The organism is Microbacterium sp. CGR2 (assembly GCF_003626735.1).
Classification (GTDB): domain Bacteria; phylum Actinomycetota; class Actinomycetes; order Actinomycetales; family Microbacteriaceae; genus Microbacterium.
The window spans coordinates 2,825,447-2,881,166 of sequence record NZ_RBHX01000001.1; the positions used below are offsets into that span (position 1 = coordinate 2,825,447).

Annotated in this window: 59 protein-coding genes and 1 tRNA gene (1 of these 60 only partly in view); 36 read left to right on the forward strand and 24 right to left on the reverse strand. The window is 65.0% G+C overall.

Translation table 11 applies throughout. The features are described from left to right. On the forward strand, window positions 1-684 hold the 3' portion of the coding sequence (locus D7252_RS14235; RefSeq protein WP_120775984.1) for a CoA ester lyase. Its footprint begins 132 nt before the window's first position; the window shows 684 of its 816 coding nt (coding positions 133-816); the start codon falls outside the window, past its left edge; the stop codon is at window positions 682-684. A gap of 15 nt (window positions 685-699) precedes the next feature. Here the strand turns inward: D7252_RS14235 and D7252_RS14240 are convergent, their stop codons facing one another. After that, complete coding sequence (locus D7252_RS14240) at window positions 700-1,287, reverse strand: histidine phosphatase family protein (RefSeq protein ID WP_120775985.1); 588 nt, start codon at window positions 1,285-1,287, stop codon at window positions 700-702. Beyond that, window positions 1,284-2,123 carry a Sir2 family NAD-dependent protein deacetylase gene (locus D7252_RS14245; protein WP_120775986.1) on the reverse strand — a complete coding sequence of 280 codons (840 nt, stop codon included), beginning with the start codon at window positions 2,121-2,123 and terminating at the stop codon, window positions 1,284-1,286. The genes D7252_RS14240 and D7252_RS14245 overlap by 4 nt, the downstream gene beginning before the upstream one ends. Before the next feature lie 81 nt (window positions 2,124-2,204). On the opposite strand from D7252_RS14245, the gene D7252_RS14250 reads away from it, so the two are divergent. Next, window positions 2,205-3,005 (forward strand): RNA methyltransferase, encoded by an 801-nt coding sequence (locus D7252_RS14250; protein WP_120775987.1) that lies wholly within the window; start codon window positions 2,205-2,207, stop codon window positions 3,003-3,005. 7 nt (window positions 3,006-3,012) lie between these two features. Here D7252_RS14250 and D7252_RS14255 read toward each other — a convergent pair whose 3' ends face one another. Next, window positions 3,013-3,840, reverse strand: a complete 828-nt coding sequence (locus tag D7252_RS14255; protein WP_120775988.1) for an SGNH/GDSL hydrolase family protein — start codon at window positions 3,838-3,840, stop codon at window positions 3,013-3,015. Between the two features lie 146 nt (window positions 3,841-3,986). Between D7252_RS14255 and D7252_RS14260 the strand changes: the two genes are divergently transcribed. Together D7252_RS14260 and D7252_RS14265 are read left to right on the forward strand one after the other, a co-directional pair. Beyond that, window positions 3,987-5,729, forward strand: coding sequence for a DEAD/DEAH box helicase (locus D7252_RS14260; RefSeq protein WP_120776987.1), 1,743 nt, complete (start codon window positions 3,987-3,989; stop codon window positions 5,727-5,729). Between the two features lie 143 nt (window positions 5,730-5,872). Beyond that, entirely contained in the window at window positions 5,873-6,970 is a 1,098-nt protein-coding gene (locus D7252_RS14265; RefSeq protein ID WP_120775989.1) for a VIT1/CCC1 family protein, read from the forward strand. Between the two features lie 73 nt (window positions 6,971-7,043). Here D7252_RS14265 and D7252_RS14270 read toward each other — a convergent pair. Next, window positions 7,044-7,126 (reverse strand) — tRNA-Leu (locus D7252_RS14270). A gap of 111 nt (window positions 7,127-7,237) precedes the next feature. Between D7252_RS14270 and D7252_RS14275 the strand changes: the two genes are divergently transcribed. Both D7252_RS14275 and D7252_RS14280 read left to right on the forward strand, forming a co-directional pair. Further along, the gene (locus D7252_RS14275; RefSeq protein WP_120775990.1) at window positions 7,238-8,533 is read left to right on the forward strand and encodes a M20/M25/M40 family metallo-hydrolase; all 1,296 of its coding nucleotides are present in this window, start codon (window positions 7,238-7,240) and stop codon (window positions 8,531-8,533) included. 46 nt (window positions 8,534-8,579) lie between these two features. Continuing rightward, entirely contained in the window at window positions 8,580-9,404 is an 825-nt protein-coding gene (locus D7252_RS14280; RefSeq protein ID WP_120775991.1) for an undecaprenyl-diphosphate phosphatase, read from the forward strand. Window positions 9,405-9,454: 50 nt separating this feature from the next. Here D7252_RS14280 and D7252_RS14285 read toward each other — a convergent pair whose 3' ends face one another. After that, on the reverse strand, window positions 9,455-10,303 hold the full coding sequence (locus D7252_RS14285; protein WP_120776988.1) for a PAC2 family protein: 849 nt from the start codon (window positions 10,301-10,303) through the stop codon (window positions 9,455-9,457). A gap of 79 nt (window positions 10,304-10,382) precedes the next feature. Here D7252_RS14285 and D7252_RS14290 point away from each other — a divergent pair, with 79 nt between their 5' ends. Genes D7252_RS14290 through lnt form a run of 9 tightly spaced genes read left to right on the forward strand, consistent with a single transcriptional unit; the run spans window position 10,383 to window position 20,124 of the window. Next, a complete protein-coding gene (locus tag D7252_RS14290; protein ID WP_120775992.1) occupies window positions 10,383-11,075 on the forward strand; it encodes an HAD family phosphatase in 693 nt (230 codons plus the stop codon). Next, a complete protein-coding gene (locus tag D7252_RS14295) occupies window positions 11,072-12,091 on the forward strand; it encodes a tRNA (adenine-N1)-methyltransferase (protein ID WP_120775993.1) in 1,020 nt (339 codons plus the stop codon). The genes D7252_RS14290 and D7252_RS14295 overlap by 4 nt, the downstream gene beginning before the upstream one ends. Before the next feature lie 10 nt (window positions 12,092-12,101). Beyond that, window positions 12,102-13,034, forward strand: coding sequence for a hypothetical protein (locus D7252_RS14300; RefSeq protein ID WP_120775994.1), 933 nt, complete (start codon window positions 12,102-12,104; stop codon window positions 13,032-13,034). Continuing rightward, window positions 13,034-14,026 carry a YafY family protein gene (locus D7252_RS14305; protein WP_120775995.1) on the forward strand — a complete coding sequence of 331 codons (993 nt, stop codon included), beginning with the start codon at window positions 13,034-13,036 and terminating at the stop codon, window positions 14,024-14,026. The genes D7252_RS14300 and D7252_RS14305 overlap by 1 nt, the downstream gene beginning before the upstream one ends. Beyond that, a complete protein-coding gene (locus tag D7252_RS14310; protein WP_120775996.1) occupies window positions 14,023-15,006 on the forward strand; it encodes a YafY family protein in 984 nt (327 codons plus the stop codon). Before D7252_RS14305 ends, D7252_RS14310 begins: the two co-directional genes overlap by 4 nt. A 44-nt stretch (window positions 15,007-15,050) precedes the next feature. After that, a complete protein-coding gene (gene tatA, locus D7252_RS14315) occupies window positions 15,051-15,287 on the forward strand; it encodes a twin-arginine translocase TatA/TatE family subunit (RefSeq protein ID WP_120775997.1) in 237 nt (78 codons plus the stop codon). Between the two features lie 57 nt (window positions 15,288-15,344). Next, window positions 15,345-16,103 carry a twin-arginine translocase subunit TatC gene (tatC, locus tag D7252_RS14320; RefSeq protein WP_120776989.1) on the forward strand — a complete coding sequence of 253 codons (759 nt, stop codon included), beginning with the start codon at window positions 15,345-15,347 and terminating at the stop codon, window positions 16,101-16,103. After that, window positions 16,100-18,574, forward strand: coding sequence for an RNA helicase (locus D7252_RS14325; RefSeq protein WP_120775998.1), 2,475 nt, complete (start codon window positions 16,100-16,102; stop codon window positions 18,572-18,574). The genes tatC and D7252_RS14325 overlap by 4 nt, the downstream gene beginning before the upstream one ends. Before the next feature lie 11 nt (window positions 18,575-18,585). After that, window positions 18,586-20,124: an apolipoprotein N-acyltransferase gene (lnt, locus tag D7252_RS14330; RefSeq protein ID WP_120775999.1), complete on the forward strand. Its 1,539-nt coding sequence runs from the start codon at window positions 18,586-18,588 to the stop codon at window positions 20,122-20,124. Here lnt and D7252_RS14335 read toward each other — a convergent pair. From D7252_RS14335 to D7252_RS14350, 4 genes are all read right to left on the reverse strand, one after another. Beyond that, the gene (locus D7252_RS14335) at window positions 20,121-20,504 is read right to left on the reverse strand and encodes an RNA polymerase-binding protein RbpA (RefSeq protein ID WP_120776000.1); all 384 of its coding nucleotides are present in this window, start codon (window positions 20,502-20,504) and stop codon (window positions 20,121-20,123) included. The genes lnt and D7252_RS14335 overlap by 4 nt on opposite strands. A gap of 105 nt (window positions 20,505-20,609) precedes the next feature. Continuing rightward, on the reverse strand, window positions 20,610-21,416 hold the full coding sequence (locus D7252_RS14340) for a glycerophosphodiester phosphodiesterase family protein (protein ID WP_120776001.1): 807 nt from the start codon (window positions 21,414-21,416) through the stop codon (window positions 20,610-20,612). Continuing rightward, window positions 21,413-22,342 (reverse strand): SPFH domain-containing protein, encoded by a 930-nt coding sequence (locus tag D7252_RS14345; RefSeq protein WP_120776002.1) that lies wholly within the window; start codon window positions 22,340-22,342, stop codon window positions 21,413-21,415. Before D7252_RS14345 ends, D7252_RS14340 begins: the two co-directional genes overlap by 4 nt. Before the next feature lie 9 nt (window positions 22,343-22,351). Further along, entirely contained in the window at window positions 22,352-22,825 is a 474-nt protein-coding gene (locus tag D7252_RS14350; RefSeq protein WP_120776003.1) for an NfeD family protein, read from the reverse strand. A 116-nt stretch (window positions 22,826-22,941) separates the two neighbouring features. On the opposite strand from D7252_RS14350, the gene D7252_RS14355 reads away from it, so the two are divergent. After that, window positions 22,942-23,706, forward strand: a complete 765-nt coding sequence (locus tag D7252_RS14355; protein ID WP_120776004.1) for an SDR family oxidoreductase — start codon at window positions 22,942-22,944, stop codon at window positions 23,704-23,706. 69 nt (window positions 23,707-23,775) lie between these two features. Here the strand turns inward: D7252_RS14355 and D7252_RS14360 are convergent, their stop codons facing one another. Then, on the reverse strand, window positions 23,776-24,369 hold the full coding sequence (locus tag D7252_RS14360; protein WP_120776005.1) for an HdeD family acid-resistance protein: 594 nt from the start codon (window positions 24,367-24,369) through the stop codon (window positions 23,776-23,778). A gap of 180 nt (window positions 24,370-24,549) precedes the next feature. Here D7252_RS14360 and D7252_RS14365 point away from each other — a divergent pair, with 180 nt between their 5' ends. From D7252_RS14365 to D7252_RS14375, 3 genes are read left to right on the forward strand one after another with little or no spacing between them, the layout of a single operon-like run. Beyond that, on the forward strand, window positions 24,550-24,957 hold the full coding sequence (locus D7252_RS14365) for a helix-turn-helix transcriptional regulator (RefSeq protein ID WP_251051431.1): 408 nt from the start codon (window positions 24,550-24,552) through the stop codon (window positions 24,955-24,957). After that, window positions 24,954-25,364, forward strand: coding sequence for a VOC family protein (locus D7252_RS14370; RefSeq protein ID WP_120776007.1), 411 nt, complete (start codon window positions 24,954-24,956; stop codon window positions 25,362-25,364). Before D7252_RS14365 ends, D7252_RS14370 begins: the two co-directional genes overlap by 4 nt. 46 nt (window positions 25,365-25,410) lie before the next feature. Then, window positions 25,411-27,768: an excinuclease ABC subunit UvrA gene (locus tag D7252_RS14375; RefSeq protein ID WP_120776008.1), complete on the forward strand. Its 2,358-nt coding sequence runs from the start codon at window positions 25,411-25,413 to the stop codon at window positions 27,766-27,768. Window positions 27,769-27,815: 47 nt separating this feature from the next. Here D7252_RS14375 and D7252_RS14380 read toward each other — a convergent pair whose 3' ends face one another. Then, entirely contained in the window at window positions 27,816-28,439 is a 624-nt protein-coding gene (locus D7252_RS14380; protein WP_120776009.1) for a hypothetical protein, read from the reverse strand. 273 nt (window positions 28,440-28,712) lie between these two features. Here D7252_RS14380 and D7252_RS20435 point away from each other — a divergent pair, with 273 nt between their 5' ends. From D7252_RS20435 to D7252_RS14395, 4 genes are all read left to right on the forward strand, one after another. Then, the gene (locus D7252_RS20435) at window positions 28,713-29,051 is read left to right on the forward strand and encodes a hypothetical protein (RefSeq protein ID WP_259461106.1); all 339 of its coding nucleotides are present in this window, start codon (window positions 28,713-28,715) and stop codon (window positions 29,049-29,051) included. Window positions 29,052-29,087: 36 nt separating this feature from the next. Next, complete coding sequence (locus D7252_RS14385; protein ID WP_251050733.1) at window positions 29,088-29,849, forward strand: site-specific integrase; 762 nt, start codon at window positions 29,088-29,090, stop codon at window positions 29,847-29,849. Between the two features lies 1 nt (window position 29,850). After that, entirely contained in the window at window positions 29,851-30,189 is a 339-nt protein-coding gene (locus tag D7252_RS14390; protein WP_120776010.1) for a helix-turn-helix transcriptional regulator, read from the forward strand. Window positions 30,190-30,559: 370 nt separating this feature from the next. Further along, complete coding sequence (locus tag D7252_RS14395) at window positions 30,560-31,687, forward strand: recombinase XerD (protein WP_147406749.1); 1,128 nt, start codon at window positions 30,560-30,562, stop codon at window positions 31,685-31,687. A gap of 119 nt (window positions 31,688-31,806) precedes the next feature. Here D7252_RS14395 and D7252_RS14400 read toward each other — a convergent pair whose 3' ends face one another. Beyond that, window positions 31,807-32,142, reverse strand: a complete 336-nt coding sequence (locus D7252_RS14400) for a helix-turn-helix transcriptional regulator (protein WP_120776012.1) — start codon at window positions 32,140-32,142, stop codon at window positions 31,807-31,809. A 539-nt stretch (window positions 32,143-32,681) separates the two neighbouring features. On the opposite strand from D7252_RS14400, the gene D7252_RS14410 reads away from it, so the two are divergent. From D7252_RS14410 to D7252_RS14420, 3 genes are all read left to right on the forward strand, one after another. Further along, complete coding sequence (locus D7252_RS14410; protein ID WP_120776014.1) at window positions 32,682-33,686, forward strand: metallophosphoesterase; 1,005 nt, start codon at window positions 32,682-32,684, stop codon at window positions 33,684-33,686. Next, on the forward strand, window positions 33,683-34,087 hold the full coding sequence (locus D7252_RS14415; RefSeq protein WP_120776015.1) for a hypothetical protein: 405 nt from the start codon (window positions 33,683-33,685) through the stop codon (window positions 34,085-34,087). Before D7252_RS14410 ends, D7252_RS14415 begins: the two co-directional genes overlap by 4 nt. Before the next feature lie 139 nt (window positions 34,088-34,226). Then, window positions 34,227-34,502 (forward strand): type II toxin-antitoxin system Phd/YefM family antitoxin, encoded by a 276-nt coding sequence (locus D7252_RS14420; RefSeq protein ID WP_120776016.1) that lies wholly within the window; start codon window positions 34,227-34,229, stop codon window positions 34,500-34,502. Between the two features lie 189 nt (window positions 34,503-34,691). Here D7252_RS14420 and D7252_RS14425 read toward each other — a convergent pair whose 3' ends face one another. From D7252_RS14425 to D7252_RS14450, 6 genes are all read right to left on the reverse strand, one after another. Next, window positions 34,692-35,096, reverse strand: coding sequence for an arsenate reductase ArsC (locus tag D7252_RS14425; protein WP_120776017.1), 405 nt, complete (start codon window positions 35,094-35,096; stop codon window positions 34,692-34,694). A 26-nt stretch (window positions 35,097-35,122) separates the two neighbouring features. Then, a complete protein-coding gene (locus tag D7252_RS14430; RefSeq protein WP_120776018.1) occupies window positions 35,123-36,115 on the reverse strand; it encodes a metalloregulator ArsR/SmtB family transcription factor in 993 nt (330 codons plus the stop codon). Between the two features lie 2 nt (window positions 36,116-36,117). Then, window positions 36,118-37,209, reverse strand: coding sequence for an ACR3 family arsenite efflux transporter (arsB, locus tag D7252_RS14435; RefSeq protein ID WP_120776019.1), 1,092 nt, complete (start codon window positions 37,207-37,209; stop codon window positions 36,118-36,120). Further along, window positions 37,206-38,183: a thioredoxin-disulfide reductase gene (gene trxB, locus D7252_RS14440; RefSeq protein WP_120776020.1), complete on the reverse strand. Its 978-nt coding sequence runs from the start codon at window positions 38,181-38,183 to the stop codon at window positions 37,206-37,208. Before trxB ends, arsB begins: the two co-directional genes overlap by 4 nt. A gap of 104 nt (window positions 38,184-38,287) precedes the next feature. Further along, the gene (locus D7252_RS14445; protein ID WP_120776990.1) at window positions 38,288-38,683 is read right to left on the reverse strand and encodes a low molecular weight phosphatase family protein; all 396 of its coding nucleotides are present in this window, start codon (window positions 38,681-38,683) and stop codon (window positions 38,288-38,290) included. Between the two features lie 38 nt (window positions 38,684-38,721). Then, window positions 38,722-40,107 carry an FAD-dependent oxidoreductase gene (locus D7252_RS14450; protein ID WP_120776021.1) on the reverse strand — a complete coding sequence of 462 codons (1,386 nt, stop codon included), beginning with the start codon at window positions 40,105-40,107 and terminating at the stop codon, window positions 38,722-38,724. 250 nt (window positions 40,108-40,357) lie between these two features. Here D7252_RS14450 and D7252_RS14455 point away from each other — a divergent pair, with 250 nt between their 5' ends. From D7252_RS14455 to D7252_RS14475, 5 genes are read left to right on the forward strand one after another with little or no spacing between them, the layout of a single operon-like run. Next, window positions 40,358-41,320, forward strand: coding sequence for a PstS family phosphate ABC transporter substrate-binding protein (locus D7252_RS14455; RefSeq protein ID WP_259461107.1), 963 nt, complete (start codon window positions 40,358-40,360; stop codon window positions 41,318-41,320). Window positions 41,321-41,346: 26 nt separating this feature from the next. Beyond that, window positions 41,347-42,303, forward strand: coding sequence for a phosphate ABC transporter permease subunit PstC (pstC, locus tag D7252_RS14460; RefSeq protein ID WP_120776023.1), 957 nt, complete (start codon window positions 41,347-41,349; stop codon window positions 42,301-42,303). Continuing rightward, window positions 42,303-43,220 (forward strand): phosphate ABC transporter permease PstA, encoded by a 918-nt coding sequence (gene pstA, locus D7252_RS14465; protein ID WP_120776024.1) that lies wholly within the window; start codon window positions 42,303-42,305, stop codon window positions 43,218-43,220. The genes pstC and pstA overlap by 1 nt, the downstream gene beginning before the upstream one ends. A gap of 4 nt (window positions 43,221-43,224) precedes the next feature. Further along, a complete protein-coding gene (pstB, locus tag D7252_RS14470) occupies window positions 43,225-44,100 on the forward strand; it encodes a phosphate ABC transporter ATP-binding protein PstB (protein WP_251050734.1) in 876 nt (291 codons plus the stop codon). Continuing rightward, a complete protein-coding gene (locus D7252_RS14475) occupies window positions 44,097-44,783 on the forward strand; it encodes a winged helix-turn-helix domain-containing protein (RefSeq protein WP_120776025.1) in 687 nt (228 codons plus the stop codon). The genes pstB and D7252_RS14475 overlap by 4 nt, the downstream gene beginning before the upstream one ends. Here D7252_RS14475 and D7252_RS14480 read toward each other — a convergent pair. From D7252_RS14480 to D7252_RS20240, 3 genes are all read right to left on the reverse strand, one after another. Further along, window positions 44,765-45,721, reverse strand: coding sequence for a low molecular weight phosphatase family protein (locus D7252_RS14480; RefSeq protein WP_120776026.1), 957 nt, complete (start codon window positions 45,719-45,721; stop codon window positions 44,765-44,767). The genes D7252_RS14475 and D7252_RS14480 overlap by 19 nt on opposite strands. Continuing rightward, window positions 45,718-46,035: a helix-turn-helix transcriptional regulator gene (locus D7252_RS14485; protein ID WP_183055305.1), complete on the reverse strand. Its 318-nt coding sequence runs from the start codon at window positions 46,033-46,035 to the stop codon at window positions 45,718-45,720. The genes D7252_RS14480 and D7252_RS14485 overlap by 4 nt, the downstream gene beginning before the upstream one ends. Before the next feature lie 220 nt (window positions 46,036-46,255). Further along, window positions 46,256-46,612, reverse strand: a complete 357-nt coding sequence (locus tag D7252_RS20240) for a DUF1214 domain-containing protein (RefSeq protein WP_215111044.1) — start codon at window positions 46,610-46,612, stop codon at window positions 46,256-46,258. Between the two features lie 235 nt (window positions 46,613-46,847). Between D7252_RS20240 and D7252_RS14495 the strand changes: the two genes are divergently transcribed. Both D7252_RS14495 and D7252_RS14505 read left to right on the forward strand, forming a co-directional pair. Next, on the forward strand, window positions 46,848-47,882 hold the full coding sequence (locus tag D7252_RS14495) for a hypothetical protein (RefSeq protein ID WP_147406750.1): 1,035 nt from the start codon (window positions 46,848-46,850) through the stop codon (window positions 47,880-47,882). A gap of 233 nt (window positions 47,883-48,115) precedes the next feature. Then, on the forward strand, window positions 48,116-48,766 hold the full coding sequence (locus tag D7252_RS14505; RefSeq protein WP_120776030.1) for a hypothetical protein: 651 nt from the start codon (window positions 48,116-48,118) through the stop codon (window positions 48,764-48,766). Window positions 48,767-49,412: 646 nt separating this feature from the next. Here D7252_RS14505 and D7252_RS14510 read toward each other — a convergent pair. Next, window positions 49,413-50,201: an SAVED domain-containing protein gene (locus tag D7252_RS14510; RefSeq protein ID WP_183055306.1), complete on the reverse strand. Its 789-nt coding sequence runs from the start codon at window positions 50,199-50,201 to the stop codon at window positions 49,413-49,415. A gap of 464 nt (window positions 50,202-50,665) precedes the next feature. Here D7252_RS14510 and D7252_RS14515 point away from each other — a divergent pair, with 464 nt between their 5' ends. From D7252_RS14515 to D7252_RS14525, 3 genes are all read left to right on the forward strand, one after another. Beyond that, window positions 50,666-51,649 (forward strand): SMODS domain-containing nucleotidyltransferase, encoded by a 984-nt coding sequence (locus tag D7252_RS14515; protein ID WP_120776032.1) that lies wholly within the window; start codon window positions 50,666-50,668, stop codon window positions 51,647-51,649. Continuing rightward, window positions 51,532-53,220, forward strand: a complete 1,689-nt coding sequence (locus D7252_RS14520; RefSeq protein WP_259461108.1) for a thiamine biosynthesis protein ThiF — start codon at window positions 51,532-51,534, stop codon at window positions 53,218-53,220. Before D7252_RS14515 ends, D7252_RS14520 begins: the two co-directional genes overlap by 118 nt. A 351-nt stretch (window positions 53,221-53,571) precedes the next feature. Continuing rightward, window positions 53,572-54,216 carry a hypothetical protein gene (locus D7252_RS14525; protein WP_147406751.1) on the forward strand — a complete coding sequence of 215 codons (645 nt, stop codon included), beginning with the start codon at window positions 53,572-53,574 and terminating at the stop codon, window positions 54,214-54,216. Here the strand turns inward: D7252_RS14525 and D7252_RS20125 are convergent. Next, a complete protein-coding gene (locus D7252_RS20125; protein WP_183055307.1) occupies window positions 54,213-54,680 on the reverse strand; it encodes a peptidoglycan recognition family protein in 468 nt (155 codons plus the stop codon). The two genes, D7252_RS14525 and D7252_RS20125, sit on opposite strands and share 4 nt — an antisense overlap. A 420-nt stretch (window positions 54,681-55,100) precedes the next feature. Continuing rightward, window positions 55,101-55,643 (reverse strand): dihydrofolate reductase family protein, encoded by a 543-nt coding sequence (locus D7252_RS14535; protein WP_120776035.1) that lies wholly within the window; start codon window positions 55,641-55,643, stop codon window positions 55,101-55,103. Between the last annotated feature and the right edge of the window lie 77 nt (window positions 55,644-55,720).

Genomic DNA, 55,720 nt, shown 5'->3' on the forward strand with positions numbered 1-55,720 from the left:
GACGCGGCGCGACAGAATCTGATCGACGCCGACGCCGACATCGACCCGGACCGAGTGATCGTTCGCGTGAACGCGCCGGACAGCGACCACTTCGCCGATGACCTGGCAGCGCTCGAGCAGACGGGCTTTCGCACCGTGATGGTCGCGAAGACGGAGAGTGCCGAGAGTCTGGGCGCGTTCGACGACCGGTACTCGCTGATCGCACTCTGCGAGACGGCGCGCGGGATTCACGCGTCGGACAGCATCGCGGCGCATCCACTCGTGACCGCGATGATGTGGGGCGCCGAAGATCTCGTGGCCTCGCTCGGCGGTACGTCGTCGCGCGATGCCACCGGCGGATATCGCGAGGTCGCACGCTACGCCCGCTCCCGGGTGCTGATCGAATCGAACGCTCATGGCAAGGCAGCGATCGACGCGGTCTTCCTGGATCTCGACGACACGCAGGGGCTTGAAACCGAAGCAACGGATGCGGCCGCATCGGGTTTCCGCGCCACCGCCTGCATCCATCCGAACCAGGTGGCCGTGATACGTGCCGCCTACCGGCCGGACGAAGCGGAGGCGGAGTGGGCGCGCGCGGTGCTGCAGGCGGCCGCGCAGGAACGCGGTGTCTTCCGCTTCCGTGGGCGAATGATCGACGAGCCCGTTCTTCGGCACGCGCGGTCGATCATCGCTCACCGCAGCTGAACCCGATGAGCTGAATCAGATGAGCTGAGTCTCGTCCAGCAGGCGCAGCGATCCGGGCGACGCTTCGAACCGATGCGCGGACCCGTTGGCGAGCACCTGGCCGGGCCGGGGGAGCGTACCGCCGGAGACATGGTCGATGATGGCTCGGATCACGCCGCCGTGGGTCAGTACGATGACGGACTCTGCTCGCGGGGCTGACCGTCGGCGCGCGTCGCGGGCGATGGTGTGGAGTGCGGCGATGGCGCGTTCGCCCACCTCGTGCAGAGACTCCGCTCCGGGAACGTCGGCGTGCCAGTCGCCGTACTTCTGGATGTATTCGCCGACCAGCATGCCCTCGCCGTCGCCGAACTCGCGTTCGCGCATGTCGGGCACGACCCCGGCGACGTCTATCCCGAGTTCGCCCGCGATGATCTCGGCGGTCTCCGACGCACGGACCAGAGGGCTGGTGTAGATCGCGTGATGCGTGACGCTTCCCAGATGCTCCGCCGCTCGACGCGCGTCGGCTCGTCCGGTCTCGTTCAGGGGGATGTCGGTCGATCCCTGGATCCTTTTGGCGAGGTTCCAGTCGGTCTGTCCGTGGCGGACGAGGGTGAGGAGTGTCACGTGAGGTGTTCCTGAAGGGCGGGGAGCACGTCGCTCGTGCCGGCAGCGATGGTGACATGCGCCCACGCATCGGCACGAGTGGGCTCGTGATTGACGATGATCAGCGGGATGCTGCGGCGACGCGCACGCTCGACCAGTCGAACTCCGGAGTTCACCACGAGTGACGAACCGGCGACGATGAGGGCGGTGCTGGAGCGAAGCAGGGACTCTGCGGCGCGGAAGCGATCCTGAGGAACGTACTCGCCGAAGAAGACGACGTCGGGTTTCAGCATGCCGTCGCACACGGTGCAGGTCGGGATCAGAAAGCCCTCCGTGCTCTCCGGCAGGACGTCGCCATCCGGCGACAGCACCACGTTCTCGGGAACGGTGATCCACGGATTGAGTTCCTCGATCTGCACCGCGATGTCGCGCCGGTCGAACACCTGTCCACAGCGGAGGCACAGCACGCGACGCATGGTCCCGTGGACCTCGATGACGTGCGAACTGCCCGCACGCAGATGCAGTCCGTCGACGTTCTGCGTGATCACGCCGGAGACGACACCGGCGGCCTCCATCTCGGCCAGAGCGGCGTGGCCGCGATTCGGCTGCGCGTGCGCGAAGGCCCGCCAACCGAGATGGCCGCCCACCCAGTAGCGACGTCGAGCGGCCTCGTCGCCGAGATACGTCTGGATCGTCATCGGATCGCTCCGAGTCCTGACTCCTTCGCCGCGGTAGGCAGGGATGCCGGAGTCCGTCGAGATGCCGGCACCGGTCAGCAGTGCGACTCTCCGGCCCCGGAGCAGATCCGCGGCGTGGGCCACCGTCGCCGACACGTCGGCAGTGCTCGAAACGCTCACAGGACCTCCCTTAGCGAGTCTACGACGTCCCGCGAGGGTGGCACGCGGGGGCGGCACGGGCGGGATGGCAGACTGGGAAGCGTGGAACTGCTGCGTGTGACTACTGCCGACGATCGACGTCTGGACGATTACCGCGGACTCACCGACACGGCTCTCCGAACCGTGCGGGACGTGGCCGGCGGGCTGTACATCGCCGAGTCGACCAAGGTGATCGCGCGTGCGGTCGCGGCCGGTCATCGCCCTCGCTCTCTCCTCGTGCAGGAGCGTCGGATCGACGACATCCGCGAGATCGTCGGCGACCTCGACGTGCCGGTCTACGTCGTCCCCGACGAGGTGGCCGAAGCGTTGACGGGTTTCGCCGTGCACCGTGGCACCATCGCATCGATGCACCGTCCGGAGCTGCCGACTGTCCGCGAGGTGATCGACGGTGCCGACGTCGTGCTGATCCTCGAGAACATCGGTGACCACACGAACGTCGGAGCCGCGTTCCGCGCGGCCGCCGGTCTCGGAGCAGACGCGGTGCTGGTGTCGCCCGGCGGCGCCGACCCGCTCTATCGGCGCAGCGTCCGGGTGAGCATGGGCACCGTGTTCCAGGTGCCATGGACGCGCATCACGGACTGGGAGCAGACGGTTGAGGACCTTCACATCGAAGGGTTCGACATCGCTGCGCTCGCCTTGAGCGACGACGCGATCACGCTCCAGGACTATGTGGCGACCCGTCCTGAGCGGGTCGCGCTGGTGATGGGCTCGGAAGGCGACGGTCTTTCACGCACCGCGATCGACAGCGCCGATCAGGTCGTCACGATACCGATGGCCGGGGGAGTCGATTCACTCAACGTGGCCTCCGCGGCCGCGGTCGCGCTCTGGGCCCTGGGGTCCTGACGGCGGGTCAGCGCGGCTCGGGCCGGACGATCGGAGACGGGTCCGGGCGCTTCGCGACGACGTGGTCGCCGGACGACTGATGGCGAAGTCGTCGGAGCACCCACGGCACCAGGTGCTCGCGTGCCCACCCGAAGTCCTCTGACCTCGCCTCCCGCCAGGTGCGCACCGGGAGAGGCTGCGGCTGCATGGCCTCGAGATCGTTGGGCACGTTGAGGGCGCGGAGCACCATGCGTGCGACCTCGTGGTGACCCAACGTGTTGTAGTGCAGCCGGTCGTCGTCGAAGAACCGCATGTCCTGCACGACCTTGAGAGCCCACTGGTCGGCGACCACGCAGTCGTGGCGCTCGGCGATCGCGCGGACGTTCTCGTTGTAGATCGCCACCTTGCCGCGGAACGCCCGGAACACCGGTGTGAAACCGGTGTCGATGCCGGTGAAGACGACGACGGTGGCGCCCGTGGATGCGAGACGGGTGACGGCATCCTCCAGCTGGACGGCGATGGCATCCGGGTCGGTGCCCGGCCGGATCACATCGTTTCCTCCGGCGCAGATCGAGACGAGATCGGGGCGCAGCGCCACGGCGGGCTCGATCTGATCCGCCACGATCTGGGAGATGAGCTTCCCGCGGACGGCGAGGTTCGCGTAAGCGAAGTCATCGACCTGCCCTCCCAGCACGTCTGCGACACGATCCGCCCATCCGCGATGGTTGCCGGGAGAAGCGGGGTCCGGGTCACCGATTCCCTCGGTGAACGAATCACCCACGGCGACGAAGCGCCGCCACGGGTGCGCGCTGGCGTTGTCGGGGTCAGAGATCTGCGTCGAATCCTGGTCGGTCATCCGGTTCACTCCTCTACCTACGCACGGCCGTGGACACCGCGGCGCACCGTCCGAGCCTACCCGTCCAGGCTCCTTCGAAGGAGGGCGCGCCCGGCGCGGTACGGGACTGAACCGGAGTGTCGGTGGGAGCGATTATCGTGGACTCGATGCTCTCTCCCTCCTTCCCTCAACGTGCCCCGTGGGGAACGGCGAGCAAGCTGCGCGCCTGGCAGCAGGAGGCGCTGGACGCCTATTTCCGCGCCGATCAGCGCGACTTCCTCGTCGCGGCCACGCCCGGCGCAGGAAAGACCACGTTCGCGCTCACGCTCGCCGTCGAACTCCTGCGGACCGGCGAAGTCAACCGTGTGATCGTCGTCGCGCCCACCGAGCACCTCAAGACGCAGTGGGCAGATGCTGCCGCACGTGTGCACATCCGCCTGGACCCGCGCTTCCGCAACAGCGACTGGGCACCCGCCCGGCACTACCACGGCGCTGTCGTCACCTATGCGCAGGTCGCGGCGAAGCCGTCGGTGCATCGGCACCTGACCGAAGACGCGAAGTCTCTCGTGATCCTCGACGAGGTCCATCACGGCGGCGACGCGCTCAGCTGGGGCGATGCGATCCGCGATGCATACGGGCCCGCCGTGCGCCGACTGCTCCTTTCGGGAACGCCGTTTCGCAGCGACACGGCCCCGATCCCGTTCGTGCAGTATCTCCCCGACGAATCGGGTGCGCGCGTATCGAGCACCGACTACGCATACGGTTACGGTCGCGCTCTCGCCGACGGAGTGGTGCGGCCTGTCCTTTTCCACATGTACGCCGGCAAGATGCGCTGGCGCACGAGTGCCGGTGACGAGCTCGAGACCCATCTCGGTCAGGACAACACCAAAGACGTCACCTCCCAGGCGTGGAGGACGGCGCTCGACCCCGAGGGGGACTGGATGCCGGCGGTGCTCTCCGCCGCGGACCGCCGTCTCACCGAAGTCCGCCACCACGTGCCGGACGCCGGCGGTCTGGTGCTCGCCACCGATCAGACCGTCGCCCGTGCGTACGCGAAGATCCTGCACAGCATCACCCGCGAACAGCCGACCATCGTGCTCTCCGACGACGCGTCGGCGTCCGAGCGGATCGAGAAGTTCTCGGAGAGCAACGCCCGCTGGATGGTCGCGGTGCGAATGGTGTCCGAGGGGGTGGACGTGCCGCGTCTGGCCGTCGGCGTGTACGCCACCTCGTCCTCGACGCCGTTGTTCTTCGCTCAGGCCATCGGGCGCTTCGTCCGCGCACGCCGACGAGGCGAGGCCGCGAGTGTCTTCCTTCCCAACGTCCCCGTGCTCATGGGGCTGGCCAACGAGATGGAGAAACAGCGCGATCATGCGCTCGATCGCCAGACCAAGGACGAAGACGGCCTCGACGACTCGCTGCTGGAGAGTGCGAACCGCGAAGAAGAGACATCGGATGCTCTGACACAGGAGTTCAGCTACAAAGCACTCTCGTCGGTGGCCCACTTCGATCGAGTGGTCTTCGAAGGTGCCGAGTTCGGCCAACTCGCTGAGCCGGGTACCCCCGAGGAAGAGGAGTTCATCGGCTTCCCCGGCCTCCTCGAGCCCGAGCACGTGCACGAGCTGCTCATGCAGCGGCAGGCGCGCCAATCGAAGCACCGGGAAACGCGGGAGACGTCGGCCGATCCGCGGGAGACGACGACCCTCCCCGCTCCGCTGCACCGTACTCTGCGGGAACAGCGCCAGCTGCTCAACAGCCTCGTGGGCCTGTACGCGCGGCAGGCGGGTGAACCGCACGGCGCCGTTCACGCCGAGCTCCGCCGCATCTGCGGAGGGCCTGCCGTGGCGCAGGCGACCGTCACACAGCTTCAGGCGCGCATCGAGGTGCTGCGCAAGCGCGTACGCTCCTGAGCGGGTTGCGCGTACCCCCGGCCCGCTCGCGTTCGGAGCCCCGAAATGCTGGCAATCCCCGCCTCGGCACCACCCGCGCCGGTATCCGCAGCTAGCGTGGAACGGTTGCCCGCACATCGGGCTCCGCGACACCTGGAGGATCCATGACAGTGCCTGCCGCAGCTGAGCCGACACACGCCGATCGAACCCGATGGGCACGGTACCTCGTCGAAGAACGCGCCGAAGGATTCGTCTACCAGAAGCTGGCTGCGCGCCGCACGGGCGAGGAACAGGAGATCCTTCTGCGCCTCGCGGACGCGGAGAAGCGGCACGAGCAGCACTGGCTGGATCTTCTCGGTGGTGAGCCCCGTCGGTTGCCGCGCGCCGGCATCCGCTCCCGTCTGCTCGGCTGGATGGCTGGGCGCTTCGGCTCCATCTTCGTCCTCGCTCTCGCCCAGAGCGCCGAGGCGCGTTCGCCTTACGATTCCGAGCAGTATGCGACTCCCGCCATGCGGGCCGACGAGAAGGTCCACTACGAGGTCGTGCGTGGTCTGGCGGCTCGGGGGAGGAGGCGGCTCTCCGGATCCTTCCGCGCGGCCGTCTTCGGCGCCAACGACGGTCTGGTGAGCAACCTCGCCCTGGTCCTCGGCATCGGAGCGACCGGAGTGAGCTCTGGCTTCGTGCTCTTCAGTGGCATCGCGGGGCTTCTCGCAGGAGCGCTGTCGATGGGCGCGGGTGAGTTCGTCTCCGTTCGTTCACAGCGGGAACTGCTCGCCGCGACCGAAGCCAATGAAGACGCTGCGGATGCTGCGGGCGACCTCGACATCGACGAGAACGAGCTCGCGCTGGTCTATCGCGCCAGAGGCATCGGACACGAAGAAGCGCTGGCACGCGCGCACCGCATCGTCACGGCCGCGCAGGCCGGTGTCCGCCGCGCGGCGACCGCACCCGTGCGCATCCAAGGCGGCGACGACCATGAGATCGTCGGAAGCGACTGGACGGCGGCGATCTCGAGCTTCCTGCTCTTCGCCTCGGGGGCGATCGTTCCGGTGTTGCCGTGGCTGTTCGGTCTGGAAGGGGCTGCCGCCATCATCCTCGCCCTCATCCTGGTGGGGATCGCGCTGCTGAGCACCGGAGCGATGGTCGGCGTCCTCTCCGGCGGGCCCCCTCTGCGCCGTGCGCTTCGTCAACTCGCAATCGGTTTCGGTGCCGCGGCGATCACCTACGTGCTCGGTCTGGTGTTCGGTGTGGGCGCGCTCTGAGCGTCCGCGCCGACGCGGCGCTCCGGTACGACGAAGGCCCCCGATCCGTGGATCAGGGGCCTTCCTCGTCTTGTGCGCGGAGGGGGACTTGAACCCCCACGCCCTTACGGGCACTACGACCTCAACGTAGCGCGTCTACCATTCCGCCACCCGCGCAGGTGTTGGATGATCGTTGCCGACCGAAGAATGAGATTAGCACGTTCTGAGACCCGCCTCGAACCGAGCGGTACGCCCGGGCGTGGCACCGCTCTTCGATAGCCTGGGACCATGATCGATCCCTCTCTTCCCGAGGTCGTCCGCATCGCCAGTGAGCTGATCCGCTTCGACACGTCGAACTTCGGGGCCGGCAACGCCAAGGGGGAGCGGGAGGCGGCGGAGTACGTCGGCGCCTACCTCGAGAGCCTCGGGCTCGATGTCGAGTACTACGAGCCGATCCCGCGCCGCACGAACCTGATGGCGCGCGTCCCCGGCCGAGACAGAGACAAGCCCGCATTGGTCGTGCACGGCCACCTCGACGTGGTCCCCGCGATGGCGGAGGACTGGACGGTGGACCCGTTCGCCGGTCTCGTGAAGGACGGGATGCTGTGGGGGCGCGGTGCGGTCGACATGAAGAACATGAACGCGATGATCCTCACCGCGGTGGCCGACATCCTGCGTTCGGGGGACAGGCCGGAGCGCGACCTGGTGCTCGCGTTCTTCGCCGACGAGGAGAACGGCGGGGTGGAGGGATCGGCCCTGGTCGTGCAGAACCGTCCGGAGTGGTTCGAGGGCGCGACGGCCGCGATCAGCGAGGTCGGGGGCTACTCGATCACCGTCGACGACCGGCGCGCGTACCTGCTGCAGGTCGGGGAGAAGGCGATGATCTGGATCCGACTGGTGGCGAGAGGCAGGGCCGGTCACGGCAGCCGCCTGCATGACGACAACGCCGTGACGAAGCTCGCGGAGGCGGTGGCCGCGATCGGTCGCACGAGATGGCCCATCCATCTGACCCCGACGACCGAGGCGCTTCTGGCGGGACTCGGCGCCATGACCGGCCGCGGTACCGACGATCCCGACGCGCTTGCCGGCGCCGCCGGACCCGCAGAGGCGTTCCTCCGTTCTTCGTTCCGCACGACCACCAACCCGACGGCTCTCGCCGCGGGGTACAAGCACAATGTGATCCCCGAGCGTGCCGAGGCGCTCATCGACGTGCGTGTGATCCCCGGCACCGAAGATGACGTGCTCGCGGAATTGCAGCGGATCGTGGGCGACGAGATCGTCATCGAGACCGTTGTCCGCGACATCGGCATGGAGACACCGTTCGAAGGCGAACTGGTCGAGGCGATGGTGGCGAGCATCGGACGCCACGATCCCGGGGTCCCGGTGATTCCCTACCTGTTGGGAGCCGGAACCGACAACAAGGCGCTCGCCTACCTCGGCATCACCGGCTACGGCTTCGCCCCGCTGAAGCTGCCCGCCGACCTCGACTTCACGGGCATGTTCCACGGTGTCGATGAGCGAGTGCCCGTAGAATCGCTTGTCTTCGGCCAGCGGGTGCTGGCCGATCTGCTGCGCACCTACTGAGTGCCCCCGCCCGCTTCCGCGCCGTTTCTCCCACAGAAGGCTGTCCATGCACCTGCTCGAAGCACTCATCCTCGGCGTCGTCCAAGGACTCACCGAGTTCCTGCCGATCTCGTCCAGCGCTCATCTGCGCATCCTCGGCACCTTCCTGCCGTCCGGGGAGGACCCCGGGGCCGCGTTCACGGCGATCACGCAGATCGGCACCGAGGCGGCGGTCGTGGTGTTCTTCTGGCGCGACATCGTCCGTATCGTCACGCAGTGGTTCCGCTCGCTCGTCGGCAAGGCTCCGCGAAACGACCCGGACGCGCGGATGGGGTGGCTGATCATCATCGGCAGCATCCCGATCGTGATCCTCGGTCTTCTCTTCCAGGACCAGATCGAGACGGTGCTCCGCTCGATGTGGATCGTGGCGATCATGCTCATCGTGTTCGGCATCCTGCTCGGAATCGCCGACCACGTCGGCGCGAAGCGCCGCAAGCTCGGGGAGCTGACGTATCCGCACGGGATCGCGTTCGGGTTCGCACAGGCGCTCGCACTGATCCCCGGGGTCTCTCGATCCGGCGGCACGATCACGATGGGTCTGTTCCTCGGCTACGAGCGCGCTGCCGCAGCCCGCTACGCATTCCTCCTCGCCATTCCCGCCGTGTTCGGCAGTGGCTTCTATCAGGTCTTCAAGAGCTGGGGCGAGCCCTCGTTCTTCTCCTTCGGCGACACCCTCGCAGCGACGGGCATCGCCTTCGTCGTGGCGCTCGGCGTCATCGCGTTCTTCATGAACTGGATCTCGAAGCGCAGCTTCCTGCCGTTCGTGATCTACCGCATCCTGCTCGGCTCAGTGCTGCTCGTGCTGCTCGGCACCGGCGTCATCGCCGCCTGATCGCGGATCCGGCGCGTCCGCACGGGCGGAGTCCCGGCGGCCGCGAGAGATCAGCGCTTGTGGTCGCCGGGCGCGTCGCCCCGGCGGCGAAGGTAGCGCTCGAACGCCTGCGCGATCGCGTCGCCGGATGCTTCCGGAGAGTCCCAGGTGTCCCTGGTGCGTTCGAGCTGGTGGATGTATTCGGCCATGTCCTCGTCTTCGGAGGCCGCTGCGTCGATCGACGCCTCCCATGCTGCGGCCTCCGTGCGGAGGTGACGGCGGTCGACGTCCACACCGGTGAGCTCCTCGAGGCGATCCAGCAGCGCCAGGGTGACCTTCGGGGAGGGTGTCGCCGCGGCGACGTAATGCGGGACGCTTGCCCAAAGGCCGGCGGTGGGGATGCCGGCGCTCTCGGCGAAGTGCTCGAACACGCTGAGAATGCCGACGGGACCCTCGTAGAGGGAACGCTCGAGACCGTGCGCCTCACGTACCTGCTCGTTCTGGCTCGAGGCGAAGATCGAGATCGGGCGGGTGTGGGGAACGTCCGCGAGCATCGCGCCCATGGTCACCAGACCCGTGATGTCGTCCCGGAGTGCGATGTCGATGAACTCCGAGGCGAACGCCTGCCAGGTGCGCGCCGGCTCCACACCCGTGAGCAACCAGAACTCGGGGCCGGGTCCTGGGTCTCGCGGACGCCACAGTCCCGCCTCCGGCCATTTCAACTGCCGGCGACCCTCTGCGTCCATTCGGGTCGACGGACGTGTGTACTGATAGTCGAAATACAACTCGGGGTCGACCGAATGCACCAGGTCGTAGTCTGACGATGAGCGCAGCGCCTCGACGGCGCCACTGGCTGCTTCGCCCGCGTCGTTCCAGCCGTCGAAGGCGGCGATGATGATGCGTGAACCGAGAACATCCATCATGGGCTCCCTTCGAGATCGAGGACGTATCCCTCCAGGCTAGTCCGCGGCGACAGGATGTGGGCGGCACCCGGCTAGCATGGGGTCGGTGAGTAGAAAGCCCCGCGCGGTCCTCTGGGACATGGATGGAACACTGGTCGACACCGAGCCGTACTGGATGGCGGCGGAGACGGCGCTGGTGGAGTCGTATGGCGGCTCCTGGTCCCACGAAGACGCTCTGCAACTGGTCGGCAACGGTCTGATCGACAGCGCGATCATCCTGCAGAACGCCGGTGTCGCGATGGACCCCGAGGCGATCGTTGCCCATCTGACCGACGTCGTCCAGGAGTTCCTCCGCACCCGCGGGGTGCCGTTTCGACCCGGGGCGCGCGAGCTCCTGGCTGAACTGCGAGACGCGGGGATCCCGACCGGGCTGGTCACGATGTCCCTGCGGCGGATGGCGCTCAACGTCGTCGATCTGATCGACTTCGAGGCCTTCGACATCGTCGTCGCCGGCGACGACGTCAGCAATCCCAAACCGCATCCGGAGCCGTATCTGCAGGCCGCAGCGCTCCTCGACGTCGACATCGCCGATGTCGTCGTCATCGAGGATTCGCCGACGGGTCTCCGCGCAGGACTCGCGTCGGGCGCGGTCACGGTCGGGGTCCCGCACATCGTCTCGCTGGATGATCTCGGCGCCCACGAGCTCTGGACCACGCTGGCCGACCGCGGTGTGGCGGACTTCGAGGCTCTGTTCGACGTCAGCGACGCAGTGGCGGGAGCGAACCGATGACCGGATCTCTCGCCAGACGGCCCAGCGGTCCCTTCCGGGTGGGCGACCGTGTCCAGCTCACGGGGCCGAAGGGTCGCCTGCACACCGTCACCCTGCGCGAAGACGGCGAGCTGCACACGCATCAGGGTGTGCTGCGGCACAGCGACCTGATCGGACTGCCCGACGGCTCGGTCGTGCCGAACAGCTCCGGTCATGAATACCTCGCGCTGCGACCACTGCTGCGCGACTTCGCCATGTCGATGCCTCGTGGGGCTGCGATCGTGTACCCGAAGGATGCCGCGCAGATCGTGATGCAGGCGGATATCTTCCCCGGAGCGACGGTCGTCGAGGCCGGAGTGGGGTCCGGGGCTCTGTCGCTGGCGCTGCTGCGCGCCGTGGGGCCCGTCGGCCAGCTGATCTCGTTCGAGCGCCGTGAAGACTTCGCCGATGTGGCGCGGGCGAACATCGAGACGTTCTTCGGCGAGCAGCCTCCCTTCTGGCGGGTGGTGGTCGGAGATCTGGTCGAGGCACTGCCGCACGAGACCACGGCAGGCACCGTCGACCGCGTCGTGCTCGACATGCTCGCCCCGTGGGAGTGCATGGATGCCGTCGCCGACGCCCTCACCCCGGGCGGCGTGGTCCTCTGCTACGTGGCCACGGCGACGCAGCTCTCCCGTGTCGCCGAGTACATCCGCGGAACCGGCCTCTTCACCGACCCGGAGGCGTCGGAGACCATGGTGCGCGGGTGGCATGTGGAAGGGCTCGCGGTCCGTCCCGATCACCGCATGGTCGCGCACACCGGCTTCCTGCTGACCGCGCGTCGGCTCGCCCCCGGGGCCGTGGCTCCATCGGTGAAGCGTCGCGCGTCCAAGAGCAGCTACGGCGATGTCGACGTCGAGCAGTGGACCCCCGGGGCGGTCGGTGACCGGGAGATCACCGACAAGAACCTGCGAAAGCGCGCACGGGAGGCGAGTAAAGCGGCCGAAGGGGCACGCCTGGCCGCGACGTCGCGCGAATCGGACCGGTCGACGGAATAGACTGGAGGGCGTGCGTAAAACGTCCGCCGTTCTGGCCTCCCTCAGCCTTGCTGCCCTCGCCCTGACGGGCTGCACCGCCACGGCGCCCTCCGACGGCGCCTCGTGCGAGCGAGAGGCCGATGCGAAGAGCATCCAGGACGCGGTGACCATCGAGGGCGACCTCGGCACCGCTCCGGAGGTCACGGTGTACTCGCCGCTCACGCTCGAAGACTCCGCGATCGCGAACGTCATCGTGGGCGATGGCCGCACGGTCGTCAACGGACAGCAGGCCCTCACCGTGGAACTTTCGATCTTCAGCGGAGAGACGGGCGAGAAGGTCTACGCGACGGCCTACGACGAGGCGAACGGGCAGGTCTCAAACGCCGACTACTGGGCGACGCAGTCACCCGGTCTCGAGAAGGCGTTCGAGTGCGTGACCGAAGGGTCGCGCATCATCGCAGGGCTCACCCCGGACGACTTCGGCGTCGAGGCGCTCGCGGGGCTCGGCCTGTCCGATGACGACAACATGGTCTTCGTCATCGATGTGCTCGACGTGTTCCTCTCGAAGGCCGAGGGCGCGCATCAGTTCAACGACGCGAGCGGCATGCCGACCGTCGTCCGTGCTCCCGACGGCACCCCCGGCGTGATCATCCCGGACAATGACGCACCCGCCGAGCAGGTCGAGCAGACCCTCATCAAAGGCGACGGCGAAGAGGTCGCAGCAGATCAGATCCCGCTGGTGAACGTGACCGCGGTGAACTGGGACGACAAGAGCGTCGTCACGAGCACCTGGGGTCAGGGTCCTACAGGCGACCTCGCGTCGACGGCTCCCACCGTCGCCGAAGCGCTGGTCGGCCAGACCGTCGGCTCTCAGATCCTCGTCGTCACGCCCGGCGCCGAGGGCGCGGGCGCGGTGGCCTACGTCGTCGACATCCTGGGCGCAGTGACCGCGCCGACGCAGTGATGGCAGCCCGGATCCCCGCGGAGGAGCGTCTCACGAATCTCGTGGTGGCGCTGATGGCCACGGAGATCGGGCTCACCAAGCAGCAGATTCTCGACAACGTGTCGGGGTACCGCCAGCGTGCCGATGCCGGGGCCCGTTCGGACGCCCTCGAGAAGATGTTCGAGCGCGACAAGGAAGAACTGCGGTCCCTCGGCGTGCCGATCGAGACGCTCGGCGATGTCGCGGACCCGAATGACCTTCGCGAAGCGCGCTACCGCATTCCGCAGGCGGAGTACGACCTTCCGAGCGACATCGAGTTCACCGCCGCCGAGATGGCCGTGCTGCGGCTCGCCGGCAGCGTGTGGAGCGCGGAATCCGCGTCCGGCGACGCGCAGTCCGGCGTGCGCAAGATCCGCGCTCTCGGCATCGACGGAGATGAGCCGATCATCGGTTTCGCGCCGCGGATCACGGCTCGTGACGCAGCGTTCTCACCGCTGCAGGAGGCCATCGAGAAAAGCCGGGTGGTGGTGTTCGACTATCTGAAGCCCGGAGAGTCGGTGCCTCGTCGGCGCAGCATCCGTCCTCTCGCGCTCGTCGACTACGAAGCGCGCTGGCATGTGTTCGGTGTCGACGTCGATGTGAACGAGGATCGCACCTTCCTGCTCAGCCGGATCGTGGGCGACGTCAAGATCACGACGAAGACGTTCGACCCGTCCTTGCGTGACGCAGCGGGGGAGCGGGCGCTCGCGGGGCTCGAGCAGGTCGCGGCCGAGAATTCCGCGTTGCTGGAGATCACTCCCGGCACCGAGGCGGCGCTGCGGCTCGGTCGGCGCGCGACCCCTGCAGCCCAGGGGATCACGGTGCCGTTCGTCGATCTGCACATCTTCGCGGACGAGCTGGCTTCCTACGGTCCCGAGGTGCGAGTGGTCGAGCCCGCGCTTCTGCGGGAAGCCGTCATCGCACGGCTTCAGACCGTCGTCGACGCCCATCAGGGCGGGGAGGAGCCGCGATGAGTTCTCAGCCCAAGCCGTTGCTGGCCGCGGATCGCGTGCGCCTCTATCTGACTCTCGTCCCCTACCTGCTGGAGCACAAACAGGTCTCCCTCGCGGAGGCTGCGGACGAGTTCGGAGTCACGCCCCAGGAGATGCGGGGAATGGTCGAGAAGCTGACCGTGATCGGCCTCCCCGGTGAGTCGGGATACTGGCAGCAGCCGCAGGAGATGTTCGACATCAACTGGGACCTGCTCGACCACGAGGACATCATCGAGATCACCCACGATGTGGCGCTGCGGCGCGTTCCCCGATTCACCGCTCGTGAAGCGGCTGCATTGCTGGCGGGCCTCCAGATGGTCGCTGCGGTACCGGCGGTGTCCGACTCCGGTCTGGTCGCGGGTCTGATCTCCAAGCTCTCCCGAGGAGCAGCTGACGCGCCCGCCGATGTGGTGATCGCTCCCAGCGCGGTCGATGCGGTCCGCGAGGTGGTGGCACGTGGCGTGCAGAACGGCGTGGCGGTTTCGTTCACCTATCAGGCACCGGATGCCGCACCGACGACCCGAACCGTCGATCCGATGCAGATATTGATCACCAACGGTCAGTGGTATCTGCAGGGCTGGTGCCACATGCGCCGGGCCATGCGCACCTTCCACCTCGACCGCGTGAGCGAGCCGACGCTCACCGACATCCCGATCACGCACGCGGGGGACCAGGTGCCCGAGGCCTTCGCGGGTCTCGAAGATGAACGTGAGGTCACCGTCCGCGTGTCCGAACGATTCGCCCCACTGTTGAGCGGCTTTCTGCCCGCCGAGACGCTCGAGGCGGTGGACGGAACCGTGACCGCGCACCTGCACCTGGCTGACCCCCGGGGGATCAAGAGGCTCGCCGCGCGGTTCGGGGGAGCGATGGAGGTGGTCGAGCCCGGCCTGGCTCGCATCGCGACCCGTGAGTGGGCGGCCTCCGGACTCGACCTCTATCGCCACCCCGACACCGAGGATTGATCTGTAGACTGAGCATCACGCCTACCGAAGACGGGAACCAAGACATGTTCGCAGGAATGCAAGGCTGGCACCTCCTCATCGTGCTCGCCGTGATCCTCCTTCTGTTCGGTGCTGCGAAGCTGCCGGCGCTCGCGAAGAGCATGGGTCAGTCCGCCCGCGTGTTCAAGGGCGAGATGAAGGCCATGAAGGAAGAAGATGCGACGCGCAACGACGCCGTCGTCGCCGAGCCCACCACGGTGAAGGACTCCGGCGCCGACCCTGAAACTCCGCCTCGCGCCTGACCGCCCGTGGCAACGATGGAACCACCCGTGAAGCCGAAGGCGGATCGGGACCGGCGGATGTCGCTCGGTGCGCATCTCGTCGAGCTGCGCAAGCGGCTGATGTACGCGGCGCTCGCGTTGGTCGTGGGAATGGTGATCGCGTTCATCGTGGCTGATCCGGTGATTCACTTCATCACGGAGCCGATCCGCATCATCACCGAGAAGCGCGGTGACGACTTCAGCGCCTTGAACTTCGGCACGGTCACCGCCGCCTTCGATATGCGGATGCGTATCGCGTTCTCGATCGGCCTGTTCATCTCGGCCCCGGTCTGGCTGTGGCAGATCTGGGCGTTCATCATGCCCGGCCTGACCCGCAAGGAGGTCAGGTACACGATCGGTTTCGTCCTGGCCGCGGTCCCGCTGTTCTTCGCCGGCTGCTACCTGGGTGTGATGATCATGCCCCACGTGATCGAGCTCATGTGGAGCTTCACACCCGAGGGCGCGACGAACTTCTACTACGCACAGGAGTACTACGACTTCGTCTTCAAGCTGATGATCGTCATCGGAGTCTCGTTCGTGCTGCCGGTGTTCCTCGTCGCCCTGAACTTCGCAGGCGTCATGTCCGGGCGCGCCATTCTCAAGGGCTGGCGCTGGGCCATCGTCATCGCGACCGTGTTCGCGGCGCTCGCGACGCCGGCCGCCGACGTGGTCAGCATGCTCATGCTGGCGGGAATCCTCGTCGTTCTGTTCTTCGCCGCCGCTGGACTCTCGCTGCTCTTCGACAAGCGCAAACGCAAGCGCAACGCTGCGGCGGGGCTGCTGGCGGATCCCGTATGACATCACCTTCCGACCGGTACGCGCAAGCGCGGCAAGCCGCAGAGAACCCGCACACGACGGCGTTCGCCGAGCGACAGAAATTCGACCTCGACCCGTTCCAGGTCGCCGGTTGTCATGCGTTGGAGAGTGGCAAGAGCGTGCTCGTCGCCGCTCCGACAGGGGCAGGCAAGACGATCGTCGGTGAGTTCGCGATCCACCTCGCCATGCAGACTGCGAGCGACAAGGCGTTCTACACGACGCCGATGAAAGCCCTGTCGAATCAGAAGTTCCGCGAGCTCGTCGAGGTGTATGGCGCCGACCAGGTCGGTCTGCTCACGGGCGACACGAACATCAACGGCAACGCTCGCATCGTGGTGATGACCACCGAGGTGCTCCGCAACATGATCTACGCGGATTCGGCGGCCCTCCGCGAGCTCCGCTACGTGATCATGGACGAGGTGCATTACCTCGCTGACCGGTTCCGCGGGGCGGTGTGGGAAGAAGTCATCATCCATCTTCCGCAGCACGTCCGGCTGGTGTCGCTGAGCGCGACCGTGTCGAACGCGGAGGAGTTCGGCGACTGGCTCGACACCGTCCGCGGCGACACGGAAGTCATCGTCTCCGAGATCCGGCCCGTCCCGCTCGAGCAGCACGTCCTCGTGCGCGACGACCTGCTCCCGCTGTTCGACGACCGGGCGGGGATCGCGACCGCGCAGGTCAACCAGGAACTCATGCGCATCCGCTCCTTCACCGGATCGCACTATGAGAACAACCGGCGCACGCAGTCCTACATCAGTGAGCGCCACGCAGGACGACAGGCGAAGCGTCCGCAGCGCGGCGGTCGCCGACCGGTCCGCTCGGCCGACATGCAACGCATCGAGCGGATGGATCGCCCTGATGTGATCAAGCTCCTCGAGCGCTCGAATCTGCTTCCCGCGATCTTCTTCATCTTCAGTCGAGTGGGATGCGACGCGGCGGTGCAGCAGGTTCGCCGTTCCGGGATCCGTCTCACCTCCAGCGAGGAGAAGGCCGAGATTCGCGCGCTCGTCGAGGACCGCACCCGGACCCTGCACGACGAAGACCTCGGTGTGCTGGGCTATTGGGACTGGTTGGAGAATCTCGAGCGAGGTGTCGCCGCCCATCACGCGGGGCTTCTTCCCGCCTTCAAAGAAGTCGTCGAAGAGCTCTACCGTCGAAAACTCGTCAAAGTCGTGTTCGCGACGGAGACCTTGGCGCTCGGCATCAACATGCCCGCGCGCACGGTCGTGCTGGAGAAGATGGAGAAGTTCAACGGCGAAGCGCGAGTCGCGATCACGTCCGGGGAGTACACACAGCTCACGGGACGCGCCGGGCGTCGGGGGATCGACGTCGAAGGCCATGCCGTCGTGCAGTGGACCGAGGGCATGGATCCGCAGGCTGTCGCCGCTCTCGCTTCGCGCCGCACCTACCCGCTGAACTCCAGTTTCCGGCCCACCTACAACATGGCCGTCAACCTGATCGACCTGTTCGGGAAGGCGCGGGCCCGACAGATCTTGGAGTCGTCCTTCGCACAGTTCCAGGCCGACCGCGCTGTCGTGGGGCTTGCTCGAGAGGTGCGCCAGGCCGAGGAATCACTCGCGGGCTATCGCTCGTCGATGACATGCGAACACGGGGACTACCTGGAGTACGCGGCGATCCGCCGTGAACTCAGCGACCTCGAGAAGAAGAATCGTCAGGATTCGCAAGCGCCCCGGGCTTCCCGCGACAAGCGGATGAAGCGCATCCAATCCCTGCGCACGCAGATGCAGAGGCACCCCTGCCACCGTTGTCCCGATCGCGAGGCGCATGCCCGCTGGGCCGAGCGGTACTGGAAGCTGAAGCGACAGACCGACCGCATCCGACGTCAGATCGAGACGCGGACCGGAACCGTGGCGCGCGTTTTCGACCGGGTCGTCGAAGTGCTGGAGACGCTCGACTACGTGACGGAGATCGACGGCGAGACAGCTCTCACGGAGTCCGGGCGTACGATGCGGCGGATCTACGGCGAGCGTGATCTCCTCGTCGCCGAGTCGCTTCGACAGGGCCTCTGGTCGGGGCTCGACGCCCCTTCGTTGGCAGCCATGGCATGCTGCCTCGTATACGAGCCGCGCAGGGACGAGGCGAGCGCGGGGGAGCGCGGTCTGCCGCGCGGGGCTTTCCGCACCGCATATGAGAAGACCACGACGCTCTGGGCCGAACTGGACGATCTCGAGCAGGACCATCACCTGCCCGGATCGGAGCCGCTTGCCGCGGGCCTCGCCGGAGCCATGCATGCCTGGGCACGCGGGGGCATGCTGGACCGTGTACTGATCGACGCCGATATGGCCGCCGGTGACTTCGTGCGCTGGGCGAAGCAGACGATCGATCTCCTCGACCAGCTCTCCATCGTCGCTGAGGACGGTGCGCTCGCGCGTACAGCGCGCACCGCACTCGACGGAGTGCGGCGGGGGATCGTCGCCTACTCGTCGATGTGAGCGCGGATCCCATGTCTCAAGCCCCCGTGCGTCAGCGTGCGTTGCTGCCCTTATGGGTGGCGATGATCACCGCCGCGGCTTCGGCGTTCCTGATGAACCTCGCGTATCCGGATGCCGGCGTCTGGGCTCTCGCCTTCCCGTCCGCGGCGCTCCTGCTGCTTTCGCTGATCGGGCGAAGAGCCGGTGGCGCGTTCCTGGTCGGACTCGTCTACGGCATCGTGTTCTTCGCCCTCCTCGTGTCGTGGACCTCCCGCTACCTCGGCCCGATCCCCTGGGCGGCATTGAGCGTGGTGGAGGGCGGCCTGACTGCACTCGCCCTGATCCTGATCTCGCTCGCGTACCGGTGGATACCTCGTGCACTCCCTGGCACGGCAGCGAGGCTGCTGGTGCTTCCGGCGGTGGTCGCCGCGCTCTGGGTCGGGCGAGAGGTCTTCGTCGGCTCGTGGCCGTACGGAGGCTTCCCGTGGGCGCGGATCGGTATGAGCCAGGCAGAGAGTCCGCTCGCGCCGGTCTCCTCATGGCTCGGCGTCAGCGGTCTCGGATTCCTGATGGTGCTGCTCGTCGCCGTGGTGATCGAGATCGTCCGTCTGCGAGCATGGCAGCACACGCGCCGCGTGCTCGTCCCCGCCGTGCTCGTGCCGGCCGCGCTGGTCATCGTCCTGCTGGCGACCCCGCTCTTTCCCACGTCGGTGTCCGGCTCGATGCGCATCGCTGCCGTGCAGGGAAACGGTCCCACAGGCTACTTCGATGACCGAGAGCCGTATGCGGTCATCCAGGCGCAGACGGACGCGACGCGGCCGCTGTACGGTGAAGACGTCGATCTCCTCGTGTGGCCGGAGGGTTCACTCGACGGCGATCCGTTTCGGAGCGATGACCTGGCTCGCCGTATGACGCTCGTCGCGACGAGGATCGATGCGCCACTGCTCGCCAACGCAGCGACCGCGCGCGATGGCCTCTACTACAACACCTCGATGCTGTGGACGGACGACGGCACCGCCTCGCAGATCCATGACAAGCGGCATCCGGTGCCGTTCGGAGAGTATGTTCCCGATCGCGCGTTCTACGGTGCGCTCGCGCCGGATCTGATCGGACTCATCCAACGCGAGTACAGTCCGGGGTCCAATCCGCCGATCGTCGAGATCGGAGACGTGAAGGTCGGTCTGGCCATCTGCTTCGACGTGATCTACGACGACGTTCTCACCGAAGCGCTCCAGGGCGGAGCGCAGGTGTTGGTCTTCCAGACCAACAACGCCGACTTCCGCGGCACCGACGAGAACCTGCAACAGCTGGGTTTCGCCCGGATGCGGGCGATCGAGACCGGGCGCAACGTGGTGAACATCTCCACGGTCGGCACCAGTCAGATCATCCGTCCTGACGGCTCGACCGTGACGAGCCTGGACGCGGATGAGGCCGGTGCGATGCTCGAGGATGTCGAACTCCGCACCGGCCTCACGGCTGGTGTCGTTCTGGGCCCGTGGATCCAGCAGCTGCTGTTCTGGGGCGGTCTGGGCGCGCTGGTGGTCGGGTGGTTGCGCGCCCGACGGCGCTAGGCGCCGATCTTCTGACGGGTCGGGTCTTCGCCCGCGCCGCGTCGGGCACGGATGAACGCCAGGCGCTCTTCGAGGAGCTCTTCGAGTTCCGCGCGCGTGCGGCGCTCCATCAGCATGTCCCAGTGGGTGCGTGCCGCCTTCTCGTCGCTCGCCTCGAGCGTGACGGCCTCGCCGTCGACGTTCAGACGGGCCTCCGCACCGCAAGAGCGGCACTCCCAGGTCTGCGGCGGCTCTGCATCGGCCGCGAACATGAGGTTCGTGACGTGGCCGCACGTGTCACAGGTGTAGGTGGTTTCACGGCGTTCCATGAAAACGACGCCCTCTTCGCTCTGTAGGCTCTGGGCGCCGAGTCGGATGCCGCGCAGGCTGCGATCTGCCATTTTGTGGTCCTCTCGTCGCTGTCAGGTATAACGCTCCAGCCTGTGCGCTTCATCCACGCAAGCGCATTCGCGACGTAATTCACAGCGGAGTCCCAGCGCGGGCGACTATAAGGGGCGACGAGGAGTGTCGCTCGGGTCTCCCGGGCGGAGCGCGGCGATCGCCGCATCGGCTCGGTCCGTCACGATGCCATCCACGCCGGCGCCGATGAGCCGGAGCATCGACGCGGGATCGTTGATCGTCCACACGTGGACCTCGGTTCCGTGCCGATGCGCCGCCCGCACGAGGGCCGGCGTCAGCACCTTGGGGGCACCGTATCGCTCGGGGATCTGCAGCGCATCGATGTCTCGGAGGACACGGGCGGGGGACAGGCGGAGCGACGAGAGAGCGCGTACCGCAGCGATGGTGCGCCGCCCTCCGGACATCGCGGGCCTCAGCGACGCGCCCGCGCGCAGGACCGCGGCCACGGCGGCGAGCCTGCGCGCGTCGGAAAAGCTGGTCAGGAGCACCCGGTGGGCGTCGTCGACGAGGATCGGACCGAGGAGACCCGTCCCGGCATCGGATTTCACGTCGATGTTGAAGCGGACATCAGGGAACGAGGCGAGGGCTTCGGCAACGGTGAGGAGACCGCCGTGGTCAGCGAAGACGGCTCTCAGCTCCCGTGTGCGCACCTCGTGAACCGGCCGGGGGTCTCCGAGGAGCCGCTCCACGGTCGCGTCGTGGAACAGCACCACGTCGCCGTCGGCGGTGACCTGGCAATCCGTCTCGATGTACTGGATCCCGGCGGCATGCGCGGCGGCGAAGGACGCGGCGGAGTTCTCCCAGACGCCCGAATTCTCGCCCGCCGCGGTGATCAGACCGCGGTGAGCGAGAATTCGGGGATACCGCGCCTTCGAGAAGTACGGGTGCGTCACGCGCCCGGTCGGTCGTCCGTGGAGCCCTGGCCCGGCTTCGGCGTGAACGCCGTGCCGATGCCCTTGAGCGCCTCGGTGAGTTCGCTCGGGATGATCCACAGCTTGTTGGATTGTCCTTCGCTGATCTTGGGCAGCATCTGCAGGTATTGATATGCGAGCAGCTTGTCGTCTGGCGCGCCCTGGTGGATGGCCGTGAAGACGTTCTGGATCGCCTCGGCTTCACCCTGGGCGCGAAGCACAGCCGCCTGCTTGTCACCTTCGGCGCGGAGGATCTCCGCCTGTCGCGCTCCTTCGGCCTCGAGGATCGCCGACTGCTTCGTTCCCTCGGAGATGAGGATCGCGGCACGCCGATCCCGTTCTGCGCGCATCTGCTTCTCCATCGAGTCCTGGATGGAGACGGGCGGGTCGATCGCCTTCAGCTCGACGCGGCCGACTCGGATTCCCCACTTGCCGGTGGCTTCGTCGAGGACGACCCGCAGCTGGCCGTTGATGTTGTCACGGCTCGTGAGCGCCTCTTCGAGGTTCAGACCACCGACGACGTTTCGGAGGGTGGTCGTGGTGAGCTGCTCGACGGCGCCGAGGTAGTTGGCGATCTCGTAGGTCGCCGCTCGCGCATCCGTCACCTGGAAGTAGACCACGGTGTCGATCGAGACGACCAGGTTGTCTTCGGTGATCACCGGCTGCGGCGGGAAGGAGACGACCTGCTCACGCATGTCGATCAAGGGTCGCAGCCGGTCGATGAACGGCACGAGGATGTTCAGGCCCGGCATGAGCGTCTTGTGATAGCGGCCGAGCCGCTCCACGACGCCGGCTGTCGCTTGAGGGATGATCCGGATCGAGCGGGCGACGGTGACCACCACGAAGATGATCACTGCGATCGCGAGGATCCAGCCGATCGCTGTGGGGATGAACGAGGAGTCGTTCACTGCATTCTCCTAGTCGTTGACGGGGCGTACTACGGCGGTCGCACCGTTGATCGCGCTGATCGCGACCACTGCCCCTTGCGGGATCGGCACGGATGAGGCGGTGCGGGCGGTCCAGGTGTCGCCGTTGCTCAGCTTGACCTGACCTGAGATCTGGGTGATGTCCTGCAGCGCGGTGCCGCGGAGATCCATGAGGGCGTCGACGTTCGACTTCGTCGGATCCTCGCCGCGGCGCAGGCGTTGAAGGAGCGGCGGTCGCAGGAAGAGTATGAAGATCGCTGCGGCAGCGGCCGCCACGATGACCTGCACCCAGATGGGAACGCCCACCAGATCGGTGATGAGCCCGACTGCGCTGCCGAAGCTCAGCATCAGGAAGGTGAAATCCAGCGTGAGCATCTCGATCACGAGGAAGACGGCGATCAGAACGAGCCAGCCGATCCATGCCCATTGGTCGATGAACGTGACGAAAGTCGTGAAGTTGTCCATGCGGCCTCCTTTGCCGTCAAGGTATCACGCGCGGCGCGACAGGTTCGGCGCCACCGGTGCTTGGTAATGTGTGAGGGCCGTGCGATCGCGGCGCTTCACGTACCTGAGGAGTCTCCGTGACCGACGTTCTTCCCGAAGCTTCCCTGACAGGCAAGGTCGCGCTTGTCACCGGTTCCTCCCGGGGGATCGGCGCTGACACCGTGCGCTACCTGGCCGAGGCCGGCGCCGATGTCGTCATCAACTTCCGCAACAAGGCACCGCGTGCCGAGAAGCTCGCCGCGCAGCTGCGCGAACTCGGGGGGCGAGCGCTCGTCGTCGGAGCCGACCTCACCGACCCGGGGTCCGTCTCCGAGATGTTCGACGCGATCAAGGCCGAGTACGGTCGGCTCGATGTCCTTGTGCTCAACGCCTCCGGCGGCATGGAGTCCGGGATGGCGCAGGACTACGCGCTCACCCTCAACCGTGATGCACAGCTGAATGTGCTCAACGCCGCGCTGCCCCTGCTCGCGGAAGGGTCGCGCGTCGTGTTCGTGACCAGCCATCAGGCGCATTTCATCCGCACGACTCCGACGATGCCGGAGTATGAGCCCGTCGCTCTGTCCAAGCGCGCGGGCGAGGACGCACTGCGCGAACTCATCCCTGCTCTCGCTGAGAAGGGCATCGGATTCACCGTGGTGTCCGGTGACATGATCGAGGGCACCATCACGGCGACGCTCCTGGAGCGCGCGAACCCGGGCGCCATCGCCGAACGGCGGGAATCGGCCGGCAAGCTCTACAACGTCTCGGAGTTCGCCGCCGAGGTGGCCAAGGCCACCGTCGAGCCGGTGCCGGACGACAACACGCGTCTCGTGGGTGACGTGAGCGCGTTCGTCGCGGAATAGTCCGTGTGAACGAAGATCGGCCCCGTCCTGCGCGATGCAGGACGGGGCCGATCTTCGTAGGTGCCGGTATCAGGTGACGGCATCCTTCTCTTTGGCCAGGTAGTCCTTCTCGTCCTTGCCAAGAGTGATCGCACGAACGATCTGAACGATGCCCAGCGCGACGAGCGAGATGCCCAGCAGCAGCCAGAAGGCGAAGCCGGCGATCAGAGGGGAGAAGATCACGATGAGACCGGCGATGATGCTCAGCAGAGCGTAGAGGAGCGTCCACACGCGGGAGCCGTCGCTGCCCAGCAGGGACAGCGCGACGACGCCATCGACGATCCAGCTGATGCCGATGAAGATCACCACGACCAGGGCGAGCGTCGCGGTGGCCGCTTCGAGGTTCGCGAACGCGATGACACCGGCGACGATATAGAGGAGACCGAGCACGATGTGCCCGACACGCGCCCATCCGCCCTTCGCTCCCGAGAAGATTCCCAGACCGATGTAGATCAGCCCGGCGACGATCAGATACGAGGCGAAGATCGCCGTGATGATGACCCCGGACTTCACGGGCCAGACGAGGAGGACGATTCCGGCGATCAGAGCGACGACACCGGAAACAGCCAGCGCGACACGGATCGACTTGAAGACGGACTTCGCCTCGGTGAGTGGTTCGGACATGTTGCGGACCCCTTTCTGAGAAGATCCTGTGAGGGATGCACCTCAGGGTAGCGCTCCCGTCGTCGCAGCGCGTGAAGATCGCCGAGTGCGTCGTATATCGCCTCCCCGTGACGCGGAATGACGTGGAATGATCGACTCGTGACCGCCGTGGACGACGCCCGCCTGCGTGAACTCGTCGTGATGCGAAAGGTCAGAGACCGCATCGACCGCGAGTACGCCCAGCCACTGGATGTGGAGGCCTTGGCGCGCGGGGTGCACATGTCCGCGGGACACCTGAGCCGACAGTTTCGTGACGCGTACGGCGAGTCCCCGTACTCCTACCTCATGACACGGCGCATCGAGCGCGCCATGGCACTGCTGCGTCGCGGCGATCTGAGCGTGACAGCGGTGTGCTTCGAAGTCGGATGCTCGTCCTTGGGGACCTTCAGCACGCGTTTCACGGAGCTGGTTGGTGTCTCACCCCGGGTGTACCGTGAACGCGCCGCCAACGTCGAAGGAATCCCGCCGTTCCAGGCCAAGCAAGTGACGAGACCGATCAGGAATCAAGAAGCGCCGCGCATCAGGGCGCACCTAGCGTGGAGCCCATGAACATCACCATCCATTACGCCTTCCTCCCGCACACCGACGCTGAGGCCGCGCTCGAGTTCTATCGCGACGCGCTCGGATTCGAGGTGCGTAACGACGTGGGATATGACGGGTTGCGCTGGCTCACAGTCGGCCCCGCCGGTCAGCCCCAGACGTCGATCGTCCTGCACCCGCCGGCCACCGACCCGGGAATCACCGATGCAGAGCGCCAGACCATTCTCGAACTGATCGCCAAGGGCAGCTACGCCGCGCTCACACTCGCCAGCGACGAGCTCGACGCCCTGTTCGAGCGTCTCGTCGAACAGGGCGCCGACGTCGTGCAGGAGCCGATGGACCAGCCCTACGGTGTGCGAGATTGTGCCTTCCGCGACCCAGCCGGCAACCTCCTCCGCATCAATCAGGCCGCCTGACCGTCCGACACCCTCGAATGCACCGCCCCGACCACGAAGGACGCCGATGAACGCCGCCGAACATCCCGCAGACACGCACGATCTCATCCGGGTGCAGGGGGCGCGCGAGAACAACCTGAAGGATGTCAGCGTCGACATTCCCAAACGCCGGCTGACGGTCTTCACCGGGGTTTCGGGGTCGGGGAAGAGCTCTCTGGTGTTCGACACGATCGCGGCAGAGTCGCGGCGGATGATCGACGAGACCTACAGCGCCTTCGTCCAGGGCTTCATGCCGTCGGTGCCGCGTCCGGACGTCGATGTGCTGGACGGCCTGACCACGGCGATCATCGTCGATCAGGAGCGACTCGGTGCGAACCCGAGATCGACCGTGGGGACTGTGACCGACGCCAACGCGATGCTGCGGATTCTCTTCAGCAAGCTGGGGCAGCCCTACATCGGCGGTCCCACGGCGTTCTCCTTCAACATCCCCACGCAGAAGGCGAGCGGCGTGATGACCGGCCCAAGCGGCGAGAAGAAGATCGTGAAGGACGCGATCTACCTCGGTGGCATGTGCCCTCGGTGCGAAGGCAGGGGAGCGGTGTCCGACCTCGATCTGTCGCAGATCGTCGACGAGTCCAAGTCCCTCGATGAGGGCGCCATCATGGTGCCTGGGTACACCGCCGACGGATGGATGGTGAAGGGCTTCTCGGCATCGGGCTTCTACCCGGCCGACAAGCCGATCGCATCATTCAGCGAGAAGCAGCGTCACCTCTTCCTGTACGGCGAAGTGACGAAGGTCAAGATCTCGGGCATCAACATGACCTACGAGGGGCTGATTCCCAAGATCACGAAGGCGATGCTGTCGAAAGATCTCGAGGCTCTGCAGCCGCACATCCGCGCTTTCGTCGAGCGGGTGGCGACGTTCGCGGTGTGCCCGGAGTGCGATGGCACGCGGCTGACCGAGGGCGCGCGTTCGTCGAAGATCGAGGGCGTCAGCATCGCCGATGCGTGCCGGATGCAGGTGACCGACCTGGCCGCCTGGGTTCGCGGCCTCGACCTGCCGGGTGCAGGGCCGCTCCTGCAGGCACTCAGCGCGAACCTCGATGCCTTCGTCATGCTCGGGCTCGGGTACCTCAGCCTGGAACGGCCGTCGGGAACGCTGTCCGGGGGAGAGGCGCAGCGAATCAAGATGCTGCGCCATCTCGGTTCCTCCCTGACCGACATCACCTACGTCTTCGACGAGCCGACAGTCGGCCTGCATCCGCATGACATCCAACGCATGAACGGTCTTCTGCTCAAGCTGCGCGACAAGGGCAACACCGTGCTCGTCGTGGAGCACAAACCAGAGACGATCGCCATCGGAGATCACGTGGTCGATCTCGGGCCCGGTGCCGGCAGCGCCGGAGGCGAGATCTGTTACGAGGGCACGGTCGACGGTCTCAAGTCCAGCGGCACGCGCACCGGCAATCACCTCGACGACCGCGCGCAACTGAAGGACACTGTCCGCTCGCCCTCCGGGGCTATCGAGGTCCGTGGTGCGACGGCGAACAATCTGCAGAACGTCGACGTCGATATTCCCACCGGTGTGCTCACCGTGGTGACCGGAGTCGCCGGGTCGGGCAAGAGCTCGCTCATCCACGGATCGGTGTCGCGTCGAGACGGCGTGGTCGCGATTGATCAAGGCGCGATCAAAGGTTCGCGCCGCAGCAATCCGGCGACCTACACGGGGCTGTTGGAGCCGATTCGCAAGGCTTTCGCGAAGGCCAACGGCGTCAAACCCGCTCTGTTCAGTGCGAATTCCGAGGGGGCATGCCCGACGTGCAAGGGCGCGGGTGTCATCATCACCGAACTCGGCTTCATGGACACCATCGAGACGCCCTGCGAGGACTGCGGCGGCAAGCGCTTCCAGGCGGGCGTGCTCGAGTACAAGCTGGCGGGCAAGGACATCACTCAGGTGCTCGATCTTCCCGTCTCGGAGGCTCGCGTGTTCTTCTCCGACGGGGAGGCGAAGATCCCGGCGGCCACGGCGATCCTCGGGCGTCTCGACGATGTGGGACTCGGCTACCTCTCACTCGGTCAGCCGCTGTCGACTCTGTCCGGTGGTGAGCGGCAGCGGATCAAGCTAGCGATCCAGATGGGGGAGAAGGGCGATGTCTACGTGCTCGATGAGCCCACCACCGGCCTGCACCTTGCCGACGTCGAGAAGATTCTCGGCCTCCTCGATCGACTCGTCGAATCCGGCAAGACCGTGATCGTCATCGAGCATCACCAGGCGGTGATGGCACACGCCGACTGGATCATCGACATCGGTCCTGGTGCCGGGCATGACGGAGGCAGGGTTGTGTTCGAGGGCACGCCGGCGAATCTGGTATCCCAAAAATCGACCGTCACGGGGGAGCACCTTGCAGAGTACGTCGGTGCCTGAGGCAGGTGGGCCGCGGTCGACGAACCGCGACCAACGCGGCCTGGTCGTCACGCCGATCGAAAGACTTCGGTGCTGGTGTCTTGACGGCGCGCGGCGAGGATCAGGAGCATGATTCCCAACCCGAGCGTGCCCGCCATAAACGCAAGCGTACTCATCGCGATGAAGAGACCCGCATAGAGCTGGACGTCGTGCGGGCCCAGCGCGGTGATCACGATCTGGGGAACGGCCCAGGCAAAAGCGGCGACTCCCATCACCCAGAGTGGCGCCCATCGCCACGGAGACGGAACCACACCGGCGCGTGCCACCTGCGTCGCCGCAATCAAGCCTGCTCCGGCCTGGACGGCGAGAGAGATGTATCCGAGGACCACCCATCCTGAGCCGTCCTGGCGCTCGCTCGTCGCAAGGAACTGCGCCGCCGCGTTGGTCGCGAAAGGCCAGAACGCCAGTACCGCCATCGCGCAGACACCCAGAGGACGACGAGCGACAACGCTGTGCTCACGGATGAGCCCGATCGCCAGCACGAGTAACGCCGCGGCGTAAACGACGTCGGTGAGCACACCGAACCATGCGGCACCTTCTGTGCCGGCGAGCGGCGCTTGCAGCATCCCGAAGGCGCCAGCGGCGATGAGTCCCGACCCGCCGAAGGTCCAGGTGTTTCCGCCTGATCGCATGTCGCTAGCTTAGGAGTCAGCGCGCTCGAAGATTAACCGATAATGCACATTATGTCAGTTCGACTAGGCTTTATTTCAACAGATGAAATCGCCTGCTCTCCCCTTCGCACGCCCTTCGGATGATGATTCGATCCGTGTGAAAGATACTCGGACCTGGGAAAAATCATGGGCCTGCATGTTCTCGTCGTCAGTTGGGTGTCTGCGATCAGAGTACAGGCGCATCGGGATCGGTGACGACAACGCCAGCAGTTGCGCGGATCTCTCATTGAGTGCATGATTCAATCATTCAACGAAAGGATTGAGATGGGCCTCGATGAGCAAGGACGTTACGTACAGCAATCAGGTTTCGTGCTGCTCCACCCGGAGGAGAGTGTGTTCTCCGAGATGCTGCAGGGCTTCAGGCGCCAGCAGCTGACGCGCAACCTCGCCTTCTCCACTGTTGAAAATCGGGAGGGCCTGATTCGCCGCTTCGCTACGGAGATGAACGAGTACCCCTGGGCCTGGAGCGTCGACATGGTCGATGAGTTCTTCGCTGACCGTCGTGCGGTTCACGGCAACAAGCGATCCACGATCCGCAGTTACCAGAACGCCCTCTCAACGTTCACCGACTAGGTTTGCTCCGAGTCATACGGCTGGGTAGATCGCTGCATGGAACTCTTCGGCACGCATCCTGCGCCGGTCTTCCACTATTGGAATACTGCTCGACACATCCAAGAGGCGGAGCATGGAGGGCGACGTCGACCATTCCGTCACACAGAGCTTCAAGCGTTCTTCGACCGCGCGGACGACGAGGTCGAACGCATCGCGCGAACAGATCGAAAAGGCTGGGCGGCAGCGTTCCGTGATGCAACGCTCTTCAAGATCGCCTACTGTTTCGGCCTTCGAAGGAACGAAGTGCGGCATCTCGAGACCTTCGATTTCAGCCGCAATCGAAAGGCGCCCGAGTTCGGCAAGTACGGTCACCTCAATGTCCGATACGGAAAGGCCATGCGAGGGTCGGACTACAAGCAGCGTAACGTCCTGGCCCTCTACCCGTGGGGTAGTGACATCCTCGAGGAGTGGCTCGAGAGAGGCCACCCATACCTCGCCAACCAGAGTGGTACCGAGCTCTTCACTACCGAACGTGGCACGTTCGTGTCCGAGACAGCCCTCGGCGCCAGGTTCCGTCAGTACCGAGACGACATTGGGCTTGGACGGGAGGTCGTCATGCACTCGCTGCGACACTCCTACATCACACACCTCATCGAAGCTGGTGCACCGGCGTATTTTGTACAGAAGCAGGTTGGTCACGAGTACGCGTCGACCACCGCGCTGTACACGGGTGTTTCCGACGACTACTTGACCTCGACTGTTCGAGACATGCTGAGCGGAACAATCGGAGACGCTCTCAGAAATGGATCCAAGGACTGAAATGCGCCGCACAACCGATTACGACTGGAAGCTATCCGAGTTGATGGCACGCAACGCCATGCATAACTCCACAGACCTCGCTCCCCATCTCGCGGATCGGGGCATCAACTTGTCATCAGCACAGATCTGGCGGATGGTCACTGGAAGACCTGAACGCCTCTCACTCCCCCTACTTGCCGCTCTTTGTGACATTTTCCACTGCACGCCGGCTGACTTGATAACCACATGGGCCACCGATGCCGCGCCCGCGAAGCGAGCGGTCAACGAGGTCACGAGCTTGAACGCAGTAGGAAGTCGCGCCCGACCGAAACGAGCGAGAGTGATAGCCGATGACCGCTGAAAGCGCCCCAAAGCGACCCAAGGGTCGACCACGCGCAGCAGGCGACGTTACGTGCGCGCGGTGCCATGAACAGACTCCTAAGTCGACAACGAAGTATCGGTTCCCGGAAGGTCTGATCTGTGGGCGCTGCTATGACCGAGCGGTTCACACTGTAGGCGAGTGTCCTACGTGCTCGGCCGAGAGACTCCTACCCGGAATCGACTCGGCGGGACGCCCAGCATGCTCCGACTGTAGCGGCCTCGGACGAAGCTTCTTCTGTCAACGGTGTGGCCAAGAAGGTGCCATCTTCCGACGCGGAACTTGTGAACGATGTTCGCTTGACGATGATCTCCGCGGGATCCTCAATGGGGCCGAGCAGATCAACCCTGCGTTGTCGGCGCTCAAGGAACGGCTGCTCGAAAGCGACCGTCCGACAAGCGTACTGACATGGATGCGCTCCCCCAAGGTCAAAGACCTCTTTCGTGGACTTGCGGACGGATCCATCACGATCACCCATGAGGGGCTCGACAGCGCCGGGCGCACCGGAGCTGTGCAACATATGCGAGCACTACTCGTCGACCTGAAAATGCTACCGACTCGCGATGAGGGCTACGTCTCTTTCGAACACTGGGTCAACCGTGTTGTACAAGATGCCCCGCCAAGCCAACGTCTGCCCCTCACTCAATACGCCGTCTGGCATCACCTGAATCGTGTGCGAGAACTAGTCGAGCGGGGACAGGACGCCCACTCCCCCGCGCACTATGCCAAACAGCAGATCACGGCAGCGAGCGAGTTCCTGCAATGGCTCGAGGAGCAGAACGTCACCCTCATCAACTGTGGCCAGGGACTTGTCGATGAATGGCTGACAACTGGGCCGACGACACGCTACAACGTCAAGCTGTTCCTGGACTACTGCACGGAGCACAAGCTTTCCAGCCCGCTGACGGTGCCGCGCCGTAACGCGCGCTCCACGCGAAGGATGGACTCGGAAGAACGCCTACGCTGGATCCGCTTCTACTGTGACGCCACTGGCTTGAAACTCGCGACCCGCACGGCAGCACTGATGTTCCTCCTTTACGGACAACCGTTGTCGCGCCTCTCGGAAATGCGTGTCGAGCAGTTCACCCGCACCGATGCCGGAGAACTCATAGTGAGGTTCTCCGGCAAAGACGTGCCGGTCCCGGAGCCGTTCGCGAGCATCGTTTCCGAACACCTCACCGGTCGTGCCCGTGTCCGAACTCAACGAGTCGACGACAACCCGTATCTCTTCCCCGGGATGAGAGCCGGCAAACACATCACCGCTCAACAACTGAGGGAGGAACTCAACGTACTTGGGATCGACGTTCTCGCAGCGAAGAACACCAGCCTGGACGACCTCGTCACCCGGATGCCAGCGCCGCTCGTCGCGATGGCGCTGGGATTCAGCTTCAATGCGATGGACCAACACGAGATTCACCAAGGCGTCCGTTTCGAAGAGTACGTGCATGGGCGATTCCACGATGAGAAGTACACCTTCTGATCCCGTCGGCAACTGAGCCGTCATTCCTTCTCAGCGACATGTCTCGTACAGAGCCGAGGTCAGCGGCCGCTCCCCCGTCGCGCGTGAGAACTGGAACGCGAAGATTCGCTCAAGGATGATCAGCGGGCCGTGACGTCTGGGGCTCCGGCGGGAACAAGGTCAGACAGGGGCACCTCTAGCACCTGCGAGAGCGCAATGAGCGTTCGTAGCGTGGGATTCGCCGGTGCGCCAGACTGAGCCTCCCCTCGTTCGTACCGAAGGTATGTGAGTCTGGACACGTTCGCTCGATACGCCACGGCCTCCTGCGAGAGGCCTCGAACCTCGCGAAGGCGGCGAATGTGCAGTCCGAGCCTCGTCGCGAAGTCTTCCCACGCCTCGTCGACATCCGGATCTTGTTCGCCCACCTCCTCAGCCTTCCTAGAAAGCCATGGGACATGGTTTTGTCTATGTGACATAATTGGCCTCAGCCATACGAAACATTCACTTCATCGACAGACGCAGCCGCGTCTCGACCTGCACGTGTGCCGCTGCGCATCGGCTCCGGGTCGCCTCGATGTGTAGGTCCCGCCCAGGTCGACCCTGATTGTTGAGTAGCAGTGACTGATTCCCGACCGATCTGGTGGAGTGCCACGGAGGTCGAAGTTCCTGACGCCTGGCGGGCAGCGTTTGATGCACTCACCGATGAGGAGCGGGCTGCCGATCAAGGTTTGGCCGCGGCGATCTTCGTCGCGCGAGTGCGTCGACGCACCGGTCGTGGGCCAACCTTTTCCGAGCTCTTCGCCGAGCTGTTCGCACGCGAGCCACTTCATCCCGAATGGCCCGCCGGCCTCACCTACCCCGCCCGCGCCACTATCCACCACGCCTTCAGACTCCATGTGGCGATCCAGTGGAAACGAGGCGGATGGATCAGCTGGGATCCGGGGGTGGAACGCAGCCTACGAGTGGGGCCCACTTTCCGTGAACAGTCGCGTGCGCGGCAGGCGGCGAGAGCCCGATGAGAGCTCTCGAACATGCGCCGACCATCGCGTTGCCGGATCAGCGCGTCGCGGTGTGCGGCGACTGGCATGGCAACATCGGCTGGGCGCGGATGATCTCCCAGGCTCTGCCACGCCTCGCGCCCGACGTGACGACGATCCTGCACCTCGGCGACTGGCAAATGCCGCCGGCAGAGACCGACGAAACCTTCGCCGGGACCAGCATCAACCGCATCTACGTCACCCTCGGCAACCACGAGCCGTGGGGACAGATCACCCCACTCCTGGACAAGCACCCCGGGGAGGCCGTCCGCATCTCCGAGCTGATCTGGCTGCTCCCGCGTCCGGCGCGCCTCACTATCGGAGGACGTAGCGTCCTGTCGCTCGGCGGGGCCGCGTCCGTCGACCGCGAGTCGAGGGAGGAAGGACGGACTTGGTGGCCTGACGAAGCCGTCTCCGACGCGCACGTGGCAGCTGCCATCGCCGGCGGCCCTGCGGACTTGATGCTCACCCACGAGTCCCCGGCGAACACCCCCGTTCGCCCAGTCCGAGAGATTCTGCGCACGAACCCTCACGGGTTCCCGTCGACCGCGCTTGCAGCGTCCGCCGCGTCTCGCGCCAGGATCAGCGAAGTGTGGGATGCAGTACGCCCCGAGCTACTCGCGCACGGGCACTTGCACGCACCGGGCGGTGGCAGGACCGAGGACGGCCGGCGGGTCGCCAGCCTCGGGCGCGAAGGCCAGGAGGCGAATCTGGCCATCCTCGATATGCGCACCTTGAAGATGGCGACGCCGCACCCCCGGATCATCCGCGGGCTGGCGGAGCAGTACGAGGACGACTACCTCGACCGCGAGAAGCGGGCGAAGGGCGCAGCCGAGGCGCTGCACTCCGGGGTTTTGGACGGGCTCGTGCCAACCGCCGGCGCTCTACAAGACGCGCAGGACTACATCGACGGGCGCCGAACCCTCGACGAGCTCATCGAAGACGTCCGTCGACGCCACACCCGCCCCGAAGACAAGCCATGACCGACGACGCAGCGTCGAGCCCCTGGGCTGAGATCGTCGGCCCCTGGGCTGAGATCGTCGGCCCCTGCTACACGGTCGCTAGCTTGGCTCGTACACTCGGGTGGACCGAGGACGAAGCCATCGAGGCTGGGGATCATCTGCGCCTGCTGAAGCTGCGCACCTCCGACGGCGTCCTGCTGTTCCCGGCGTTCCAGCTCCTCGACGGGAAAGTGGTGACGGGGCTGACGCGAGTGCTCGTCATCCTGGAAATCGGAACAGCTGACCCGTGGACGTGGGCGCAGTGGTTGAACACTGAGCTGCCCGATGCGGATCCGCCCCGCAACATCCAGTACCTCTACGACGGGCGCCTCGACGAGGCGATCCGCGATGCCAAGCACGATGCCTGTGCATGGCGTTCGTGATGGCTACCTTCGACGAGCCGTCAGCTGAATGGGCATTCATGCTCGCGCACGGCACCGTGGCGATGACTCGCGAACGCTCCGGCCAACGGCTGTCCGTGATGAGGGCCTTTCAAGGTGCAAGGAGGGCTACAGTCTCAGCATGCGATCCATACCGCTGAGCGAGGCGAAGGGCAACCTCGTCGGGCTGATGGACGAGGTGGAGAACGAGAAGGAGATATTCGAGATCACCCGAGGTGGTCGCCCGGTGGTCGTGTTGATGAGCATGGATGCGCACGACTCGTTGCACGAGACGCTGTTCTGGCTCTCCCAGCCCGGCGCACGCGACGACATCGGTGCGGCACTGCGTCAGCTTACCTCCGGAAAGACGCTGGATGCCGACACTACCCGCGCCCAGCATGGCTTACCGCCGCTGTGACCATTCGTGCGCAGTGGCCGCACTGGATACCTCGCGGAAGTATCCACTTCTGCGACGACTAGTGTCGCGGCGCGACTGCTCACGCCCCTCGAGAAAGGAGGTCCGATGCCTCGCTCGGGGGCACGATGCGCCCGTGCACGTTTCCACTCGACTTGCCGCAACGACGGCTTGTGGCGGCCGACCACGGCGTTAGACGAGTTCGCTGACCAGCTGCTCGATTCGCGCCTTGATGTCGTCACGGATGGGACGCACAGCGTCGATCCCCTGGCCGGCCGGGTCATCGAGCTTCCAGTCCTCGTAGCGCTTGCCTGGGAAGAACGGGCAGGCATCGCCGCATCCCATCGTGATGACGACGTCCGATGCCTGCACGGCCTCGGTCGTCAGGATCTTGGGCTGTTCTGCTGTGATGTCGATCCCGAGCTCATTCATCGCCTCGACGGCAGTCGGGTTGATCTGGTCGGCCGGCATGGAGCCGGCGGAGCGGACTTCGATGCGGTCTCCGGCGATGTCGCGAAGGAATCCGGCGGCCATCTGCGAGCGGCCAGCGTTGTGCACGCAGACGAAAAGGACGGAGGGCTTGGTGGTTTCAGTCATAGTTGCTCCTGGTGGGCGGATGTGGGTCAGGGAAGAAGGTCGTCGACAAGCACGTTCACACGTGCGGCGATGTCGTCGCGGATGGCTTCGACGCCTTCGCGTGAAGCTAGAGCGGGGTCACCGACACTCCAGTCGTCGTAACGCACGCCCGGGATGATGGGGCAGACATCACCGCAGCCCATCGTGATGACGACATCTGCCGCGCGGACGGCGTCGTCGGTGAGAGGTTTCGGGAAGCGCTCTGCGGCTGCGTCGCCTTCGATCTCGGCAAGCACGGAGCGGACGTGTGGGTGAATGACATCGGCGGGGCTGGACCCTGCCGAGCGGGCGACGACTCGGCCGCCAGCGAGCTTGTTGACGAGGGCAGCGGCAAGCTGCGAGCGACCGGCGTTGGCGACACAGACGAAGAGCACTTGGGGTACTGACGTGTCACGATCACGGGTCAGGTCGGCGAGGCGCTGACGGGCGAAGCGCTCGGTGAGTGGGATGAGCGCAGAAGTCACACGGGCGGTCCGCGCGAGCGCTGTGTAGGACTCGCGGACAACCGTGAGCACGACCTTGGGATCAAGTTCGGGAACCTCCGCAGCGAGCTCGTCCGCTAGATGCGTCACGCGCGCATCGAAGTCGGGACGGCGCCCGTCGTCGACGGTGACTTCACTCCACGGCGCGACGGTCGCGGGGGCGAATGAGTCAAGCAGTGCGGTCACGGCCCGGCGCCGGTTCGGGTTCACCCGGTACCAGACCCAAGTTCCACGCCGCTCGGAGGTGAGGACTTCGACATCCTTCAGGACCTTGAGGTGGTGGGACACCGTGGGCTGCGAGACGTCGGCCAGCTCGGCGAGATCGCACACGCACGACTCTCCGCGGGGGTCGGACGCGATGGCTGACAGCATGCGCAGCCGAAGCGGATCCGACAGCGCCTTCAGCGTGGCCGCCACGGACGAGGCGGCTTCCGCTCCGATGGCGTGGGTTGCGACGGGATTGCAGGTGACGCCCGAGGAGGTGAGGACGGCGTTCATGTCTATATCCTTTCAGCGGTGAATGGATCGGTGTGGAACCAGCGTCGGGCCGCCCAGAGCGAAACGTAGACGAGTCCGACGAGAACAGGGACCTCGATGAGCGGGCCGACGACCCCGGCGAGGGCCTGACCTGATGTCGCTCCGAAGGTGCCGATTGCGACGGCGATGGCGAGCTCAAAGTTGTTGCCGGCGGCGGTGAAAGCCAGCGTTGACGAGCGCGCGTAACCGAGCCCGAGCGCCTTCCCGGTGAAGAGCCCCACGAACCACATAACGGCGAAGTACACCAGCAGCGGAAGCGCGATCCGCGCGACGTCCCACGGGTTCGAGGTGACCTGCTCACCCTGCAGGGCGAAGAGAAGCACGATGGTGAGCAGCAGCCCGTAGAGGGCCCACGGACCAATCTTCGGCAGGAAGCGGTCCTCGTACCAGTCGCGTCCCTTGGTGCGTTCGCCGATGAAACGCGAGGCGAAGCCGGCAAGAAGCGGGATGCCGAGGAAGATCAGGACATTCAGCGCGATCTGCCCGACGGAGATCTCGAGGCCTTGGGAGTCAAGACCGAGCCATCCGGGGAGGATCGTGAGGTAGAACCAGCCGAGAAGCGAGAATGCGAAGACCTGGAAGACGGAGTTGATGGCAACAAGCACGGCCGCCGCTTCGCGGTCTCCACAGGCGAGATCGTTCCAGATGACGACCATGGCGATGCAGCGGGCGAGGCCGACGATGATGAGCCCGGTGCGGTACTCGGGAAGATCGGGCAGGAACGTCCACGCGAGAACGAACATCAGCGCGGGGCCGACGAGCCAGTTCAGCACCAGCGAGGAGACCAGGAGTTTTTTGTCACCCGTGACGGCCGCGACCTTGTCGTAGCGAACCTTCGCAAGAACCGGGTACATCATCACAAGCAGGCCGAGGGCGATGGGGACGGAGATCCCGCCGACCTCTAGGCGGGCGAGAAGGTCGGAGACGCCAGGGATGAAGCGGCCGATGACGATGCCGCCGACCATAGCGAGGCCGATCCAGAGCGGCAGCCATCGGTCGAGGGTTGACAGCCGGCGCGTTGCTGGCGCGTTGACGGGTGCGGTTGTGGTGCTCATGCGAAGACTTCCTCGGTCATGGTCGGGATGCTTGCAGTCTCATCGAGTCCGGCAAGGTAGTGCTGGGCGTCCTGGGCGGCGCCGCAGCCGGTGCCTGCGGCGGTGATGGCCTGGCGGTAGGTGTGGTCGACGAGGTCGCCCGCGGCGAAGACTCCCGCCAGATTCGTGCGCGTGGACGGGTGGTCGACGAGGACATAGCCGTCAGCATCCGTGTCGACGATGCCCGTGACGAGTTCGGAGCGCGGATCGTGGCCGATGGCGACGAACACTCCTGTCGCGGGTAGCTCGCGCTTAAGCCCGGTTACGGTGTTGCGCAGCGTGACGGCCTCGACCTTCTCAGCGCCGACGAGGCCTGCGACCTCGCTGTTCCAGGCGACCTCGATCTTCGGGTGGTCGAGCACGCGCTGCGCCATGATCTTCGAGGCGCGGAACTCGCCGCGGCGGTGCACGACGGTGACCTTCGACGCGAAGCGGGTGAGGAATAGCGCTTCCTCCATCGCGGAGTCTCCCCCGCCGACGACGACGATCTCCTGCTCGTGGAAGAAGAATCCGTCACATGTGGCGCACCACGAGACACCTCGCCCGGTCAGGCGCTCCTCGTCGGCGATGCCGAGCTTGCGGTAGGCGGAGCCCATCGTGAGGATGACAGCGTTGGAACGGAAAGTCTCTCCGGCGCCGGTCTCGATGATCTTGACGGGCCCGTCGAGGTCGACGCTCACCGCGTCATCGAGAAGGATGCGGGCGCCGAAGCGCTCGGCCTGCGCGCGCATCGACTCCATGAGTTCAGGCCCCTGAACGCCGTCGACGAAACCGGGAAAGTTTTCGACCTCGGTTGTCGTCATCAACGCGCCGCCGGCGGTCACGGACCCGGCGAGGACGATGGGCGCGAGGCCCGCACGAGCGGCATAGACGGCGGCGGTGTACCCCGCAGGGCCGGATCCGACGATGACCAGCTCAACCTCTTGAATCGACATGTGTCTATATTGACATCCATCGATATTTTAGGCAACTCCTGATGCTGCCACTCAGGTGCGCGTCGGTCGGAACCTTCCTTCGGGTTCCGGCTTCCCGGGGTGGATCAGCGATTGAGCAAGGTCGCTCTGATCTCCGCGGCGACCGCTTCGCGGAGAGGTCGCACAGCCTCGGCATCCCACGATTCGGGGTTCGGGAACGACCACTGCAGAACCTCGCCGCGGGGCTCGCTCGGCAGCGTCAGTCCGGGCTTCATCAGCACGACCACGTCGGCATCATCCAGATCCTGCTCGGTCACCGCACGGGGCATGCGCCCAGAGATGTCGATGCCCAACTCCGCGACGGTGGCGGCAACGGCCGGGTTCACTTCGTCCGCGGGAGACAAGCCCGCCGAGGTGGCGTTGAAGCGGTCTCCGGCGAGGTGCTCGAGGAGCGCAGCACCGAGTTGGGAGCGACCTGCATTGTGCTGACAGATGAACAGGACGGTAGGCGTGGAGGTCATGGTCTTCATTCTTTCTCGGAGAGGCCTTGCGAGGTCGCTCAGCGCGCGGGCAGAAGCGATTGAGCGTCACGGCTCCACGCCTGGGTCGCCATCTGCACAGCGTCCCACGGCGAGCCGAGCGGCGGGGTGTACGACAGGTCGAGGTCGCTGATTCCCTCGACGGTCATGCCGTGGTGCAGGGCGGTGGCGAATGTATCGACCCGTTTAGAGATCTCTGCCCCGCGGGTGCCAACGAGCTGTGCGCCGAGCAGCAGGCCACTGCCCATTTCTCCGGTGACGCGGATGCTGATGGGCGTGGCTCCCGGGTAGTACCTCTTGTGGTCGTCGGCGACCGCGGTGTGGCTGTGCGGCGAGTGTCCAGCAGCCGCGGCTTCGTGGTCGCGCAGGCCGGTGCGCGCAGCCACGAGGTCGAACACCTTCACGACCTGGGTTCCGAGGCTTCCGGCGAACCGGGCGTTTCCTCCGACCGCGTTCTCTCCCGCGACTCGTCCCTGCTTGTGCGCCGTGGTGCCCAGCGGAAGGTACGTCACTCCGAGCTGGCGGTGGTGGGTGACCACTCCATCCCCGGCAGCCCAGACGTGCGGCAGCCCCGTGCGCATCTGCTCATCGACGACGACCGCACCGCCCGCACCCGTCTCTGCGTCGGCCGCCGTCAAGAGATTCGTGTTCGGGCGCACCCCGACGACGACCAGGACCACGTCGGCGCTGCGAGCGAAGACTTCCCCGTCGCGCGTGCCGGTGACGGTGGGGCGGCCGGCGTCGAGTGCGATGCTTTCCACGCGGGTGCGGGTGAGCACGTCGACACCGTGTCGACTGAGTTCTTCGTGGACGAGACCGCCGAGTTCCGGGTCGAGGGTCGAGAGCACTTCTTCGCCGCGTTGCAGCTGCGTGACGTGGAGCCCGCGGACCGTCAGCGCCTCGGCCATCTCGAGGCCGACGTATCCGGCCCCGACGATGATCGCCGTCTGCGGGTGGTGTTCGTCGAGGTAGCGTTCGAGGGCGAAGGTGTCGCCCATCGAGTGGAGCATGTGCACGCCGTCGGCGGGTCCGAGCAGGTCGAGACCGTCGATTCCCGCGGCGGAGGGAGATGCGCCGGTGCCGACCATGAGCTCGTCGTAGGAGATGGTGGACTCGACGCCGTCGACATCGCGAACGGTGAGCGCACGGGCATCGACGTCGATGCTCGTGGCCAGGGTGTTCAGACGCAGCCGCATTCCGGTCGCTTCGAGGTCTGCGTGCGTGCGGTGCGCGAGCGACTGCCAGGGCTGCACCTCGCGAGAGAAGTAGTACGGGATGCCGCAGATAGAGAAGTTCGGGTACGCGTCGGCGACGACGACGGTGACATCGACGGAGGGGTCGAGTTCACGCGCGCGGAGGGCCGTGGATATCCCGGCGTCACTTCCGCCGATGACTACAAGGTGCATGCAGGCCTTTCAGAGCCGTGAGTCCGGTGTCGACGCCGGAAGGGAACGAGGCGAGGCCCCGTCACTCATCCTGACCCAGATCGTCGAGAGGGTCCGTCGCTTTAGGTGCACCCGCAACGAACTCTTCGGCGGTCGTTCACCTTGCGTTCATATAGATGACCTTCTATGACTAAGTCAGATAGACCAGCATCTATTCGAGGCGGTGTATCGACTGCCTCGACTCCACGACCCTGAGATGAAAGTAGCAATCGTGCGAAAGACCACAGCAAAGATCTTCGCTTCAACCGCATTGATCCTCGTCGGTGCATTCACCCTGAGCGCCTGCGGCGGCCAGGCGAGCGGCGGCGAGTCCTCCGGCTCCGGCGATGGCGGCGGCATGAGCGGTTCGGTAAACACCGACGGCTCCTCGACGGTTGCCCCGCTCACGGAGGCAGCAGCCGACCTGTTCCGCGACGAAGAAGCGGGCGTCAACGTCTCCGTCGCAACATCCGGCACCGGCGGAGGCTTCAAGGTCTTCTGCGCGGGCGAAACCGACATCTCCAACGCCTCGCGCGCCATCAAGGACGAGGAGATCGCCGAGTGCGACTCTGCCGGCATCGAGTACACGGAGATCATCGCGGCCAACGACGGTCTGTCCGTCGTCGTCAACCCCGAGAACGACTGGGCCGAGGACCTCTCGGTCGAGCAGCTCAACATGATCTGGAGCCCCGAGGCTGAGGGGGAGATCACCAACTGGAACCAGGTCGACCCGAGCTTCCCCGACCAGGCAATCACGCTTTTCGGTGCCGGCACCGACTCGGGCACCTTCGACTACTTCACCGACGCCATCAACGGTGAAGAGGGCGCGATCCGCACGGACTACAGCCCGTCCGAGGATGACAACATCACCATCCAGGGTGTCGCCGGCGATGTCGGGGCCATCGGCTTCCTTGGCCTCAGCTACGTCGAGGAGAACGAGGGCGTCATCAAGGCTGTCGCGGTCGACGGCGTGATGCCGAGCACCGAGACCGTGCAGGACGGCACGTACACCCCGCTCGGCCGCCCCCTGTTCGTCTACGTCAACAACGCCTCGTACACGGACAAGCCTCAGGTGAAGTCGTTCATCGACTTCTACGTGGAGAACTCTCTCGACATCGCGGAGCGCGCCCTGTTCGTGCCGCTCACCGAGGATCAGGTCACCACCGCCGCGGACGAGCTCGCGTCGCTCGGCTGAACACGCTCGACTAAAGAAAGCAGCTCATGACCACCGTCGCTGAGCGGCAAGGGGGCCCGGCTACCGGCCGGGCCCCCTCCCCCTCCTCATCCTTCGCGGGACGCCGTCGACCTGGCGAGTTCCTCATCAAGCTCGGCCTACGGCTGGCAGCAGCGATCACGGTGATCACGACCGTGGGCATCGTCATCGCCCTCCTGGTCCCGTCGCTGAGCTTCTTCGCCGAAGTCTCACCGTTCGAGTTCCTCTTCGGCACGCGTTGGGCTCCTCGGTTCGCTGACGCCTCATTCGGTGTCCTCCCCCTGGTTACCGCAACGCTGTGGACCACGGTCATCGCACTGCTCGTTGCTGTTCCTTTCGGCCTCGGCGCTGCCATCCTTCTGGCGGAATATGCGAAGCCGCGGGTCCGCAAGGTACTGAAGCCGCTGCTCGAGATCCTCGCGGGTATCCCGACCGTGGTTTACGGGTTCTTCGCACTCCAGTTCGTGCAGGGCACGGTCCTGCGCGACTGGCTCCAGCTCCCCACCGGTGCATTCAGCGTGCTTGCGGCGGGCCTCGTCATGGGGGTCATGATTATCCCGACAATCGCCTCGATTGCTGAGGATGCCATGTCCGCCGTTCCGGGCGCTCTGCGCCAGGGAAGTGCTGCTCTTGGCGCCAACCGGATGCAGACCACTCTCCGAGTCGTCTTTCCGGCCGCGCTGTCCGGCATCGTCGCCGCCGTGGTTCTCGGAATCTCACGAGCTGTCGGCGAAACGATGATTGTCGCAATCGCGGCGGGAAGTCAGGCGCAGCTCGTGAGCAACCCACTGGAACAGGGACAAACGATGACGGGATTCATCGCAAACGCTGCGCTCGGCGACTCGCGGGTCGGAAGCCTCGAGTACAACACCCTCTTCGCTGTCGGACTTTTGCTGTTCCTCATCACGCTGCTCATCAACTTCATCAGCATTCGCTTCGTCCGCCGATTCCGTGAGGCCTACTGATGTCCACCACCACCACACGCCCCGAAGCGCGAGAGCTTCGCATCACCAAGCCACTGGCAACTGGACGCAACGGCGAGCTCCGACCCAGCGCGCTCATCTTCCTCCTGCTGCTGTGGTTCTCTCTCTTCGTGGCCTTCGCGGTGCTCGTCACCCTGCTCATCACGATTTTCATCACCGGACAGAACAAGCTCTCCTGGAATCTGGTGACGAACTTCCCCTCCGCCGACCCCGAAGAAGCAGGCGCACGCCCCGCGATCCTTGGCTCCGTCTGGGCAATCGGCACCACCGCGGTACTGACGCTCCCACTCGGCATCGCTGCAGCCGTGCATCTGGAAGAGTTCGCCGACCGCAAGCGCTGGTTCAACAGGTTCGTCGAGCTCAACGTGCAGAATCTCGCGGCAGTGCCGTCCATCGTCTACGGTCTGCTCGCCCTCGCCTTCCTGTCGATGCTGGGGGTGACGAACAAGAACATCGTCATCGGCGGAGCACTCGCGCTGACGCTACTGATCCTCCCGGTCATCATCATCGCCACCAGGGAAGCACTGCGTGCCGTGCCCAGCGAGATCCGCGACGGGTCGCTCGCATTGGGAGCGACCCAGTGGCAGACGACCTGGCGGCAAGTGCTTCCCGCCTCTGTTCCCGGCATCGCGACCGGCTCCATCCTTGCTCTGTCGCGCGCCCTCGGGGAAGCGGCCCCGCTGCTCGTCCTCGGCGCGCTGGTGTACATCACGTTCGATCCGAACGGGCTACTCAGCGGGTACACCACCCTCCCCATCCAGATCTTCAACTGGACCGGGCGACCGCAGGAAGGGTTCCACGAACTCGCCGGCGCCACGAGCCTCCTGTTGCTCGCCGTGCTCATCCTGATGAACGCCCTCGCTATCTTCATCCGCAACAAGTTCCAGAAACGGTGGTAAACCCATGAGCACCTCCACGAGCACCTCTACGGGCGACGCCGCACCGGCGGCGCACACGCACTTCCATGCCGCAGAATCACGACGGGTTGCCGAAACCCCCAGCGGACTCATCCGCTGTGAAGACGTCAACGTCTACTACGGCGACTTCCGCGCCGTCACCGGCGTGAATCTAGAGTTCGGTCGCAATGAGATCACGGCACTCATCGGTCCCTCAGGATGCGGAAAGTCCACTCTTCTGCGCTCCCTGAACCGTATGAACGACCTCGTCGACGGCGCCCGCGTCGAAGGAAACGTCATCTTCCAAGAGGAGGACATCTACGCGAAGGGCGTCGACCCCATCGAGGTTCGACGACGCATCGGCATGGTGTTCCAGAAGCCGAACCCGTTCCCGAAATCGATCTACGACAACATCGCGTACGGCCCCCGAGTCACCGGGATGAAGGTCGACAACATGGACGACCTCGTCGAGGAGGCACTGACACGCTCAGCCCTCTGGGGAGAGGTGAAAGACAAGCTCAAGCAGTCGGCCTTCGGACTCTCCGGTGGACAGCAGCAGCGCCTCTGCATCGCGCGCACCATTGCGGTGCAGCCCGACGTGATCCTGATGGACGAGCCGTGCTCGGCCCTCGACCCCATCGCCACCTCGCGGATCGAAGACCTGATGCACGAGCTGCGCAAGGACTACACAATCATCATCGTCACCCACAACATGCAGCAGGCCGCACGAGTCGCCGACCGCACGGCATTCTTCACCGCCCTCGCCGACGAGACCACGGGAGACCGCACCGGAGTCCTGGTTGAATACGACCTCACGAAGAACATCTTCGAGCAGCCGCAGGACCAGCGCACGGAGGACTACATCAGCGGACGATTCGGATGAGTTCCCCCGCTGGCGGCGATCCTCGGTTCGTCCTGCACGGGCGCAGTGCGGAGATCCTTCGCGGCAGCTTCGCTGAGTTCCGACACGCAGGCGTCCCGATAACGGTTCACGCTGAGATTGTCGATGCTCTGGCTGACTTGGCCCACGACTATGAAGCCTCGCTTGTCCTGGCTGGCGGCGAGTCCTTTGACCGGCTGGCGGCCATCATGCAGATCGCCGAGCCGGTGTGTGGCGGGTCGATCTTCCTCGGTGTGTCCGAAGAGACGGAGACATCGACGATTGAAGCCGCGATGCGAGCGGGATTGCGTGGCACCATCCGCCTTCCCATCACCCCCGACCGATTGCGTGAAGTGACTCGCTTGCACCCGCGGACAGGCCCGCAGGACCGCACCCTCCGATTCGGAGAATTGACCCTTGATATCACGCACCGCAGCCTCCGCTGGCAGAAGCATGCGCTGCTGCTTCCCCCGCGCGAGTTCGAGCTCCTGCATCAGATCGTGCGCGCCTACCCGGAGAGCGTGAGCATCGACACACTCGCCCTCGCGTTCGGGTCCGACCTCGAAGATCCACAGGCGTCGGTGCGCGTCGCCATGACGAAGCTGCGCGCGCGCCTGGCCACTTTCGCCCCCGCACAAGCCCTCATTGAGACGGTGCGAGTAGCCGGCTACCGACTCGCGTCCTGAAGCTCTACTTTGAGCTCCACCAGGAGCTGTACGACCCGGGCACGAATATCGTCCCGAACCCCGCGCAGACCTTCTTCGTCGAGTTCCAACGGATCTGGCAGGTCCCATTCCATGTACCGGCGCCCAGGGAAGACGGGGCACGCATCCCCGCACCCCATCGTGATGACGTAGTCGGCGGCGCGCACCACTTCATCGGTCAGCGGCTTCGGGAACTCGCCCCAGAGCTCCACGCCCACTTCTTCGAGCGCAGCGGCAACACGAGGGTGGGCACCCTCCGCCGGGGAGGAACCTGCCGTACGCACGTGCACCCGTCCGCCTGAAAGATGACGGAGCAGGGCTCCAGCCATCTGCGACCGCCCCGCGTTCTGAACACACACGAACAGGACCTCAGGAGTATCCCGCAGAACCAGGCCCTGACTAGTCGCCAGTGCGTCCAAGCGGTCGGCCGCGTACCGAGCGGTCATCGTCAACAGGTGCTCACGCACTCGCGTTCGCTGGCTCAGCAACAGGTAGCTTTGGGCGACATAACCGGCCACTGTCTCGCGGCTGAAGGTCGAACTGAATCTGTAAGAGAGGTCGTCAACGACGGTGGCCACAGCGTGTGGGAGAGCCGTGACGGGAGCCTCGGGGGTTGTCGGCTCAATCGACTCACTTGACAGCAGTCTCCCGAAACGGACCCAGGCATCGACGGTCGGCACCCAGACATCGTCGTCGCTGCGGATGAGATCAACGAGCGCCAGCGAGTGAATCGCTTGCTCGACGACCGAGAGATCGGCATTCAGCACAACCGCTATCTCCGGCGCTTTGATACCGGATGCAAGCGCGCTGAGAACACGGAGCGTGTCGGGGTTGCCGAGAACTGACACTTGACCCGCGCGCTCCCGGGCAGCCTGCTCGCCGAGAGGGCTTCCTACTCGGTGCTGCGATTCCTCGCTCACCGCAGAAAATCCTCGACGGCGCTGCGGCGCTGTGGGTGCACGGAGAGCCAGCCGAGCTTGCCGTCCTGCTCACGTGCGAGGAACCCGTCGTCCAACAGAATGCGGACGTGATGGGTCACCGTCGGCTGACGCAACCCCAGCGCCTCCGCTAGTTGACCTACCGTCGCCCGCTCATCAGCCGAACCCAGCACAATACTCAAAATTTGGAGACGTGTCGGATCAGCTACCGCCCTCAACGTCCGCGCCAGCTCTTCGGCGGCACCACGATTGAGCGCCCCTCCGACCGGAGGCTTGGACGCAGGCTGACTCGACACCGTCACAGTTTACGCAACGGCAAAGCCACTATTCTGAAGTAGCTCAAAGACGTCCGATATGGCGCTGGACGTCAAACCTGGGTTCCCCATGTCGGCGAATTTCTTCGTCCGGCCGAGAACGAGAGTCTATGCGCGGGCATCGACGTTCGGAGTGAACGCAAGCCCACACGGCACGCATGTGAACCCCTTCGGGACGTCGCGGAGCACGTCCCACCTGAGATCAGATCCGCCGCACCGGTGAGAGCGTGTAGGTGCCGTCCAGGACGGCCTCTCGTGGTTGGTAGATGCGAATCATAGGCCTGAAGTCGCCGGCTGGTGTGGGAAGCCAGTTGGCCTTGCGCTCTGGTTCGCTGGGCTCGTCGTGTTGCAGATAGATGGTGAGCGAGCCGTCGTGCGCGTATCGGGTTCCCGCAGTCCTGTCGCCGATGGAGTAGCGCTCGATGGGGTTCTCGACGAGGTAGTACTCCGGCATGGAGTACATCGTCATGGACCAGACGGCATCTACGGGCGGCAGCTCGGTGAAGGTGATTTCGTATCGGTTGCTGCGTTGAGCTGTTCTCGTTGGTCGTCCACGTATACCTGCGGATACACCGCCTCATAGGCGTGGTTGCCCCAGAGCGCGTTGCGGGCGGCTGCAGCACGGTCGAGGTAGGCGTCGTCGCGGTCGGCGATCCTCCACTCGTCCGTGTTGATCGTTCCGACGCTGAAGGCACTTGCTGCGGTCGGGCAGACTGTGCCTGACGATTCGAAAGGAAACCATGCACCTTCACCTGAGCGCAGAGAGCGTCCACCTGAGCGAGGGACATGCCAGGGTGCTCGACAACGAGTTCTTCCTTTCGCAGCCGTCGGCATACTTCGCGTCCCGGATCTCGTCGCTACTCGCCGCAGAGCGCAATGCGACTACGCCGATAGCGGCAGATCACCCAGACTTCTTTGCTGCTCTTAGTCTCACTGACAGTGACACTTTGCTCGCGTTCAACGAGCAGGACCGTCGAGTACAGATTGCCGTCGAAGCTCTCAGTCTCCGTCATCAGGCCGCGGAAGCTTTGATGCGCTTCCTCTATGCCGTCTGTGCGGCGTCGCCGCGCGCCGGCGACGCCGCCTGTGCCTGGCTAGCCGTTGCCGACAGCCCGACGGCGCTCGTCGATGTCGTCCGAACTACGGTCGCTGCGCTGGAAGCCGACGACAAACTATTCCTCCGCACCCTCTTCACGCCGGGCACTCCTGTAGACGAGAAGGCTGCCGCGGCAGCAGATACCGCCCTGGCGTGGATGAACCACGCAAGTGCACTCCTCACTGATGACGAGCTGTCGGTTAACGCGGCCCATAACAAGGTGAAGCACGGCCTCGCCGTGAGCGCTCGTGGAGACGTTCGTATCGAACTCATCACCACTCCGCCGGACGATCTCGGTCAGATTCCCGAAAGCGCATTCGGTGCGGGGAGGTCCGTGCCCATTTTCGACCGTCCCATGCTGACCTACCTCAGCCGCCCGCACGTGAAGCCCAAGCACGGGGTCGAGGCAATCTCGCTGCGCGTGGACGTCCCGGTGGTGCTCGCAGAGGCGTGGATGATCGCCAACGTCTACGCCGCGATGTTCCACGTTCGGGCGCGTCGGCACTTCGGCGAGGACATGCCGGACGGCGTCGCGCCGTACCCGACCCTCGTCATAGGACGGCTTCCGGAACACGTGATAGGCGGTCGACCGCTCGGGTACCGGTCGGCTGTGACTCTGCCGCCGGACGGCACCACTCCCCCGCGAAGGTCTGGCCTGTTCTTCCACGGCCAGTTCATCCCCATGGAACTCGACTACGACAACAAAGTCAAAGGGGTCGTCGTTGAAGGCTAGAAACGGACTGTCGGAGCTGTTCGGTAGCTTGGGATCGGGAGGGCGCAACTCATGATTACGGTCGATTGCAGCATCTGCGGCGAGACGATGGCGCACGCGGTTAAGCCTCGCGAGCGGTGGACTCCACTGCCTCAAAAGGAGCGGCCGACGCCGATCCCTTTCGCCTTCGACGAGTGGGTCTGTCCCAGCGGCCACCGTCGCGATCTGACCTACTCCGAGTCGCGGATATTCGAATGACGCCGGACGACGTTGTAGCTGCAGCGACGGTCGCTGGCGTCATCGTGGCGGCGCTGTTCGGCCTGACGGGTTTTGTCGTGGGCCTGGTTAGTTTGAATCACGCGCGCAAGGCCAGGGAATCCGCCGCCGGAGCCAACCTAATCGCCAAAGATTCGAACATCATCGCTGTCAACGCGAACGCGCTGTCTTCCGAAGCCAACACCATCGCTCGGGAAGCGAACGATCTTGCCCGCCTGAGCGATGTGCGAGCGACGGAACAACACGACGTTACCTGGGACTGCAGCTGGCGGGCACCCGGCGTGTACGCGGTTCGCAACGAGGGAAAGCAGGCGGCTCATAGGGTCTGGATTCAGATCACTATCGACGACGAGGTCGAGGAAGCGAACCTTGAGGTTGTCGAGGGTGGCGAGACGGTCCTGCTCGAGATGCCGAACGCCAAGGCGGCGTGGGACGCAGAAAAACGTGCGGAAGAGGAGCGCCGCCAACCCCGACGGTCAGGCGGAATTCTCGGTGGAATCAACGTCCCGAGTTTTGCGATGCCTGCAATGAATTATCACTTCAACCGCGACCGTATCCTGTGGCGAACTGAGCTCGGCACTCCGAAGGAACATGACAAGAGCTTCAACATGGGGTCGGTCGGTCCGTAGCGCTTACGGTCGCGCGACGCCCCCTCATCTTTTCGTCACCGCCTGCGACACGTCAACGTTCTCGATTCGGCTGGCGCGCTCATTCGGAGAAGCTGAGATCGGACGCACCTACCCGGGTATCGTCAATCCTCGGACAGAGAGAACGGGTCGCCCCAGACCCAGCATCAAGCCTGACTCACCGCTAGTAGGAAACCCATGGGCCAAGATCGTCGGCCCGTGCCACACGGCGACGAGTCTGGGCAGGGGCCTCGGATGGAGCGAGGATGAAGTCGTCGAAGCCGGGAATCAGCTGCGTCTCATGATGCTGCGCACGGACAACGACATCCTGGTCGTCCCTCGTTCCAGCTTCCGGATGGGCAAGTGGTAGCGGGGCTGACGGAGGCCCTCCGCGTGCTGCAGACGGGAACCGCTGACTCATGGACGTGGGCACAGTGGCTGAACAGCGGACTGCCGGATGAGGATCCGCCCCGCAACATTCAATTGCTCTACGAAGGGCGATTGTGCGACGTGCTCCGCCACGCCTCTCACGACGCGTGGGCTTGGAAGTCTTGAGCGGGCGCGGACGGTTCCCGCTGCCTTGCGAGGGCTGGAGGCAGGGCAACAGTCCCGGCGTTGTCGTGCGTCCGCGGGAGACGCGGTGAACGCTTCAGCGCACGGTGATGGCTTCGGTGTAGGCCTCGTCAGCTCGTTGATAGACGATCAGCGGCGGTTGGGCGTCTCGCATGTGATGTTGGCCACAGGCGATTGCTGCAGCGATGGGAACAGCGGCCAGGAGGTGCATCCGTTCGCAGCGGGGAAAGTTGATCTCGACCTGAGCGAGCGCGGAACGCCATGCTTTAGCGAAGGATGCAAGATCAGCCTTGGTCTGTATCGCGTCTGGGCTCGGATGTTCTGCGACAAGAGAGACGCGGGGCATGTCGGTGAGGCCTGCCGGTCCTCGCTCCACTTCGACAACCCCTGACACGCTGACCGTGATCACGATGTCAGTTGCTGTCGGGCTCGCTCCGCTGGATGCCACCTCGAAGGCTGAAGGAGTCTCTGGTTCGTTGCGCCAACAGCAGGCGAGGTCCTCTGCGTCACGGAATCGAGGAAAGACGCGGATGTCCGCCTTGTCGTCGAGCTTGGACCCGAGGAAGACGAGTAGCGGGACGGGTGCCATCGCGAACACCGCGACCGTGTCATAGGGCGAGTCCCGAAGGTCGGCTATCTGCTTTTCGATCTTCTGCGTCCCCTCTGTCCATACCCAGGGATCTGAGTCGTTGGCATCTATGGTCACGACGAACTCGGCGTCGCGCGGATGCTCACCCGCTGGACTGAGGTCCTCGAGGTGCAGGGCCGCTCCGATCTGACGGTCGGTTGCTGGCGACAGCGTGTTCCGCACTCGGCTGGTGACGCGTACGACCGCGGTCTCTGTGACCGTAGCGAAATCGGTCACGCGGCGAACCCGATCTTCGTGGGTGCGTTTGTGCCGTCGAAGATAGTCCTGGTTGTAGACCTTGTCCGCACCTTCCGCGTCCACCATACGGTGGCACTGGTGGCAGAGCAGGAGCAGATTCTCAGGCAACGCCCGTTCGTCGGGTGTCAGCGGTGACGCACCCCGAGGGGAATTCTTGCCGGTGGTCGCTCCGACGTTGTGGGCTACCTCGCCGTGAGCGGTGTGATGAAAGTAGGAGCGCCCGCCGCCGAGCAGGTACGCGGAGCACAATACGCAGCGTCCCGCTGCGCGGACCCATATTTCGCGTATCACGGAGTCCGGGATGTCGACCCGCGCGACCTGAGTATTCCGTCGTGGCATGCGCTCCCCCAGCCCCAATGTCGGTGGTCCTCATTATCATATGAACTACACCGTTGTAGTTCATCCATCGTCTGGGGACGATGTCAAATGGGAAGGGGACCCCAATGCAACTTGAAGATCACTTCGGAGTGTTGCTCCGAGACACCGTCAACTTGAGCCAGTTTCGTCTCGACACATTGGACGACCGCGTGTCTAAGATCTACTCCGCTCTTCGAAACGACAGTGAGCTAGGGACACGCGTGCTGGGGATGAGTAAGCAGGGCTCATGGGCCCACCGGACGATCATCAGCCCGGTCGGCGAGAACGAGTTCGATGCAGACTTCATGCTCTACCTGGAGGATGACGCAGAGTGGTCGCCCCAAGACTTCCTGACCAATGTGAAATCCGCTCTCTTGCGGAGCCCCGTCTACGGGAAGATGACGGTGAATCGCAAGAACAGATGTGTCCGCGTTGTGTATGCGAACTCCTGCCACATCGACATCGTTCCCGCGATCTCTCGCGGAGGTAATGAGTACGTGGCGAACTTCAGGGATGACCAGTGGGAAGCGACGAACCCCGAAGGCTTCACGCGATGGATGAAAGAGAAAGATGAGATCACAGGAGGCAACCTCCGCAGAGTGATCCGTCTGATGAAGTTCCTGCGCGACCACCGGGGGTCGTTCACCGGAACACGGTCCGTCATTCTCACGACTCTCCTCGGAGAACAGATTCAGGCCTACCGCACCTTCGGCGACGCGGGGTATTACAAGAACGTTCCGACCTCGCTTGTCCACATCATCAGCGACCTCGACGAGCACCTGTGGGCGAACCCGACGAAACCGGTCGTGATGGACCCGTCCGGGTCGGGAGCCAGCTTTGACCACCGGTGGACGCAGGAGACCTACTCGTACTTCAGGGAACGGGTGCACGCGCACGCCGCGGAGATGCGAGCCGCCTACGACTCGACCTCGAAGGACGACAGCGTCGAAAAGTGGCAGGCGCAGTTCGGAGAAGGATTCAAGGCACCATCCACGTCCGAGTCGAGCACGCCGTTCGGCGAACCGAAGTCGACGCCCGCATCGACCAGCTTGTCGGGTCGCGCCGGTTGACCGGCTCGCCCGGCCGCTCGACGTGGCAGCAGGAGTTCGTGACAGATCTCGAAGCCGTTGTGCGGGCACACTCCGACCTCATCGTCATTCGTGAGCAGCGCAAACCCTCAGCGGACGGCCAGATCACAATCCAGCTGGCGATGCGTACGGCCGACATCCCGCATGCCGAGGGGGGACTCGTCCTGGAACCGACCGAGATCGTCGAGGTCACGATCCCTAGGACCTCTTACCGGCCACCGTCGGTTCGTGTGACCCATCGACGCTTCGTCGGATACCCCCACGTTCTCGGCGGTCTAGTGCTCTGCATCTACCTTGACGCGAGTCGCGAGTGGAACCCGCAGAACGGCGCGGCGGGCTTCCTTAATCGGCTATGGGGCTGGTTCGAGTCTGCGGCCGGCGGGAAATTCGATCCCCATACGGCGCTGTTTCACGCCGTCGGGGGCACTGATCACACGACCAACTCCACCCCTACCGTCGTGATTCGTGACGACCTCGAGGACGGAGTTGCACGCGCCGCTCTCGTGCCCCGAGGTGATCTTCGCTTCGACCTCTCGTTGAGCGAGCACAAGGGCGGTATACGAGTGCCGATCATCGCGTCAAGCTCGCCCCTGCCGCTCGGGGCCGGCACCACACTTGAAGAACTTGCAATGATTCTGGATGACCCAGATCTCGGTCGCGGCGGACGCCCAGACGTCGGCCTCCCCTCGCGAAAAGATTCACTCGGCATCGTTTTCGCCGCAGCCTCGAAGCGCAATACTGCAGGTTCGCCGCAGCCATTCGTTTTGCGAGTCCCCCACCCCGCCGGAGGCGCTCCGCACGTACTTATCGGGTCGCTGGCAGCAGAAACAGCGGATGAGCTTCGGGCCGGCAGGGATGTCCCCAACGCTCGGATCGACTGGTGGATCGCTGAGTTCATCGCTCGCGCCGGAGCGAGAAGAATCGTAATCTCAGATCCAGCTGCAATAACTGGCGGACTCTTGGTGCGCCAGAACTACACCGAAGACGACATCGGCACGACCAAAGAGGCTGCGTTGGCTTCTCGCCTCGGAGCGATCAATGACGCCGTGATCATAGAGGTGCTCGACGACTCTGGCACACTTGACTTCGCCGAGTTCGACCTAATCATCGATGCAAGTGTGAGTCTGGCACTCGGCCAAGCTCTTTCCTCCGCCGCTCCCGCGACAACCACCGCACAAGTGGCGGTGGATCCGCGAACGGCGTCGGTCGGAATGGTTCTCGTCAGGCCAGCGGCGTGCCCGCTCCCCCTGATAGAGCTAGACGAACATCTTGGGATCAAGGTGCGAGACGATCCGTCGCTCGAGGACTACCACCCTCTGTGGTCACCCGGCACCCACGATCTGCTGGTTCCCACGCGCGGCTGCTCGGTTCCCACTTTTCATGGCTCTGCCGCAGACCTCGCAGCGGCGGCGGGAGTGATGGTCTCGCTTCTGGGACAGCAGCTCCTGTCTCCCTCGGCAGGCGTCCATCTCTTCACACTTCCTCATGTGACTTCACCGCAGACTCGAGCGTCTGTCTTCGCCACACTCGATCCTGGGGCGCCTCAACTCTGAGGTACGGCGCACGACGCACCGAGCGTAGCGACTGTCGCAATGACCTGCTTCGACCCGGGATGCACTCTCGTGGTGTCTGACCGCGGATACGTTCAGACTGACAAGCGACTTGCACGGCCGTGCGCGACTCAGAATCGAAGAGGGTTGCGGTCCTCGACGCACAGGAGGGGCCAGAACATGGCGGGGTCGTAGAGTTTGGGGTCGAACGCCGCACACGACGCAGGGACTCCATGCGCGGCGACCCGTGAGTAATAATGCTGAACTTGATAATGCTCCTCCCCAGTAAAACGGTTGCCCGTCTTTCGACCTGAAGAAAGGTACCCTCGCCCGCCGCCGCGCTACCGTCAACGTGTGAGCACCAAAAATACGCACGCCCGAGGTCCGCGCGCGCGAAGGCGCACCTGGGTGGCCGGCGGAGCCTTGCTGCTGCTATCCGTAGCCGTCGGCATCGCAGCTCGAGGGCAACTGGCGAGCTTCGCTCCCGCCAAAGACTGGGTCTTCGCAGCCGCGATGATTCTGCTCGTGGTCGGCATGGGCCGCGCCGGGAGCCTCACCGCTCGGCGCATCGTCGGCACCGCTGCGGCGATACTCCTGGTCACCGTACCCCTGACGCAGTCTTACTGGTTCAGCTTCATCCCCGATAGCACAGAAGACCCACACCTCGCCGAAGACGTCGGGGCGTTCATCGCGTTCACGTACCACGGAATCATGGCCATCCTTGCTGTCATCACGGTCGTGGAGATCGCCCGAGCGAAGGTCATTCCCTCGCCGTGGCGATGGGCGCCGCTGTGGGTGGCGGTTCTCACACCCATCACCTACGCGATTGGCCTGACCCTGTTCAGCTCCGCTCCCCTCGGCACCACGCTGGCAAGCACCGGTGCCATCGTCGCCGGGTACGGCCCAGCGGTAGGCATCGCCCTCCTCGGTGTTCTCGGCATCGCACTCGGTATGCGAGAAAAGGCAACTCGCGACGACGCACCGGCGGAGTTCGGCTAAACGGAGAGTTGCTCGCTGAAGATGTGCTGCGCTCGGACCACTATGTCGTCCAGGCGAGACTGCAGGTACGGTCCCGGACACTCGGTCCCCGACCACGTCTCCTGGTGGGTGATGACATGCTTTCGGTCGATGCTGAAGGACACCGGTACACCGTCGAGGGTCTTGCCGTCGAAGGTCGCGAGCCACGCGATCATCTGCGAGAGCTCTTCGAGCTGGGCCGCCGTCACTGTGTACTCAGGTGCCCCGGTGTGGTTCAAGGTCTCCACCGCCAGGGACCGCCAGTTCCACTCCGCTCCCGTTGCGGAAGGCTTCGCGCCAGGGCGAATCAATTCGAAGACCGACCCGTTGTGCCGCAGGTAGAACGTGGGCGCAGAAGAACGCTTGTTGCAGCGCGAGAGGAAGTCCAGTTGGTCATTGGTCGTACCGGTGTGGTGGATGATGAACCGATCAATGACCGGCGTCACCGTGTGGCGGTCACTTCCTGCCGTGTCACGGCTTGCCCGAGTGGTCGGGCTCGCGCAATCTTCAAATCCCAGAGGCACCTCAAGGCCTCGCGACGCGCGGGGATAAACGGGCTCGTACCGGGTCAGACCCATCGGATTGTCCGGGTCCACCGGGCTGGTGGCGGTGTCTGAGGGTTCGGCCGTCGCAGCGAGCCAGATCCCCGCCGCGGTCACAGCGACGCCGGCGCCCCCCGCGATCAGAAAGCGTCGGCGCGTGTGCCCCGGAGGAGGCACGTCGGAATCGGTCTCGTGGCGTTGCTGCATCTGCCTATTCAACACGCGCTCGACCAAGTCGGACCCGTTGAGACTGCCGGAGCTCATGCGGCGCCCCGACGATGCTTCTCCGCAGAGCTCCCTAGGTCGGAGGCGCCAGACGCTGCATTACGCGAGCACGCGGTATCGCAGATGGACCTCGCTGGCGAACGCCGAAGTGTGAACGCGCTCCAGTGTGATGTGCTCGCTGAGTCCCGTGAAGAGTGATATTCCGCTTCCCAGAAGTATCGGCACGACATGCAACACGATCTCGTCGATGAGGCCCTTCTCCAGGCATTGCCTGGAGACGCTGCCACCCAGCACGCTGACCCACTTATCCCCTGCCACCCGCTTGGCTGCCGTCACGGCTTCGGCCACGTCATCGACGACGAAGTGGTAAGTGGTGCCATCCCTCTCGACGGGTTCGTGTGGGCTGTGTGTCATGAGGAAGACCGGTGCTCCGAGGATGCCGCCGTAGGGGATCTCCCCTTCTTCGATGGTCTGCGTCTTGTTCGCACCGCCGACCACCGCGCCGAGGCTTTCGACGACGCCCGCCACGAGGTCTTCGTCTTCCGGAACGGCCGAGACGTCGTTCATCCAGTCCACTCCCCCGTTCTCGTCGGCCATGAAGCCATCCAAAGAGACGGTGGCATGAATCAACACCTTCGACATTGCGGCCTCCTATGACCCCGAATCAGGAGGTGAGTCAATCGTCTCACCTCTCTTTGAAGCTAACCCATCGGGCGTCG

What these genes read in the sequence shown, in the direction of transcription:
- D7252_RS14415 (WP_120776015.1), top strand. Translation starts at nt 33,683, where the DNA reads ATGACCGACGACGCAGCGTCGAGCCCCTGGGCTGAGATCGTCGGCCCC.
- D7252_RS14275 (WP_120775990.1), top strand. Translation starts at nt 7,238, where the DNA reads ATGATCGATCCCTCTCTTCCCGAGGTCGTCCGCATCGCCAGTGAGCTG.
- D7252_RS14390 (WP_120776010.1), top strand. Translation starts at nt 29,851, where the DNA reads ATGCGCCGCACAACCGATTACGACTGGAAGCTATCCGAGTTGATGGCA.
- D7252_RS14290 (WP_120775992.1), top strand. Translation starts at nt 10,383, where the DNA reads ATGGGGTCGGTGAGTAGAAAGCCCCGCGCGGTCCTCTGGGACATGGAT.
- lnt (WP_120775999.1), top strand. Translation starts at nt 18,586, where the DNA reads ATGTCTCAAGCCCCCGTGCGTCAGCGTGCGTTGCTGCCCTTATGGGTG.
- D7252_RS14255 (WP_120775988.1), bottom strand. Translation starts at nt 3,840, where the DNA reads ATGACCGACCAGGATTCGACGCAGATCTCTGACCCCGACAACGCCAGC.
- D7252_RS14375 (WP_120776008.1), top strand. Translation starts at nt 25,411, where the DNA reads ATGAACGCCGCCGAACATCCCGCAGACACGCACGATCTCATCCGGGTG.
- D7252_RS14325 (WP_120775998.1), top strand. Translation starts at nt 16,100, where the DNA reads ATGACATCACCTTCCGACCGGTACGCGCAAGCGCGGCAAGCCGCAGAG.
- D7252_RS14535 (WP_120776035.1), bottom strand. Translation starts at nt 55,643, where the DNA reads ATGTCGAAGGTGTTGATTCATGCCACCGTCTCTTTGGATGGCTTCATG.
- D7252_RS14445 (WP_120776990.1), bottom strand. Translation starts at nt 38,683, where the DNA reads ATGACCTCCACGCCTACCGTCCTGTTCATCTGTCAGCACAATGCAGGT.
- D7252_RS14295 (WP_120775993.1), top strand. Translation starts at nt 11,072, where the DNA reads ATGACCGGATCTCTCGCCAGACGGCCCAGCGGTCCCTTCCGGGTGGGC.
- D7252_RS14400 (WP_120776012.1), bottom strand. Translation starts at nt 32,142, where the DNA reads ATGTCACATAGACAAAACCATGTCCCATGGCTTTCTAGGAAGGCTGAG.
- tatC (WP_120776989.1), top strand. Translation starts at nt 15,345, where the DNA reads ATGTCGCTCGGTGCGCATCTCGTCGAGCTGCGCAAGCGGCTGATGTAC.
- D7252_RS14265 (WP_120775989.1), top strand. Translation starts at nt 5,873, where the DNA reads ATGACAGTGCCTGCCGCAGCTGAGCCGACACACGCCGATCGAACCCGA.
- D7252_RS20435 (WP_259461106.1), top strand. Translation starts at nt 28,713, where the DNA reads ATGATTCAATCATTCAACGAAAGGATTGAGATGGGCCTCGATGAGCAA.
- tatA (WP_120775997.1), top strand. Translation starts at nt 15,051, where the DNA reads ATGTTCGCAGGAATGCAAGGCTGGCACCTCCTCATCGTGCTCGCCGTG.
- D7252_RS14350 (WP_120776003.1), bottom strand. Translation starts at nt 22,825, where the DNA reads ATGGACAACTTCACGACTTTCGTCACGTTCATCGACCAATGGGCATGG.
- D7252_RS14515 (WP_120776032.1), top strand. Translation starts at nt 50,666, where the DNA reads ATGCAACTTGAAGATCACTTCGGAGTGTTGCTCCGAGACACCGTCAAC.
- D7252_RS14285 (WP_120776988.1), bottom strand. Translation starts at nt 10,303, where the DNA reads ATGGATGTTCTCGGTTCACGCATCATCATCGCCGCCTTCGACGGCTGG.
- D7252_RS14385 (WP_251050733.1), top strand. Translation starts at nt 29,088, where the DNA reads ATGGAACTCTTCGGCACGCATCCTGCGCCGGTCTTCCACTATTGGAAT.
- trxB (WP_120776020.1), bottom strand. Translation starts at nt 38,183, where the DNA reads ATGTCGATTCAAGAGGTTGAGCTGGTCATCGTCGGATCCGGCCCTGCG.
- pstC (WP_120776023.1), top strand. Translation starts at nt 41,347, where the DNA reads ATGACCACCGTCGCTGAGCGGCAAGGGGGCCCGGCTACCGGCCGGGCC.
- D7252_RS14450 (WP_120776021.1), bottom strand. Translation starts at nt 40,107, where the DNA reads ATGCACCTTGTAGTCATCGGCGGAAGTGACGCCGGGATATCCACGGCC.
- arsB (WP_120776019.1), bottom strand. Translation starts at nt 37,209, where the DNA reads ATGAGCACCACAACCGCACCCGTCAACGCGCCAGCAACGCGCCGGCTG.
- D7252_RS14310 (WP_120775996.1), top strand. Translation starts at nt 14,023, where the DNA reads ATGAGTTCTCAGCCCAAGCCGTTGCTGGCCGCGGATCGCGTGCGCCTC.
- D7252_RS14430 (WP_120776018.1), bottom strand. Translation starts at nt 36,115, where the DNA reads ATGAACGCCGTCCTCACCTCCTCGGGCGTCACCTGCAATCCCGTCGCA.
- D7252_RS14280 (WP_120775991.1), top strand. Translation starts at nt 8,580, where the DNA reads ATGCACCTGCTCGAAGCACTCATCCTCGGCGTCGTCCAAGGACTCACC.
- D7252_RS14335 (WP_120776000.1), bottom strand. Translation starts at nt 20,504, where the DNA reads ATGGCAGATCGCAGCCTGCGCGGCATCCGACTCGGCGCCCAGAGCCTA.
- D7252_RS14305 (WP_120775995.1), top strand. Translation starts at nt 13,034, where the DNA reads ATGGCAGCCCGGATCCCCGCGGAGGAGCGTCTCACGAATCTCGTGGTG.
- pstA (WP_120776024.1), top strand. Translation starts at nt 42,303, where the DNA reads ATGTCCACCACCACCACACGCCCCGAAGCGCGAGAGCTTCGCATCACC.
- D7252_RS14410 (WP_120776014.1), top strand. Translation starts at nt 32,682, where the DNA reads ATGAGAGCTCTCGAACATGCGCCGACCATCGCGTTGCCGGATCAGCGC.
- pstB (WP_251050734.1), top strand. Translation starts at nt 43,225, where the DNA reads ATGAGCACCTCCACGAGCACCTCTACGGGCGACGCCGCACCGGCGGCG.
- D7252_RS14420 (WP_120776016.1), top strand. Translation starts at nt 34,227, where the DNA reads ATGCGATCCATACCGCTGAGCGAGGCGAAGGGCAACCTCGTCGGGCTG.
- D7252_RS14380 (WP_120776009.1), bottom strand. Translation starts at nt 28,439, where the DNA reads ATGCGATCAGGCGGAAACACCTGGACCTTCGGCGGGTCGGGACTCATC.
- D7252_RS14425 (WP_120776017.1), bottom strand. Translation starts at nt 35,096, where the DNA reads ATGACTGAAACCACCAAGCCCTCCGTCCTTTTCGTCTGCGTGCACAAC.
- D7252_RS14370 (WP_120776007.1), top strand. Translation starts at nt 24,954, where the DNA reads ATGAACATCACCATCCATTACGCCTTCCTCCCGCACACCGACGCTGAG.
- D7252_RS14260 (WP_120776987.1), top strand. Translation starts at nt 3,987, where the DNA reads ATGCTCTCTCCCTCCTTCCCTCAACGTGCCCCGTGGGGAACGGCGAGC.
- D7252_RS14360 (WP_120776005.1), bottom strand. Translation starts at nt 24,369, where the DNA reads ATGTCCGAACCACTCACCGAGGCGAAGTCCGTCTTCAAGTCGATCCGT.
- D7252_RS14475 (WP_120776025.1), top strand. Translation starts at nt 44,097, where the DNA reads ATGAGTTCCCCCGCTGGCGGCGATCCTCGGTTCGTCCTGCACGGGCGC.
- D7252_RS14505 (WP_120776030.1), top strand. Translation starts at nt 48,116, where the DNA reads ATGACGCCGGACGACGTTGTAGCTGCAGCGACGGTCGCTGGCGTCATC.
- D7252_RS14365 (WP_251051431.1), top strand. Translation starts at nt 24,550, where the DNA reads ATGCGAAAGGTCAGAGACCGCATCGACCGCGAGTACGCCCAGCCACTG.